Origin of the sequence: Pseudoalteromonas xiamenensis (assembly GCF_017638925.1) — a bacterium.
Classification (GTDB): Bacteria; Pseudomonadota; Gammaproteobacteria; order Enterobacterales; family Alteromonadaceae; genus Pseudoalteromonas; species Pseudoalteromonas xiamenensis.
Window position 1 is genome coordinate 749,727 of the sequence record NZ_CP072135.1, and the last position, 57,671, is coordinate 807,397.

Below are 57,671 nucleotides of genomic sequence, written 5' to 3' on the forward strand. Positions count from 1 at the left end.
ACGATCGCCAACGGTACAAATTTGCTTGAAGCATTGTTCTACTGCCAGTAACCCTTCGTTTTCGTCGTCTTCGCCGAGTAAATCATCTAGCCACTGCGTCTTCATCGCCTTGCCACCGCGTTTATCGGCTGATTTGGCTCGAGCGTAGTCGATGAGTAAATGTCGCATTGCCTTGGCTGCGGTGCGAAACAGATGTTCTTTACTCTGATAGCGCCCCTCTGCTTCTATTAATTTTACGCAGGCTTCGTGCACGATTTCAGTCGTCTGGAGGGTGATGTTGTTGGCATATTTAGCCAAAATACGATTTGCGCACGCTTTAAGTTCCCTGTAAATCGTCGGACTTACCATCAGGTCAGCAGGTGAAAGTTGAGTATCCATAACTTGGCTACCTCTCGTTAATATTGACTAAACAGACATGATTTCCGACATTCGAAGCCGTTTCGACGAAGTAAACGTCGACCATTAAGCTCTATTGAGGAACGGTTGATTGAAAAATAATCAGGGTATTATCTCATGTTCGAACTAGCTTGTCACTGAGTCGACTCGGTGAGTTCTTAGAAATTAGCATCAAGTTGTTCATTAAAGAAAGCAAAATATGCTTTTTCATATTGTTCATTTAATCATCGTTTAATTTTTACCTTTATTCGACGTTAGTCAACAGACGGACAGTTTCCTGCTAGTTCGTTTCCATCCTGAAAAATACCTCGCCGTTCGTGTTGTACATCCCGTTTTTAAATGTGAATCGAAGTATTTTTCAAAAAAATAATTTTTTTTGGCGGGTTTGGCTGTGCGGATCCGTTTTTAGTGTTCAGAGCCTAGAAATTCCTCGGCCGATCCACCGGGGTGAAGGCAAACGGAATCGAAATAATCGCACTTTATTGATTTATGGAGTCGTAATGAAAAATTTATACTCGGACGTAGCCAACCGCTTCGCTGATGTTGAAGGTAAAAACAAGCTGAAAAAGCACCCAATACGCAGTTTGGTTGCCGCTGGGGTACTTAGTGCTTTGGCAAGTTCTGGGGCGCTTGCGGCGATTCAACCTGACATCACGCTCGGTGGGTCATCGTTTAAGGTGGTGGCACTCGACCAAGGTAGTGCTAGTTTCGACAATACCGAAGTATCTGATCGCGTCGTTGTGGACGCCCAAGGTCGGATTTTGGTGGTTGGAACCAAAGTGCCTGGTGCTGAGCAAAATGACGTAATCTACATTGAACGTCGTTTGAGCGATAACAGCCTAGATACGACCTTTGGCAACGGAGGCAAAGTACAAATAAGCAATGCCAATTATCGTCTGTTCGGTTTGGTCATAACAACGGACAGTCAAGGACGTATTTTGGTTGCTGGCACGAGTAGCAACAGAGACATGCGACTCTATCGTTTAGCCGAAAATGGCAGTTTAGACAGCAGTTTTGGTGTAAGTGGCGAAGCGACTTTATCGATAAATGGTCAGTCTCCTGAACCGAGCAGTATCCTGAGCGATGCGCAAGGTCGTGTTTACTTGGGTGGTTGGGTAGTTCAATCGGGTCGCGACGCCTTTGTTGCTCGTTTCGATGCCAGCGGTAACATCGACACCAGTTTCAACAGCAGCGGTTATCAATTATTGGGCGTAGAAAGTGATGACCGTATTCATGCACTGGCTTTCGCTGTAGATGGTGCTTTGTTAGCAGCGGGACACCTTGCATTCAAATCAAGCCTTTTTCGCTTTAACGAAAACGGCAGCCTTGATGCTAACTTCGGCACAAACGGCGTAGTAAATGTGAGCCGTTCAGCAACTCAAACGAATGAGGCATACGACCTCGTTGTTGACGGAAACGGCAGAATTTTAATAACGACGACCGAAAAAATCAGCGACCAAGATACAACTCAAGTCTTTAACCTGTATCGCTACAATAATGATGGAACGTTGGACACTAGCTTTGCCAATAGCGGCTTGTATAGCTTAGATGTCAGCGGAAAGGGCAGCGTTGGGATCAATACCTCGACTCAGATCAGCGTTAATAGCCAGGGTCGTATTTTACTCGCGGGTAAGGTTTTTACTGGTAATAGTACATCTCATATGGCGATTGTGGGACTGAATGATAGCGGTGTGCTGGATACCAGCTTTGGCACGAGTGGTATTCGCAATTACTATTTTGAACCTGGGGATACCAATAACTACCCAGTGCTTATTCATGCTGATTCGACAGGCGCACTTAACGTCTTTTCCCATCAAAGTGTGACAGGAAATGACGAACTGGGTTGGATAAAAGTCGATGCCAATGGCCAAACCACAACACCATTTGCGAAAGACGGCTTGGTGATGGTTGGTGCTGATGACTTGACCTTACCTTTTGATATATCAGAAGACTATACGCTAGTTAGGGTCGATTCAGAAGGTCGTACATTGGTTGCTGGTTACGTTAAAGACAGCAGCAAAACGACAGGCAATGACGTTGCGGTCCGCCGCTATAGTGCTGATGGGAGCTTGGATACCAGTTTTGCTACCAGTGGTACTTATCTGCTTAACGTTGGTAGTGATGACTATTTGAAAGACTTGCAGTTTGATGTTGCTGGGAATATTTGGCTATTGGGGCAACCAGGTTGGAATAATGGTCAATTCTTTCTTAACAAACTCAATGCGAATGGTCAGCCTGATACAAACTTTGGCACCAATGGTCTGCTCGTTGTCACGGGGACGAGACCTGCGGCACTGAAACTGAATGCTGATGGTAGCATGTTTGTCGCTGGTGATAAGTTCAATCTGATGCGTCTTAATGCGGATGGCAGCGCAGACACCAGCTTCGGCAACAGTGGTTTATTTGCTGCTACGGGTATCGGTACTAACGACTATACCACGGTTTTCGATATCGACAGTCAAGGTCGCATTGTGCTTGTTGGTAATAAATATCTCTCGGGCAACAGACCTTCGATGGTGATGAGGGTTAACGCAGATGGTACGTTGGATACCACCTTCGGCACGAATGGTTCAGTAATATACTCCTTGCCTAATGAGCTGATGAGTGGCTCAAACAAGTATGAAACCGCGATGTTCGAAGGCGATACGGTATGGTTGGTCATGAATGGAGGAAGCAACAGTACTGAGGTGATTAACTATCTAATTCATCTTGATGCCAATGGCGTGATTGATTCCAACTTCAATGCGGGCAATCCATTGAAATTTGGCGCTGGGCAATCTCTTTATGTTAAAGATATTAAAAAGGACAGTGCTGGTCGTTTTGTATTCGGTGGTTGGGTAAGTACGGATAACTACGATTTTTCTTACGTACAGCGCCTCAATGCCGATGGCACACCAGATGAAAGCTTTGCTTCTGGCGGTGTGCAAGTGTTTGATTTCAGCGTCGGTCTTGATTTTGAATCGATAGACTTTAAGCCGAACGGGGATATTGTTACGGTTGGCTCTTACACTATGGATAGTAATCGTGGCGCTTTGGTTCACCTTACTGAGAATGCAACACCAACAATCAGCGGAACGCCTGCAACTTCAGTCAACCAAGATGTCGCTTATAGCTTTCAACCGATAGGCAATGATGGCAATGGCGATACTCTGACCTACAGCGTTCAGAATAAGCCGAATTGGGCGAGTTTTGATAGTACCACAGGTCGATTGAGTGGCACGCCGAGAAATAGTGATGTGGGCAACTACAGCAACATCATCATTTCGGTCAGCGATGGCAAATACACGGTGACTATGCCTGCATTTAACTTGACAGTGGTCAACGTTAACGATGCGCCAACAATTTCAGGTCAACCCTCGATTACCGTGTTACAAGACGCGGCATACAGCTTTACTCCTACTGCAAATGACATCGATGGGGATACATTAACATTTAGTATTCAAAATAAGCCTAGCTGGGCGAGCTTTGACTCATCGACTGGCAAGATTTCTGGTACTCCAGGCAATTCAGATGTTGGTTTTTACAACGACGTGTTTATTTCTGTTAGTGACGGCAAGGTTTCAACACCATTGGAGCCTTTCCCGCTTACGGTCGTGAACGTCAATGATGCGCCAACCATTACTGGTACTCCTTCAACGTCTGTGGATCAGGGTAGTGCTTACAGTTTTACGCCATCGGCGAACGATATAGACGGTGACACACTGACGTTTAGCATTCAGAACAAGCCTGCTTGGGCGAGTTTTGATTCTGTAACTGGGACACTTTCAGGTGTTCCTGATAACTCGAATGTAGGTACTTACAACAGTATCCTGATCTCCGTCAACGACGGCACAGTATCAACCGATTTAGCAACCTTTGGACTGACCGTGGTCAACGTCAATGATGCGCCGACAATTTCGGGCACGCCAGCCACGACCGCCAACCAAGGAGTTAATTATAGCTTTACTCCAACGGCGAATGATATCGATGGTGATAGCTTAACGTTCAGCATCCAGAACAAGCCTACTTGGGCTAGTTTCGATTCTGCGACGGGCACACTGTCTGGTATTCCAAGTGAATCAGATGCTGGCAATTTTGCAAATATCCAAATTGGCGTAAGTGATGGTACGGTAACCACGAACTTGGGCGCCTTCAACATTGATGTGAAAGACAGCACGGCACCCGTGTTAACCCTGAATGGATCTGACACTCTAACGTTGAATTTTGGTACTCAATACACTGAGCTTGGGTTTACGGCAATCGACAGCGTTGATGGCGATATTTCTTCGAACGTGGTTGTTAGCGGCAGCGTGAACACCGGTAAAGTGGGTAGCTACACATTAACGTATACGGTGAGCGATGCGGCAGGAAACAGCGCGACGGCAACGCGTACCGTGTCGGTTGTGGATACGACGGCACCAGTTCTCACCGCACCTGTGGCGACGACAGTAGCGGCAACAGATGCGTCGGGTACGGTAGCGACAAATACTCAAGTTGCAGCTTTTCTTGCGGGCGCCACGGCGAACGATGCAGTGGATGGCGTGCTTGCTGTGACTAACGATGCGCCAGCGGTGCTGCCGCTGGGAGCGAACACCATCACCTTTGAGGCAGTAGATTCAAGCGGTAACAAAGCAAGTCAAACGGCCGTGTTGACGATTGCAGATCAAACCAAGCCAGTGCTGACGTTGAACGGCAGCAACGCGATAACGCTTGCCGTTGGTGAGGTCTACAGTGAACTGGGTGCCAGTGCGGTGGACAATGTTGATGGCGATATCTCGAATAAGGTGACGGTCAGTGGCACAGTGGATAGTGCTGCGGTGGGTGTGTACACCGTAACGTATACGGTGAGTGATGCTGCGGGGAACACCACGAGTGTGACGCGCAGTGTGTCCGTACAGGATGCCAGCGCACCGGTGGTGACGCCACCGAGTGATTTAGTGGTGGCAGCTGTTGATGCGAACGGCACGGCGGCCAGTGATTCGGCGATTGCTGCCTTCTTGGCTGGCGCGACGGCACTGGATACCGTGGACGGTAACTTGAGTGCGCAGATAAGCCATGATGCACCGACGGTGTTCCCAGTGGGTGTGACGCAAGTAACTTTCCGAGTGACGGATGGGGCAGGTAACACGGGGACGGCGCGCGCGAGTGTCACGGTGGCAGACCAAACGAAACCGGAGCTTGTATTAAGTAACGGCAATACGCTGGTCTTGAGCGTCGGAGAGGCGTTTGTTGAGCCGGGCTATACGGCACAGGATAACGTGGATGGTGATATTACCGCCAACGTGGTGCGTACAGGCGCGGTGGATGTTCAAGTCAAGGGGGTTTACACCTTAAGCTACACGGTCAGTGATGCGGCAGGCAATAAGAGCTTCGCGACGCGCAGTGTGACGGTGCAAGATGCGGCAGCACCAGTGGTTACGGCACCGGCCAATATTGATGTGGCGGCGACGGACGCCGAAGGCACGGCGGACACAGACTCGACGATTGCGGCATTCTTAACAGGCGCAAGTGCCCTTGATGCGGTTGACGGCGCGTTGTTGGTCACGCACAACGCCCCACGGGTGTTCCCATTGGGTGTGACGTCGGTGACCTTCTCAGCGGTAGACAAGAGCGGCAATACGGGGACAGCGCAAGCCACGGTGACGGTGTCTGATAAAGACAAACCAGTTCTGACCTTAACGGGTGGTACGGCGACGCGCGTGGGGCTTGGTGAAACGTTTGTCGACCCTGGATTCAGCGCTCTGGATAATGTCGACGGTGATGTTACTGGGAAGGTTGCGGTCAGTGGCAGCGTAGACGCGAGCAAGTTAGGTAGCTACACCCTAACGTACCGCGTGTCGGATGTGGCGGGCAATGAGGCCATTGCGACGCGCACGGTTACGGTACAGGACGCGGCAGCACCGGTGGTTACGGCACCGGCCAATATTGACGTCGCGGCAACAGATGCGTCGGGTACAGCAGCGACAAATACTCAAGTTGCAGCGTTCCTTGCGGGCGCGACGGCGAACGACGCGGTGGATGGCGTACTTGTGGTGAGCAACGATGCGCCAGCGGTGTTCCCGCTGGGCGCAACCTCGGTGACCTTTAGCGCGACGGACACGGCAGGCAACGTTGCCACCGCCAGCGCAACGGTGACGGTCGTTGACCGCAATGCACCGGTTATTACCCTCACTAATGGTGCCTCGGTCGCACTGCCGCTCAACAGTCCTTTTGTTGAGCCGGGGTTCAGTGCGGTGGATAACGTGGACGGGGATGTGACGTCCAACGTGACGGTGACTGGCACGGTTAACAGCGCAGCGGTGGGCGTGTATACCGTGAATTACGTGGTACGCGATTCTGCAGGCAACCAAGGTACGGCCACTCGCACAGTGACGGTGGTGGATAACACCCCACCTGACACGACGGCCCCAGTGGTCAATGCCCCTGCGGGTGTGACTGTTGTCGCAGAAACAAGCAGTGGTTTACCTGCATCGGATGTGGCTATCAGCGCCTTTTTGGCGGGTGCCACGGCCGTGGATGCGGTAGACGGAGACCTGACGGTGAGTAACGACGCCCCAGCGGTGTTCTCAATTGGCGTGACCACGGTTACCTTCACTGCACGTGATAAAGCGGGTAACACGGGTACGGCAACGTCAACGGTGACCGTGACGCTTGCGGTAGACAGCGAAGCCCCGGTGTTCGGTGGCGCACTGGCGACGGTGAACGTGGAAGCCACGGCGGCACTGACACCGGTTGCACTTGCGACGCCAGTCGTGACGGATAACAGCGGGAAGTTTGAACTGGCGGTGGACAACAAAGGGCCTTATCCGCTTGGTGACACCATTGTGACGTGGACGGCCGTGGATGCGGCGGGCAACAGCGCAAGCGCGACCCAGTTGGTGCAGGTGGTGGATACCACAGCGCCGGTGATAACGGGCGCGACAGATCTGACTATACCTGCGCGTGGCGTGCTGACGGACATCAGTAAAGACTTGACGTTGAGCGCGAGTGACTTGGTGGATGGCACGGTCGCGGTTGTGTTCGACGGAGGCAGCCAGCTGCGTGCTGGAACGCATACGGTGGTGGTCAGCGCCACGGATACGAGTGGCAATCGCGGCGAGCAGACCATGACGGTGAACCTGCTTCCGCAGGTGAGCGTAGGGATTGACCAACTCGCGGAAAGCGGCAGCGCGGCGCGCATTGCGGTGCAGCTAAGTGGTACGGCGCCGAGCTATCCTGTGACGGTGAACTACGAAGTGAACATCAATGGAACCGCCACGACAGACAGCGTGAAGATAGAGCAAGGTACGCAAGCTTCGATTGCGGTGGCGGTGCCAGCCAACCTCGTCACCGGTGATGTGATAAACGTGACCTTATTAGGCGCGGATGTTGCGTCACTGGGCGGCAATACGGCGGCGACCATCAACGTGGTGACGGGAAACAAAGCACCCACGTTGACGCTGAGCGTAGAGCAAAGCGGTAAGCTGGTGTCGCAGGTTGACCCTGCAGGCGGAGCCGTAACCGTGAATGCGACGGTCAGCGACGTCAACGCCAACGACAGCCACAGTATCAGCTACAGCAGCGGCGCGCTTGGCACTCTCGGTTCGGGCAACAGTGTGACGCTTGACCCAGCAAGCTTGGCAGCAGGCTTCATCAGCATTGATGTGACGGCGACGGAAACCAACACGTCACCGGCCTTAAGTACGACCTCGAGCGTGAGCTTCCGCGTCCTTGACGCTGCACCAGTGCTGTCGGAGACGACGGACACCGATGGTGATGGCATTGTAGATGCGAACGAAGGGTTTGGTGACAGCGACGGCGATGGTATCCCAGATTACCTCGACGCGGACGACAACACCGCACGTCTTCCATTGTCGAACAACGGTGATGCGCTGCAAGTGCCTGCGGGTTTGACGTCGCGCCTTGGTGACACGGTTCAACAACAGGGTTCAACGTCATCGGATGCGGGCTTAACGCCAGACGAACTGGTGGCTCTGCTTGGCGAAAGCGCACGAGACAGCGGCCATGAGGGCGTGGGTTATCTGGTGGACTTCCAAGTGACGGGCCTACAAGCAGGCGGTACGTTACCGGTGGTGATGCCACTGCCAGCAGGGCAGAGTATCCCAAGTGGCGCGACGTATCGTAAGTTCAGTCAAGCACGTGGCTGGTTCGAGTTTGTGGACGATGGCACGAACCGCGTGTTGTCGGCACCAAAAGACGCGGATGGTAACTGTCCATCGGCGGAGTCGAGTGCCTACCGCAGTGGTTTGAACGTCGGTGACACGTGTATGCAACTGGTTATCGTGGATGGTGGAGAGTACGACAACGATGGTCAGGTCAATGGCGCGGTAGCGGACCCGGGCATGATTGCGGTTCAGCGAGTCAATCACGCCCCTGTGGCGTCGGTTGTTACCGCCAACGTGACGGCGAACGAGCAAACGCAGGTGGTCTTGGATGCGTCGAGCAGCTCAGACCTTGATGGTGACAGCTTAAGTTACTTGTGGCAGCAAACATCGGGTATGGCGGTCGAGCTTGAACAGGCGAACACGGCGGTGACGGGCTTCATGGCACCAGACATTACGGCGAACACGACACTGACGTTCAACGTGACGGTCAGTGACGGAATAGCAGAAAGTGTGCAGACGGTAACGGTTGAGCTACTACTGGTGAACCAACTGCCGAGCCTGAGCGTCGAGGGTAGCGTCAGTGTGGAGTCTGGGAAGACGGTGAGCATTACGGCGAGTGCGACGGACGCAGACGGTCATGGGCTGACGTACCAATGGCGTCAACTGGAGGGGATAGCGGTGACGCTGAGCAACGAGCGTGGTGACACGGTTATCGTGAGTGCACCGAGCGTGAACGCGGATACACAGGTCCTACTAGAGGTTGGAGTGAGTGATGGCATTGATACGGTCACTCAACAGGTCACGTTAACGGTGAAGGCGACGCCGACGAGCGTGGTGACGCCAGACCCTGAGCCGCACCCGACGGACACTCGCTCGGGCGGTTCGTTAGGCATGTGGTTGTTTGGTCTGTTCAGCCTGTTGGGCTTTAGACGCGGTAAGCGTTAACCACGACAGGCCAGATTGGTATAACGAAAGAGCGGCCTAGCCGCTCTTTTTTTATGTTCTCAGATCGCAGGTTTTAATTCGTTTTTGGTCTCGTTTCGTTTGCTTAAGTTGGTGTTGATTATCAAACACGTAGTTTGCAGCAAAAGGAGGTAGCTTAAACTTCGAGCGAGTTTACTAGCGAGTCAAAATAGGTGGCAGAAAGTGCGGCTAGTAATATCGTTCGCATTAAAGCAAATCTAGATCATGAATAGTAAATTATCACCTGCGGTACTCCGACCGATTAAATTGCCGTCCTTTATGTGTGATTTCTCAATTGAAAAACGTGTTTTCTTTTAAATCAAAGGACTAATCACCTTTCTGTCATTCAAAATCACCTTTTTGTCACCTTTTTTCCCTGTCTTATCACCTCTTTTGGGCGTTGCATATCCACAATCAAGTCTGGATTGAAATGGGAAGCGAACATGAAAAAACAACTTTCTTTGCTCAGTATAGCGATACTTTCTAGTTGCTCATTAGCGGCTGAATCGGTGCAATTGGAAAATGAAATAAAAGACACTTCATCAACGGGCTACGCCTTTTCACGTGCGAATTTGAACCTAAAAAAGACGCGCGTCGCACCAGTTATTGATGGACAATTCTCGGCGAATGAGTGGCAGGACGCTGTTCAAATTACCGACTTTGTCGTGTTTAGACCCTCATTGGGCGATAAGCCAATCTACCCCGTTACGGCATACTTGAGTTATGACGAAAACTTTCTCTATGTTGCTGCAGAGATTCATCAGCCACGAAACACAATCACGGATAGAGTTCTGACGCAAGGCAGTGATCTGTGGAACGAAGATTATTTCGGTATTACGTTAGACACAAATTACGATAAACGAGACGCCTATTTATTTCATGTTAGCCCCTCGGGAGTGAAAGAAGACGGATTGGTAGATGGGACCGATTATATTGGGCAATGGTCGACCTTATGGTACGCCAAAACGGCGGTTTTTGATGACGGTTGGCGAGTTGAAATGGCGATTCCGATGCAATCCATTTCATTTGAAAAAAACATTGAAACGTGGGGGATCCAACTTCGGCATAAACTCTCTTCGCCTTACCAACAAGTTTACTGGAACTTAAATGACGGAGAGGCAAATGGTTGGACGGCAGGTCAAGTTGCGCCTATTTCCGGTCTACAAGGGCTTGAACAAGGCATTGGGGTAGAGCTTCGACCTGGGCTTGCGTATAAGTCAAATGATGTTGAGAGTGAATGGATCCCTTCACTGGATGCTTTTTATAAAATAACGCCTAGCCTAACTGGCGTTGTGACCGTAAACACCGATTTTTCTGGTACGGAAGTGGATGAGGTCGACATGAACATGTCGAGATTTGCGCAGTATTTTGACGAAAAACGCGATTTTTTCCTGCAAGACAGTCAGGTGTTTAATTTTGGAGGGATCAATGATGGGTATCCTAATGCAATGGCCTTTTACTCGCGTCGAATTGGTCAGGGAAAAACGGATGGAATTTTAGATATCAACTGGGGCACCAAACTTACAGGGCAGATTGGTGACACGCGAGTAGGTGTCTTATCAGTAAATCAGCAACGTGATGGCGACAAAGACGAAACCACTCAATTAAGCGTTGCCCGAGTCAGCCAGCAGGTTGCTGATCACCATCAAGTTGGCCTTATAACGACACAGGGCAGTGCGGACAACCGCGAAAATGCAGGTCTTTGGGGTGTCGATTATCGTTATGAAAGCAGTATTTTTAATGAGCAACGTATCGAAGGCTATGGATGGTATCAAAAAACTGAAAAGCAACATGAGGACGAGGATACGAAAGCCTACGGTGTACAGCTTTACTTACCAAATGATGCCGTTTATTTCCGAGCTAAGTATCGCTACGTTGGTGATAATTTCGACCCCGCACTTGGTTTTGTGAACCGCAAAGGTGTTCAATACTATGAATTTGTGAATCACTTGCGTTACCGACCAGCGAACGGGTGGCTTGCAGACCATATTAACTACTTTCAAACCAATGTCTTTTATTGGCAGACAGATGACACGAATAACGACCGCCTAAGCCAAGAGTATCGACTAAGACCGTTTCAAGTGGAATTTAAGGATTCATCACTTTTCTACATACAGCACGAAACGCGAAAAGAAAACTTGAAAACGCCATTTAAAATGGGCCGCAATATTACTTTCATGGATGATGAATTTCGATTCTCTCGTTGGTACGCCTATTATCGAAGTGATTCGAGTAAGCCGATATACGGTAATGTTCGAGTGAGTCGTGGTGAATTTTACGACAGTGACATGAAACATCTTGAGTTCACATTAAACTATAAACCGAACAAGCATTTAAGTTTTGAATTGAGCAGACAAAACTATTATTACCAACGAGAATCTCAGCGCGAAAACATGTTTGGTACACGTTTTAAAATGGATGTCGCTTTCGACAGTGATTGGTCTTGGAACACGTTGCTGCAACACAATACTCAATCCGATACGTTGTCCGTATTTACGCGACTTCGTTACCAAAGTAAACCAGACGAACTGTACCAGCTTACACTGAGCCAAGGTTATGATATGGAAGACGGATGGCACGAGCGTGTAAAAACAGCAGACGAAACAGCCCTCAAACTTAACTACATTTTTCGCTGGTAACCACTTATTTTATTACAATTGGGATAGACACATAAAGTCTATCCCTCAAGGACAAAACATTACTTTGCGACGGTTCGATATACTTGGCTTCGGAAGGTTTCTTTCCCTGCGAAAATAACCGTGTCCACTTTTACGTCAAATCCGAGATAGGCATTTAAAGGCTCTTCGGAAAGTGGCTGGAAGATATCCCCACTTACGGTGTAGCGACTGAGTGTTTCACCGAATTCAGACACTAAATACAAAATATTGTTGTCCACTTTCAGTTTTGAGTACATAGGTAAATGACCAACGTATTCACCAATATCAACTGATGGTGTCGTAAAAATACGATCTGTCGGCATACGATACAAATCCCTATTACTATCAACAAAATAATACCAGTTGTCATTTGATGGATCGGCCAATACCTGACGCCAAGGTGCTTCGAGGCGGGCAATCCGTTGGAGGTTAGAATTATAAACCTCAACATATCGCTGATTTTGATAGGTCATAGAAACTGAAAACAACGTATTCGTTAACCATTGAATGTGGTCGATGTAACCATCTAAAAAGATGGATTGCAATGAGTTACGCTCGTTTAAATTGCTCAGCAAAAGTCGGTGGCTTTCTGACAGCAAAATGAATTCGTCGTTATTGGATAACGCCATTTTTTCAATCATGTAGTAATCGTCTAGCAATGGCACCAGCGTTGCGGGCGAATTGGGTGATTGAAAGTACAGTTGGGTGAGTCCGGCTCGATTCGATAAGAAATAGTGACCTTCTTTTGTGTGCGCAAGCGCGGGATTGGAATCGATGACACTGCTGTTATCTAGCCAGTAGTTTGTTTTCAACCACTTAACATCGATGTTTTTGTCACTACTTAAGTAAATGTAATCTACCCCATTTGGATGACGCGCAATTGTACAGCAAAGCCTTTCACTGCTGGAGGACAGTAAAGTTTGCTCACGACTGGTTAAGTCCATTCTCATCAATTTGCTATCAGGTGCCGGAGTTGTGTAAACAAGGCCTTCGCGCTCCTGATCCCAAATAACGTGATGACTAAAAAAGTCGAGTTCAACAACAGGCGTCAGTATTGATTGGTCGATTTGATATTCAAAAACAGCGGTTTTGCCATCAATTGAAATCGTGGTTATGAGCAGTTTATTCGCGTCTTTATAGGTATCTAGACTGACCATCCGCCATTTATCGCTCAGTTCGATGTTCAGCGCTTGAAGTGGTTCACCTACTGTTGCGCTAAACAGCGTATTGCGATGTTCATGATGTTTATCATGACCTAATGCAAAGAGACGGTTTTGCGTAGGCAAATACAAAGACCAATGAATCTTTAGCGAATTGCAGGAGGTTAACAACGTTGATTCTGGACTAACCGTACTTGCATTTAAATCCAAATCGCTTACATACCAACCGCATTCTGGCGCCTTAACGCGATACATGAGTTTACTGGAATCGGCGAACAGCAGTTCGCCAAAACCAGGCAGACCTTTAATTTCTTTGGGCAATGTTGCATTTCCTGCGTTGACCGCAGTTTGCCAAAGTCCGGTACCTTGTTGGCGATGATTTAAAAACAATAATGTCTCGCCATCTTGCGTCACGATAGGGGAGCCTTTTCCACCGTAAAAGCGAGAAAGTGCTGCACTATCGCCAAACACGGAAGAAGAGGGGGTATACAAAGCAATATAGCCAAGGACGAATATCATCACAGCAAAAAAAGCGACAAAGTAGGGGGTATGAGTGCGTGACGAAACAGGCTGCACCTGATCTGTATTTTCCGTCTTTTCCCGTGTCTGTTCTGACGCCGCTTTCTTCGGTTCGACTGGGCTTATTTGTGCGATAAACACGTAACCTTGCTTAGGGATGGTTTTGACATATTGAGGGTTTTTCGCATCGTCACAAAATAGTTTTCGCAAATTCGCAACCAGCTTGTTAATGGCATTGTCCGTCACAATGACGTTTTGCCAAATCGCAAGCTGCAGCTCATCTCGCGTGATAATGCGATTGGGGTTTTCGACAAAAAATGTCAATAAAGTAAGCAATCGGGGATCGAGCGGGATAACTTGTTCATCTTTTGAGAGACAAGAATTTAGTGCGTCGAACTTATATTCCCCAACTTGAATGACTTCCATGAATTTCATTGTTGTTGTTGTTTGGGGAAACATGTTAACGCTGATTGCGAGATATGCAATGTTTAAAGTGTAAGTAAACGCTAAGAACATGCTACTGACACTTCGTTGTATTGTTATTCACCTACCGTATTTCTTCGCTTAAACGGCAAGTTCCTATAATTTCCACGTTTGTAAAATATATGTATATAAAATATTGTATAATGTATATTTAGAGGCTATAAATTTACTGCTCATTTCTTGAGCAAGTTTAATTCACACATGTAAAGGAAACTCATAATGAGAACAGTAAATAGAATAGGAAACATAGTGTCCTTGCTGGCCACTTTCTATCTTACTTCAAGCCAAGCTATTGATGATGTTGAGAAGGTGTACGTCTTTGATGCCGAGCAAAGCACGATGGCAACGCAGCTTGAATTGGCAGATACGTGTAAGCAAGAGGGGCCTTTTTCTGGTCAAAATCTCGCAAATGGCGATAGCATTTGTATGGCTAACAGTTCGGTCCGCTATTACAGTATTGCTAATTCAGATAAATACCCAAGTCTTGCGATAAGTACTGCTCATGGCACAGGTGATCTGAGTTTATATGCACAGAATGGTCATTGGCCGTCAACCACGGGGGCGGATCCATCGTCGACTCGTGTCGGCAATCAAGAGTGCATCGTTTTAACTAATCCAAGCACGTATTGGAGCTATATTGCCGTGACCGGTAATTCAACGAATGCCAGCTTAGTGGTGGATTTAGGGGCAACAAGTTGTCGTTCTTCGACTACGACACCACCACCTCCTCCCAGCAAAGGGAATGATGGCTATAAATATAACTATGCGAAAATCAAAGTGTTTCGATTTGAGTTTTCTGATACGCGTTTGACGTGGCCTGACATGACACAAGCGTTAGAGGATGTCGTCAATTATTATGACGAACAGTCGTATGGCAAGTTTTCAGTCAGTTACGATATTAGTGCGCCAATTATTAGGATCAACCAGCCTAAAAGTACCTTTGATAACGACTTCCATGGTTGGACTAAAGTATGGAAGTCAAAAGTGAGTGAGTTGGGCACAAACCCTGATAACCCAGGTGCCGGTACGGTGGTAATGATGGTTGCACCTCAGGTGGGCAATTTCAACTCAAGTGCTGCGCCACCAAGTATTTCGCTATATCACCACACCGCGGGCGTTGTAGCACATGAGTTAGGCCATGCACTTGGTTTGCGTCATGCAAAAGCACTGGAAGCTGGTCCTGATAAGGTGATTGGTGTTGGTGATTACGACAAAGAAAGTCTCAATTACGGTAACGTATACAGCATGATGGGTATGGGGAACTCATTCGTTGGAAGCCTATAATTTATTGTACAAAAGCTATTTTGGATGGTTAAACGACAATGAAGTACCCACGATTAATTCGTCAGGAACTTACCGAATTTACGCATTTGACCAAGGGAGAGCCATAAAAGCGCCGATTGGCCTTAAGTTGAAGTCAGGTAATGGTCAATACACGTATTGGCTTGAATACCGTACGTCACATAAGCGTTACACAGGGACTAAAAATGGCGTGTTGATTAATCTGGAGGGGTATTTTGAAAACGAACAAGATAGCCGTTTCTGGAAAACGACTTCTTATCTCTTAGACATGACTCCCGGCTCCAAAACGCCTGGATGGTGGGGAGATGATCAAACAGATTCTGAACTGGTCCTCGGAAAAAGTTACACTGACCATTGGGGTGGATTTACGATTACACCGATCCAAATTGGTGGGACGCCAGATTCACCTAATGCATGGATAGACGTCAAAGTTACGTTGCGCTAATACGTTGTGATAATAAGCAGACATTAAGGTCTGCTTTTCCCTACCGTCAATAAACGCTATATGCCATGCCCTCCATGCATAAATTCGCTGGTCAACATGAGATAAAATTTTGTAGAGTCTTTCTTTAATTGGCGTTTTAACACACAGCGACGGTTTATGTTTAAGACAATATTTATGGTAAGCATTGCGCTTATCGCCTTTGCAGGCAATTCGATACTCTGTCGTTTGGCACTGCAAGGTGGCGAGATTGACGCGACGAGTTTCACTGCTATCCGATTGTTTAGTGGCAGTGTAATGTTGGTTCTTCTCGTTGCATTTACGAAAAGTCAAATGCACGAAGTAAAAGAAAAATCTGGGCTAAAACAATGGTTGCCACCTTTGATGCTATTCACCTACGCAACAAGTTTTTCCTATGCTTACTTATCGCTTGAGACGGGAATTGGCGCACTCATTCTGTTTGCATTTGTTCAACTTGGTATGCTGGGATTATCAATATATTACGGCGAACGCTTAGCCAAAACTGAGTGGATAGGCATAGCGTTCGCCTTCAGTGGTTTAACCTACCTATTACTACCGGGTGCTTCGTCGCCATCGATTTTTGGCACGACTTTAATGGCTATTTCAGGACTGGCGTGGGCAGTTTACACGTACGTTGGCAAAGGGGTTCAAAACCCACTAAGGCAAACGAGTTTCAATTTTGTTTACACCCTACCGTTTGCAATTGGGTTGGCCGTGGCTGCATTTGGTACGCTTTCGGTCACAAGCCAAGGTGCAATTTACGCCATCTTATCAGGGGCTGTTACGTCTGGATTGGGGTATGCCATTTGGTACGCGGCGCTTCGAGACCTATCGAGGCTCTGTTGCAGCGAGTTTACAACTTTTAGTGCCCATTTTAGCGGCGCTGGGCGGTGTGTTGTTTGCAGAGGAAGAGCTGACACTGCTCCTTGTTGTGGCTGGTTTGATGATTTTGGGTGGAATAGGGCTTGTGATTTTTGGGCGCAACAACTCAAAAAGATAGAAGGAATACATTTCGCTTATGGAACGTCATGGCGTGGATCACTACTGACACTCGCTGACACTGGAACATGTTTCAATGCTTTTACACCAAAACGGCAAGTTGCCCAGAAGTTGGTGTTATTTGAACAGTAAAAGGAAAAGTAGAATGAAACCTTATCTCGAAGTGATTACATTTAAGTTAAAAGCAGGTGTGAGTGAGCAAGACTTTTACGCTGTGCATGAAGCATTCAGAGCGTTTCTTGATGCGCAAACTGGATTGCTCTATCGGACCCTTGCCAAGCATCCAGAAAACGAAACGTTTATTGATATCATTTATTGGCAAAGCAAAGCAGATATTGCGAAAGTCGAGGAGAATTTCTATGCTGACGCGCGTTGCAAGGCTCTGATGGACATTGTGGATTCAGAGAGCGTCGTCATGAGTCAAAATGAAATCATCGCACAATCGTGTAATTCGTAGCGGACGCTGACCCTATGCCAAACAGCGGTACATAATTGTGTTGCTGTTTGGTTTCTTATTCTTATCATAGAGCGACATTATCCAATCAAAACCGCCAAAGAGTAGTTAGAACGTGCATAAATCGGAACGCCTTTTTCAACTGGTTAATTATCTGCGAAGTCGACGATTGGCTGTTTCTGCAGATACGCTTGCACAAGCGTTCAATGTGTCGGTGCGTACTATTTATCGAGATATTCAAGATTTACAATCGAGCGGAGTGTCGATTGTTGGAGAGCCAGGTGTCGGCTATATGCTGTCAAACGCAGATCTTCCCCCGCTCATGTTTACGCTCCCCGAGCTTCAAACCTTATTGCTCGGTTCTAAAATGGTGTCACAGTGGACCGATCCACTTTTCTGTGAACACGCGGCAAGTGCGCTGCGTAAAATCGAAGCGGTAATACCTGCACCGATGAAGCAAGCGCTGGATGACTTTCCGATAATGGTTGCGCGTTTTGGGTTTGATGAGCAAAGTAAGGCGTCCATTCAAATTGTGCGGCAGGCAATCGAGTTAAAGCAACGAGTGCTATTGACGTATTGCGATGCCAAAAATGAATCAAGTCAACGTGAGATCGAACCGCTTGGCATGGTTTTTTGGGGCGGAAAATGGACACTTCTTGCGTTTTGTTGTCTACGCAATGACTATCGAGAGTTTAGAATAGACCGTATGCAAAATGCGCAATTGCTTGAACAACCTTTTGTAACCACTTCAACTAAGTCAATGAATCACTACGTGGAGTTGGTCCGCGCTCGCTATCGTGATGAATGCCAAAATTAATGATTGGCCTGAGTATTTTAATTTGCTTTTGCTGCTCAGAAATGTTGATTGTCTTCGTAACGCATTCAGAGTAAAACATTTAATGAATATGGAAAACAAAGAGAAGACACACTGTGAGTTCCCGTATTATAGAAGTTGTTGATTACCGAGATACTTGGCCCAGTGAGTTCCGTAAAGCAAAAGACACATTGTTGTCAGAACTGACACCAAGCAATGTGGTTGCTATTCACCATATTGGCAGTACTGCGGTCACAGGCCTGTGCGCAAAGCCGATTATTGATATTTTAATCGAAGTCAACGCATTAAATATTATCGATTTGGACTCAGCGAAACTAGAGGCCATCGGATACAAGCCTAGAGGCGAAAATGGTATTGAAGGACGACGATACTTCCAAAAAGGCGGTAATGCACGAACTCATCATGTTCATGTTTTTGAAACGGGTCGAGCGGAAGTGTTTCGTCATCTTGTTTTTCGTGATTACTTAAATACCTATCCTGACGAAGCTCGAGCATATGGCGAGGTAAAACGTCGCGCAGTAAGTCTGTGTAATAACAATCGCCAAGCATATTGCGATTTTAAAGACCCATTCGTCACTGCGCTTTTAGAAAAAGCGATTGCTTGGCATGTGTACCTATAGTTAGTTTCCTATCCAACGAACTAATGTGTTTTCCATGGTTTGCAGATTTATCGGTTTGGAAATGTAGTCATTCATCCCGACTTCAAGACAACGCGTTTTATCACCTTGCATGGCATTTGCCGTCATCGCGATGATGGTAATATTTTTATTAAATTCACCCGCAATGCCCGCCCTTATTGCGGTGGTCGCTTCAAATCCATCCATCTCTGGCATCTGACAATCCATCAAGATCATTTGATAAGGTGGATCTGCTTCTTTTAGCTTTTCAAGCGCAACAGCCCCATTGTTAGCAATATCACAGGTCAGCTCGAGTTGATTCAGCATTTTTGAGGCCACAATTTGGTTTACCAAATTATCTTCAACGAGCAGAATCCGAGTATCAGTATTGATGGTAATTTGAGGTGAATCGACATCACTTGCGACTTCGTGGATCACGTGTTGAGTGATAATAGGTATACCAGCTTGATCTAAATTCTTGTCAGCCAACAAGCTGATTGCTTTAAATAGGTCTTCAGCCGTCACCGGTTTTGGGAAATAGGCATTGAATCCGACTTCGGCAAATCGACTACTATCCCCAAGTTGACCCATTGACGTCATCATAACTAACTTTAGGTCATCAAATCGGTTGTCATCCCGTATTTCCCAACCAAGTTGTTCACCATCCATTTCGGGCATTTGCATGTCCAAAATGGCCAGATTAAATGGTCGATTTTCTTCCAATGATTTTCTCAGTGTCCGAAGTGCCTCGAGTCCTGAACTAACGGCAACACTCGAGATCCCCCAATTACTAAGTTGGCCACACACCACTTCCAAATTCGTTTTATTGTCGTCAACAACAAGTACATTTAAATGCTGTAAGTCGACCTGAGGAAGCGTTATTGCGCTGTGAGTACTTTCTCCAAACAATAAGTCAAAGGTAAAAATTGAGCCTTCGCCTTCTTTACTGACGAGCGTAATATCTCCGTGCATTAAGTTACAGAGTTGCTTACAAATAGCTAAACCAAGCCCTGTGCCGCCAAAGTGACGCGTAGTGGATGCATCAGCTTGAGTGAATGCCGTGAAGAGGCGGTTTTGTGCGGAGCGACTTATACCAATGCCAGTGTCACTTACCGAACAAATAAATCGCCACCCGCCTTCTTCCGCCTTCATTCTAGCACGGATAACAATTTCACCTTGGCTCGTAAATTTTATGGCGTTCCCAATCAGATTGGTAAGAATTTGACGTAGTCTACTTGGGTCGCCAGACACAAAGCACAATGGAAGCTCCCGAATATCCAAAATGATTTCGAGGTTTTTTTCGCTGGCTTTTAACGCCATCGTCTCACTCAGTTCTCCAAGCAGTCGCGCGGGGTTAAAGTCGATATTTTCGAGTTCCAGTTTACCGGCATCGACTTTTGAAAAGTCCAAAATGTCGTTAAGGATCGTAAGGAGATTTTCTGCACTGGTTGCCGCGAGTTTTAACTTATGCGCTTGTTCTTGATCTAAATTCGTGTTGCCGAGCAAATTCAACATACCAATAACCCCATTCATTGGGGTCCGGATTTCATGGCTCATGTTCGCTAAAAACTCGCTCTTTGCTTTACTTGCTCGTTCAGCGACCACTTTGGCTTGCTTCAAAGCTTGCTGGGTTTGGTGAACATCCGTAATGTCTGTAAAACTCCATACTCGACCGACAACTTCACCCTCAATCCACATAGGTAATGAAACCCGTTTAAACACTCGACCATCTGTGAAATGGAGTGTTTCTTGAGCTTCAATTTCAGGGGTTTTGTAAAGCTCTTTAACACGACGACGGGCCTCGTCAGTATCCATTAATTGCTCGGTGAGGGTCTTCATGAATTCGCGGTCATCGATGTCTTGAATATCGTCTAGCGCAATTCGCCACAGTCGATAAAATTGCTTGTTTGCGCGAAGTAACTTACCTCGTGCATCCGTGACTAGAATACCGCTGTTGGTTGCTTCTAATGTTGCTTCGACAAGGGATAGAGACTCTCTCAGTGAACTGGTTTTTTGTTCTGAATCCGTGACATCTAAATGTGTGCCAATCATTCGTATGGGTTCGTCACCCTCCCATTCAATGACCCGGCCATTACTTAACACCCAAACCCAATCACCACTTCGATGTTGCATCCTAAACTTGCACTGGTACATGGATGTTTCTTTTCGCCAATGGGCAGCTAGCTGTTTTTCACATTCAATGAAATCGATAGGGTGGATTAAATCGCGCCAGGTATCGACTGAGACTGGCATTAATTCTTCGAGCGAATAGCCAATGATTTGCGCCCATCGTTCATTAAATTTTACTTCGCCCGAATTGATGTACCAATCCCACGTGCCCACTTCCGTCGAACTTAAAATAAGCTCCAACTGACGAGAATAATCGACTAGAACTGCCTCTGCTTGCTTTCGCTCAGTAATATCTGTGCGAATGGCAATGTAGGATTGTGCTCGGCCCGAGTCGTCTGTTGAAGCTAAAATTGTAGTGCCCACCCAGTACAGCTCGCCACTTTTATTTCGATTGCAGATCTCTCCATGCCACGTTTGTCCTTTTTTTACGGTATCGTACATTTCTCGCCAAAACTGGGTGGAATGTTTTCCAGAATTTAAAATACGATGGTTTTGTCCAAGCAATTCCTCTTTACTGTATCCACTGATTTCACAAAATTTTCTATTTACGTATTGAATGGTTCCTTTTAAATCAGTTACCGCAACGATAGAGTGTTCATCCAACGCAAACTTTTGGTGATTGAGTTCCGCTAACGCTTTTTTGAGCTCCGTTGTTTTTTCTTCAACTCGGCGGCTAATTGTTGCATTTTTTATGGCAAGTAAATGTGCCAACAAGGTCATAAAGAAGGTAGTAATGATTCCAACCCACAATGTAATCCATTTAGTCTTTTGGGGGGATTGGCCAAACGTTTCATCGATTGACATCGCTTGTAACTGCCAGCGACGCCCCGCATGTTCAGGTAGGCTGTAATTGAAATAAAGGTGTGAGTTAAACTCGTCTATTTGATTTTCGTTTTTACTATCATAGAGCAGCGTAGGGTTGAGAATATCCGTTATATCCACCAGTCTGAAATGAAGTGCTGAGGAATGATAGGGATGAATTTCATGGTTTACAATGTCATCCATTTTGAATGTAGCCAGCACAAACCCAAGTAATTCCGTTTGAGTATTATTAAGTGCCGCAGCATTATCTCGATATACGGGGTAACTTACAACATAACCTGTTTCGCTATCAGTGTGCATGTATAAGGGGATGGGTTTTGTGGCTTGAATCGAATTCGTCTCTTTCGCGCGAGTTAATGCTTCCATCACGCTGATATCTGAATAAAGGTCAAAACCAAATACAGTGGTTTCTTTTTTGCTCGATTCGCTGTAAAGAACGGGGAGATACTGTGATTTTGGGTCTTGTAAACTAAACGTATTGTCATTATTTCTTTTTACAATAGTTTGACCATTACCTTTTTGCTTCAGTTTTTCTTCAAACGAGGTTCGGTCTTCTTCGTTAACAAGTGGCGCCCAGATAAGCGAGAGAATATCTTCGTGTCTGGCTGTGATAATTTCGGCTTCTCGTTTAAAGAATTTTTCCGATGGGGCATGGTTTGAAAATAAAAGTTCAAGGGTGTAAAGCGCTTGTATGTTTATTTCCGTCTCACGAATTAACTCTTCACCTAATTCCGTAACCGATTCTGAAAATCGGAGGAAATCAGCTTCCTTCTCAAATTTGTACACTCTATTTGAAACGATAAAGCTCAGAAACAACCCAATACAAAAGATGACCAGCTGTGTTACGAATGGTTGTAAATATTTCAGCATTTCACCTTTTTTCCAGTTATGTAGCGCCAATTTTGAAGACGCAGAATGAACCTTTTCGCTGCCTTTATTAACTATATGCGGATACGGCAAATTTGCCAGTCGAGGTGAAAACCGAGTAGGCTATAGCGGTCTTTTTGTGGAGTAAGGATTTATATAATGCAAATTTGGGTGGATGCCGATGCATGCCCTGCGGTGGTACGCGAAATTCTGTTCAGAGCAGCTGAGAGGAAAAAATTGGTGACAACGTTTGTCGCTAACCAGAATGTCAAACTGCCTCCTTCTCAATTTTTAAAGTCATTCCGCGTGCAAGCAGGGTTTGACGTTGCGGATAATGAAATCGTTGCGCGTTCTAATTCAGGTGATTTAGTCATCACGTCAGATATTCCACTTGCGGCAGAATTGATTGAAAAAAAGGTACTCGTGATTAATTTTAGAGGTGAGCAATACACTGAAAACAGTATCCGAGAACGACTCAACATGCGGGACTTTTTCGATACCCTTCGAAGCAGTGGGATACAAACAAAAGGCCCGGCCGCATTTAGTCAGCAAGACCGAAAAATGTTCGCTGATGCGCTAGACCGTATTCTCGCTAGGGTGTAAAGGGCCTTTACAGCCTTGCTTTATGGTAGACCTAGAATGTTAATTTGTTGGCACATAGTCAAGATGCATCGGTAATTCCAACTTGAAACCTGTGCCTTCATCTAACTTAGAATACATGCTCATTACGCCACCCAATTTGTCTTCAACCAGTTTTTTCACGATAAACAAACCAAGACCACTGCCGCCATCGCCCGATTTTGTCGTGAAATATTTATCGAAGACTTTATCCATAATGCTTTGTTCAATACCTCGACCATTGTCTTCGATGGAAAACAAAACATTTTTTACCCCTGATGTTTCAACCTGAATTCGAATTGTACCTTGACTGTTTGGTTCAAACGCGTGGAGTAAACTGTTGTTGATGAGGTTTATCAACACTTGAGAAAGCGCGCCGGACATCGTGTGCATAATGATGTCTTTTGGGCAATCAATGGTGAGTGTGTGAGGACTCCGCTTGAGTTTCGGGGTGAGAATGAGTTCGATATCTTCTAAAAAAGTGGCCAGATTTATGTCGATAATTGTTTCATTAAATTCGCCGACCACGATGTCTTTGAAACTGGCAACCAGCTTATTTGCGTAACTCATACTCGACCCGACAAGTCGCAAACATTCTTGTCCATAAGTGATAAAATCGGTGAGTGATTCCTTGTTGAGTTGTTGTTGGCCGAAAGCTATTTCAAGTGCGTCTAATTTGTCTTTCATACTTGAAATCGCAGTGTTGGTAATGCCAAGAGGAGTACCTAACTCATGGCTCATCTCGCCGACAATTTCCGCTAAGTGACTCATTCTCTCAGACTCCTCGAGTTGAGCTGATTTGAGCTCGCTTAACGTTGCCAACTCAATGTTGTAGTCTCTAAGCTGTGAAATAAGTTCATCGCGCAGTACAACCAATTTTCGTAGCTGGAGATGGGTACTGACGCGAGCAAGAAGCTCTTCTTGTCGTATTGGTTTTGTTACGTAATCAACAGCACCACTCGTAAACGCTTCTACAATGTCAGCAATTTGGGTTTTGGCGGTCACAAATATCACGGGGATTTCTTTTACATCAAGCAGTCCTTTCATTCTTCTGCACGTTTCAAATCCATCGATGCCAGGCATCATGACATCAAGCAGGATCAACTCTGGTTGGAAGAGGGTTGCTACCTGAATGGCTTTTTCGCCATTTAACGCAAAGGCGACTTCATATCCTTCAGCTTCTAAAATATTGGTCATTAATTCCAAGTTTTCTTTTTTGTCATCAACGACTAATATTTTGCTGCCATCCAGTTTTATTGGGCTTTTAGACATGTTGAGTTTCCCCCAAAGCGTTGATCAAGCCATCCATGTCATAGTTGTCGATAAATCCAAGCAAATATTCGGCGAAGCGCTTCTGTTCACCGATTGGTTCGAATTCGGCGTTGATGATCTCTTTCACTTTGGAAAGGCGATTCATTGAAGCGGCTTGTTTCAATGCGTTCAATGTGGCTTCTTGAACATTTACATCGGCAAAAGAGGTCGTGGACTCTTCGATGTTCGTGTCCAATTCATCGAGTTGGATATCAAATGAATCTGGGAAATAGTGAGTTAAACACTCGAAAATTTCGCTAAATCGATAGGGTTTAGGAATAAATCGATTAAAGCCGATGCTAAGGTAATACTGGATTTCATGACTTAAGCTAAACGCGGAAATTGCGACGCAAATGAGTTTTTCGAAACGCGCGTCCTCGCGCAGTAACACGATGAGTTCATCACCTCGCATGACGGGCATTAGAAGGTCAATAAAGGCAATATCGTAGTGCTTTTGTTGTAAGAGTTGAAATGCTTCTTGGCCATTGGCGGCTTCATCAAATTCAATATTGCAATCAGACAATACAGAATTGAGCACTTCTCTGTTTTCTGGGTTGTCATCGACGACTAATGCTCTGAATTTCCGACCAGGCTTAAGTGTAATTGCATTCAATTGGAGTGAGGATTCTGAGTTGACGGGCTCTTTTGCTGGTTCGAAGTTTAACGTAAAGTAAAAGTTAGCCCCTTTACCCAGTGTTGAACTGACTTGAAGTTCACCGCCCATCATCGCAATTTGCTTAGCGGAAATAGCGAGCTTCAAGGCCGGTACCGCCTTTTTCTAAACCGGCCTGCCCTTGGCTAAAATTACTAAAAAGCGTGGCTTGTTCTTCATCGGAGATACCTGGACCTGTATCAATAACGCTAAATCGATGGCCTGATTGGGTTTTTTCCAACCGTAACGTGACGTTTCCATGGTCAGTAAACTTCACCGCATTACCTAACAAATTAATGATTATTTGCCTCAATTTAGCTTGGTCGGCATAGACCGGTAATGATTCTGAACATTGATTATCGAACTTAAAATGCAACCCTTTTTGTTCGCATCGTAAACTTAGCATTGCGCCGATTTCATGCAGGAGTCCAACCGCATCAAAGCTCAGTGGTTTCAGCACCATAGCCCCTGCTTCAATTTTTGAGATCTCGAGTACGTCGTTAATAATATCCAGTAAATGTTCGCCCGCTTTACTGATTTTAGACAAGGTATTTATGTGATCATCTGGCATATTAGACGCGCGTGACAGCACTTGAGCAAAGCCAAGAATGGCATTCATAGGTGTACGTATTTCATGGCTCATGTTGGCTAAAAATTGGCTTTTTGCCACGCTCGCTTGCTCCGCTTTTTGATTGGCGGTAGTGAGTGCTTTGGTACGCTCGGTCACTTTGATTTCTAATTCGTCATTCATCGACGATAACGTTTCATTGAGCCATATATTGCTGCAAGTTATCACTAGATTTTGACTCAAGGTGGTGAGAAGGAGTTGCTCCTCGTCTGAAATCGCCTCAGGATATTCCAACACCAAATACAAGCAAACACCACTGTGGTGGCAATGCAAGAAGATAACGGCATGTTCATCTTCGATAACGTTTTGCATGTCATTGGGGTCTGGCGTTTGTTGTTTTAAATTTTTAAAGACCTCAACCCAAGGCCAGTCTGTGCTGCGCCCAAGTTCAGAAAACTGTTGGTCATTTTTTTCCACAATCGCGAATTTTACTTCGGTTTTGTGCTGTAGTTCAGCGAGTGGCAGTGTCGTTGGAAGTGTCTGTTGTAAGGTTTGAATACAGTCATGCGATGTGGATGTTTGCAGAAGTTGAGCATTACAATGTACTATTTTTGAAAGCGCTAAATGCAAACAAGCCTGTTGGTGCAACTCTTTGTAGCTTCGTAGCGCACCAAGCACGGTTGCAAACAGTCTGTCACTTGTGAGTTCGGTTTTATTCTTATAGTCATTGATGTCGTATTTTTGCATCACTTGCTTTTCAGGCGCACTGCCTGGCTGACCCGTTCTTAATATTATCCTTGAAAGCTGATTGCCAAGCGCCTCTCGGCAGTATTTCGCGACTTCCAATCCTGCCGTATCACTCTCCATGACGACATCAAGTAAAATGACCGCGATATCGTCGTGTTCTTTTAACACTTGGATCGCGTCTTCACCCGAGTGTGCGTCTAAAAAGGAGAGCGCTTTGTCCTTAAATTTGAAATTAGATAAGGCCAATTTAGTCAGCGCGTGTATGTCTGGCTCATCATCGACAATTAATACTTTCCAAGGGGCGTAGGTCGTACTACAAACTTTTTGATCTTCGCCACCAAATAACGACTCAAAGTCACTCATAGTGGGAGTTTTCGATTATTCAACAACTTTAAAAGTGTAGTTCATGATACGTTGGGTGGCGAAAATTTATCCCCCAATATCTCGACGTTCCTCTAATGAAACAATGTCTTTGGTGGAATGGTGTATTTTTATGCGGGGATCACTTACGAGGGATTGAAGAGGTGCCTCCTGAACTTCATTCATCGATTCAATGCTTAATGGCACTAATATTTCAATCCATATCCAGCCATCTTTGCCTTGTTCTTTAACCATGTACATCGCTTTATCCGCCATGTTCAATGTGCCTTCAAAGACTTTTATGCCGAAATTAATACTTGGATTTGTGCAGATCCCAATAGATGCACTTAAGGTACGGCCATGAGGCCAATGTGTGAGCCGAAGGGTTTGGATTAAGCGAGTCGCCATATGGCCGATGCCATCATCTTGTTCTGCAATAATAACAAACTCCTCACCACCCCAACGGAGAATATGGTCTTGCGCTCGACAATGACGACTGAGAAGCGTGGCGAAAGCGACAAGTACTTCATCGCCTACGGCATGTCCAAACTCGTCATTAATTTTTTTGAAATCATCAATATCGATTAGAACGACCGTTAAGCGTTTCTTGTTTTCGACGTTTTCGAGAATTTTCTCTAAGTTTTGAGATAGATAGTGTCTATTGTACAAACCAGTTAAGGAGTCCCTTAAACTGGCGATGAGCAACTGTTCATTCGCAACCAGAAGTTGCTGGTTTACTTCATTTAATTCTGTGGTCCGCTTTGCCACCTGCTCCTCAAGTTCTTGCTGTCGTGTTAAGAGTGAGCGTGAGCGCAAACGCCAAATCAAGACAATAAAACCGCCGCAAGCCAAAGTGAACAGCATGTTGAACCACCAAGTTTCGTGCCACAGACGTTTTTTACTTAATGAAACTTCGGTACTTCTACTCCAAGCAGGGTAACCTTTATGTCTGACTTGAACTCTGAAAGTGTAATCGCCACCAGGTAAGTTGGTGTAGAGCGCGTCGCGTGTACTTGTGGCGTTTCGCCACGTAGCATCATAGCCAACCAATTGATAGCGAAACTCCAATCCGCTCGTTTTTCCATAATGCGGTACGGTAAAGACCAAGCGCCAGTCTCGCTCATTTGCCTCCAATTGGTAAGGTGGAAAGATTTCTTTGCCGTTGGCTTCCAACCGTTCAAACAACGGACGAGGGGCGGGAGCGGGTTGTTTTAAAAGGCGGTGATAAACGTGTAATAGTCCATTGACGGTGGGAAAGTAGCTCTCCCGCGAGAATGAAATCCCCTTATTACTACCCGCACCATTACAACAACGGTTTTGTTCGTTTTGTGAGCCATTCCCCGTATTGTCCACAATGAGACTGTGTCTTAGCGGGCCGTTTTCGATACTGCCCATATCGATGTTCATGACCCCTTGGAGGCCTGCCCAAAGGAGGTTACTTCCCAATTCTGCCGCGTAAGTGACATTATCCATTGGCAGACCCTGCTCAACACTGAGTTGCTGCCAAGTCCGGCCATTATAGATGAATAAGCCGTGTTGAAATGTTCCAACCATCAGCCGTCCATCGGACAATTCACCCATGTACGAAATGAATGTTTTTTCCAATATCGTATGATTCACTTTTGTAAATGAATCACCATTTTGAGTGAGTAGCCCTTTTTCGGTGCCTATCCACATTTGACCCTGATATTCATATAAAAAACGCACACCGCCATATTGGTTACCAGAGAAAAAGGGGAGTTCTTGAATTGACCCATTGTTGTATATCCAGAGACCTTGCTGAGTGCCAAACCATATGTGATCGTGAGAGGATTTGATGATAGAGTTTATTTGCGTTTGTGCGAGCGACTCAAATTGCTTAATGCGTTGATGTGTTTTCGCATCGTAAACATAGAGCCCCGCCTTTTGTTCCAAGCCAAAGTTCATTTTTCTGAGCATCAAAGTAAAAGCTATAAATTGCAGGGTTATCAGGCTCTGGAAAAAGCAAAAATGGTTCAAAATGGTCCTTGATTTGTTGATAGAGTCCCAGTCGCTGTTCCGACAATAAATGTTTGCTCGATTAGGCCAACACTCCAAATAAAAGGTTCAGCAATACCTTTTTCCGCAGGGACATGATGCGCAGGGTTTAATTCAGTGCGAACTAAGCCAGAAATTAAAGTACCAAGCCACAAGTTGCCAGATTCATCAACAAACCCATCTAGGACTAAACTGAGGATTGGGTTCGTTTTATAACTGACGGATTCCATTAGTTTGCCACGGAATAAGCGATACAGTGTTGTTTCAGTGCCAACCCAAAGAGTGTCATCATCTTGTTTAAATAGAGCGCGGATGGACGGAACTTCTTCTTCGAACAGTTGGATGGGGTGCCATTGCTGGTCGTCGCCAAGAGAGTAAAGACCTTGTTGTGTACCAAGGTAAGTAAGTCCTTGATAGTCGATGATTGATTGAACTTGCCAAGCGGGTGGAAAATGCGCGCCGAGGGGTATAAACCGGTTGCCACTTAAACAACCAAAGACTTCGGCAGTACTTAAGCACAGGCGATTGTTAATGATCGCAAGCTGACTCACTGACTCAAGCGGCACTTTAGGTTTAATCAATGCACCATTTTGATATTCGTATAAGTTTCCGGCTGCCACATAAATTTTGCCATCAGGCAGTTGCAACATGTCGACGACACGGCCGGATTGCGTTTTTGATGTATCAATCGATTTAAACTCATCGTCAACCATTCTGAAAAAGGCGCTGTCCGTTGCGATTAACAGCTCTTTAGAATTCGTCCAAAGTAACTTTTTGATCCTTGGGTTTTCGAGTAGTTCGGAGTGTTGTTGAGAATAAGTTGTGAATTTATCACCATCAAATTTCACGACGCCTTTTTCGGTAGCCAGCCAAAAAAAGCCCTTATCGTCTTTGGCAATGTCATAAACACTGACTTGCGGGGTCCCATCACGGATCGACCAATTCTGAATGTTGTATTGCGACAGTGGCCAAAACTCACTCGCATAGCTATTAACACAAGTTAAAAAGCAAAAATATAACCATAAGCTAATCGCAATGCGTATTTTTACCATGCTTCGTTGTTACCTTCTTACTCACGCATATTTGGTCTGTTTACCTGCGTGCGCGTTTAGACTGTCTCATTTAAAGGGTAACGCGTCTCGAACCACACTATCTTAACCTTGTTCCATTTTTCTAAATTAACGTACTTATTATCCTATGGATTTTCGAGAGTTACCTTGATTGTTTATCTTGCCAACTATTCAACGTTGTTCGTGCTTTTATGGTTTTTAAGGTGTTTGAGTAGAACCGTGGCAATCTTATCTGCGCTTTTAATCGTAGTTCATAATTCGAAATGTCACTAGGTGAGCAAGATGATTGTTGATTGTTTTCGAAGAAGTTTATGCCGCTATATCAAAGGGTTTCTTTAACTCAAACTTTACTGATACTCAGTGCGTCTAATAACAAGAAAAAATGAGTATTTTCGCTAAAACTTGGTCAATATGGTGATGTGAGACATTTTTGTAAAATATGAATTTATATAAGTCATTAAAAAATAATGATAAAATCTTTGGCAAAGTACTTGCTTAGTTACAACATTATTACTGCACTCTAGAATTAAAAAAGGAAAGCGGATGTTAAAGAAGTTAGTTGTCGTAGGACTGGCGATGGCCATGTCAGGTTGTGTTATTCATATTGATGGAAACAGCGGCAAAAAAGCAACGGAGCATGTCACAGAGTCATTGACGTTGAATGCGCAAGAAATCAGTCTATTAACAGCAGATCTAGGTTCGGGTGACATTAAAATAATTGGTGTGGAAGGGCTTACGGAAATTCAGCTGTCTGCAAAAATTTTGACAACACCGGAAAGAAACTATCGTCTCACACTTGAAAAACGTGGCAACAAGGCCGAGTTAGTCGCGACACAGAATGTTGAAGTTGGTCTTGTTTGGTACTCGGGAAACAGCCCAAGAATTGACATCGAGATGAAAGTGCCAAGCACAATGGCACTTAACTTAGACGACGACAGTGGTGATATTGAAATCACCAATGTGAAGGGACATATCGAAATCGAAGATGGTTCGGGTGATATTGGTCTGTTGAATACGGGCAGTGTTGTGATTGACGATGGATCTGGCTCAATAGACATTAAAAACGTTGTGGGTAACGTCGATATCGAAGATGGAAGCGGTGATTTGGTTATTGCGAACGTCTCAGGCAAAGTTAAAATTTCCGACGGCTCTGGCGACATCGACGTGAATGGCGCTGAGCGCCTTGAAATTGTGGATGCGGGTTCTGGCGATGTAGCAATCAATAATATCCGTGGTTCAGTTGTCGTTGGTGATTAAAAACTTCGATGATTTTTAGATTCTAACTAAATGCTGGGTTAAACCAGCATTTTTCTTTTCCAGCAATGAAGTAGCCCAAGCATTTCGTGCGCGTTTACTACGTTCCTTTTCTCCCATTTGCATTTGTTAAAAGCTCAAATTCCACATCGTCACTTTACTAAGAAAAGTGGTCAGTTAAGGCCTACCTCAAGCATTTCGAACGACGAGTTGAATGCACATTGGGTATTACTGTGACTCGCCATTTCAGTTTCTGGCTAATCGCACATTGCACTGCGTAATCCTTCACTTATCAGTTCAAAGTTTTTGAATAGTCCTTCAAGAAAGCGTGGCTTACTTGTACCTTATTTGTGTTGTTTGTTGAAATATTGGAAACCAATATTCCATAGCGTAATAACTTATTCCTTTTATTAAGTGAAATTATGGTCCGATCAATTTGTAACCAAAACAACATTATCCTCAATTAGCGTTGTGAAAAATGCATTAATAGATTTGTGTTATTACTCTATTAATTATTCGTTCAATTCGATTAAACCCTTATTTATAAGGGTTTATAGATCATTTCGTGATTCAAAATAAATTTTCTTTTATTACATCGAGTTAATAAAAAGTTAATCAAAGGTTATTTTAAAGGCGATTTTAATCCGATATATTGAGTGAAAACTCAGCATCGAGCGTGGGTTCTATTTTAAATACCAAGTTGTCTCAAAGGTTTGCTTTGAAGTTGGAGGAAGTTAAGACCATTTAAATGGAGTGAGTATGCATCGGGTAAAGTACCTCTGTACGTTAATCGGGTTATTAGCAACCCAAGCTTCAGCGGCAGACAAAATCCCACTTTTCAATCAAGTTGAAAGTGCTAAACGAATATTTGATCTTGAACAAGTACGTTCTCAACAAGTGAGTTCAAAGCCTGTTGTGGCATTGACGAAACTACAAAACCATCGTGTTTCGACAGGATCGGCTGCGCAGAATTATCAATTCAATGTGCTAAATGAGCAGTCTATCGATGCTCAAACTATTCTCACCGTGCAGCAAAGCTACAACGGTTTACCTATTTGGGGCCATGAGCTTGTTTTGCTTCTTGATAGTAGAAAACAGCTCGAACAGGCATACGGCTCACTGGTAGAAGGTTTGAAAGCCGATTTACCTGAGTTTCGCTTAGCGTCAAACGACAAGCTGGCGCAAATGCAGGCGCAGTTCATTGCAACGTTTTATCAAGATAACGAACGCGTTTTCCGTAATGAAACCGTCTCTCAAGTTATTTTCATTGATGAAAGCAACGTCGCCCATCATGCTGCAATGATCCAATTTTTCACTGATGTAGTGAGTGACAAGTCACATCCTGAAAAAGTCATTGCCTTTGTTGATATTTCAAATGGCAAGCTACTCTCGAAATTTGACGGTTTACACCGCTTTGACGTTGAAGGAGGAAGCGGTCCGTCTGGTAATGCTAAGGTCGCTCGTGATGATTATCAGCAATCTGGTTATGCAGCCTACCCACCAACCACCTTTGTCGTTCGTTTAGAAGCTGAAGGACAAGGCAGCAACTGTTATTTTGACGCGAAGAATGTTGAAACGCGTAATTATGCGCACAACATTAATGCCGTGACTACGCCCTATCGTTACGACTGTACGACGTCAACCCGCAATGATTTTCAGCCATTCCATAGCGCGAATAACCCGCTCAATGATGCGCATTTTCATGCTCAAACAGCAAGTTTAATGTATGAAGCCTATCTTGGACACAAGCCATATTTTGACCAAAAAATCGTTCAAAATGTGCATTATGGCATCAACATGGATCAAGCGTTTTACGAAAATGGCCAAATTTACCTAGGCGACGGCGATTTTCTATTTTACCCAATGGTTGCGCTTGATGTGGTTGCACACGAAATATCACACGGGTTTACGGAAGAGTTTGGTACGTCAACACCTAAGTCTATGTTGACTGGTCAAGCTCGTGCAATTAACGAAGCCTTTTCAGATATGGCGGGTGAAGCGGCGGAATACTTTCTCAAAGGCACGAACGATTGGCTAAGTAATACAGAGGCCTATCGATTAGATGAGGCTTTGCGTTATTTCGCAGAACCAAAGAAAGATGGTGCATCTATTGATCACGTTGATGATTATGACAACAGCATATCTGCTCATCATGGTGCTGGTGTATTCAATCGTGCATTTCACTTTTTAGCCACAAACAAGATGGGCGAAGTAGAAAGTCCATGGACAACGAAATACGCATTTATTCTTTTTGCTAACGCCAACAAATACTGTTGGACGGCAAACAGTACTTACGAAAGCGCTGCGGATTGTGCATTCAGACAAGCCAGTTCAATTGCAACCTTGCTCACAAATGATGGTGTTAAAAAGGCTGATGGTTCATCTTGGAAAACGTTTGAACTGAAAAACCACATTCGTAAGGCCTTTGCTCAAGTTGGTATTTCGCTAGACGTAAACAAAGGTGTTGAAGCTGAGTTTGGTTACGATCGTCGTTTCTTAGCATATCAATTTAAGAACTTAACGAATTTCGATGGCAATGTCGTAGAGGGAAGCAGTGACGCAACAAATTGGCAATGGCATTGGGATTTTGGTCATGATGGTGCCACAAGTAATGCGATTGCCCCAACCCATACTTTCCCTGCTGCCGGCGTTTATACCGTTACGTTAACGGCAACGTCGCCGCAAGGTGTGAGTGATTTGTACCAACTGAATGTCACCGTAAACGACTCGTACTGTGCTGCAAATGGCGTAAATCACGATAAATACTTTATTTCAAAAGTGACGTTAAACGGTACTGAAAAAGCATCAGGCTCAACGGGCTATTCCGATTTTTCGGCAAACCCTGTGATCCTACAAGATGGAAATAAGTTAAATGTGACCATTGAGGCGGGTAGTCATGCCGATACGCAGGATAAAACCAAAAACTTCTATGTGTGGCTTGATAAAAACGACGATGGACTATTCGACAAAAACTCAGAACTTGTTTTATCGGGCAGTAATAAAACGACGTTCACTGGCAGCTTGTCGCTCACAGGTGAACTCGACAAAGTGTATCGTCTTCGCACCGCCGTATCGTTTGGCTTACTTAAGCAAGCCTGCGGTGATATCTCTTGGGGTGAAATCGAAGATTACAGCGTACATTTAATCGAAAATACCACACCCGTTACGCTTTCTATCCAAGAAGCAATGGGCGTGAATTTGGTGTCGTTTACGAACAACACGATTGATGCGCGCATCGAACATTGGCGTTGGAGTTTTGGTGATGGGGTACAAAGCTCGGATAAATCACCTACGCATGAATATAGCCGAAGTGGTGCCTACGAAGTTGTGTTACGCGCGCTAGATAAACACAGTAACGAACTGGCTCGTTGGTCAAAAACAGTCAACTTTCAAACTCAAATTACACCGCGTTTTGAGTATTCTGTTACGGGTAAAACATTGAGCGTCAATGCGAATTCCAGTGTCATGCCAAAAGGCAGTACGGTGTATTGGGAATTTGGTGACGGCTTTACCTCTACGCAAATACAGACTTCCCATACCTATGTTGAAGAGCGCGCCTATAACGTTACATTGACGGTGCGCCATGACGATGGCGATAAGCAAACAAGCAAAGAGATCACGCTCGGTGAAGGCACATTCAAGCCACAGCTTACGCACACGGTGAAAAAGCTCGACAATGGTCAATATGAAGTGGCATTCATCAATGACACGCAGAAGCCCAGTGATCTTAGTAGTTCTTATAAGTTAATAAAACTAATCTGGAATTTTGGTGATGGTTCACCAGTTCAAGAAGTCTCTAGTTACGATTTTGGCAAAGACAACGTGCATGTCTATGACGCAGGTAGTTTTACACCATCATTGGAAATTAAGTATTACAACAAAAATTGGGATTACGTTTCTGGCACTACGAGCTTGCAACTTGAGCTTAAACCGGATGAACCAATTGCGTATTGCCAAGCAAGTGGTTTCACGGAATACGAGCACATCAAGAATGTAACGTTTAACCAAGACGGGCCGTTTACGAATAGCGAACTGCCTGGCGTTGTAAATCCAAACAATCCTATTCGACTCTATGTTGGTCAAAACAACACTTATCGTATCGAAGCGGACTACGCAGGTAGTGACAAGTTTGCTGAGAACTATCACGTTTGGATAGATCTTAATCAAAACGGGCAATTTGGTGATGGAGATTGGCGAAATGACAAGTCAGAACTCATCATCGCGGATTTTGATAACACAACACAAGATTTTGGTAACGGATTCGTGCAAGGCACATTCCAATTGCCAGCCAACTTAATCAAAACAGGGACTACACGTACACGTATGCGTATTTTGCAGTACTACGATTTTAGCCGAATCAACAGTATTGACCCTTGTTCTGACTACAGCAGTTCTGCGACCCCGGGAAGCGGAGAAATCGAAGATTATCTCGTTGAAATCATAAAAAATTAAAGGAAATATACTAATGAAAAAGCCTACGGTTAAACAGTTTGTACCGATGCTCTTGGCACTCTCTGTCAGTCACGCTTTAACGGCTTCTGCAACGGAAGTGGTTGATGCAAAGGATGCGGCAAATGTGATGTCTCATTCTACAGGTCCTGCCGCGTCTAAAGGCGCTGAGATTACAAAGCGAAACGAACAAGGTGTTCGCAAGTTGGATATGACCAATCCACAACATTACAAGTTGGCAAAAGAGCGTTTAAACCGCGCAAATCGCCCAGCGAGTAAATTCCCGCAATTGCACAAAACGCTGGATGAACTACGTACGCAGCAATTTGCAGCAAAACGTGCCGCGGCAATGACAACAGCAGAAGCGTTGCCACCCGTAAGCGAAACGGAAGTGGACGTGATTAAAGAAGCGCATTTGTTCTTAGACATGAACATTGCGGTATCTAGTGACAACAACGAAGCTCTATTTGATGGTTCGTGCTAAAAGTTCACGTTTTGGCGGCACGAAAGCAACGTACATTGACATCTTACTTGAAGATGAAAACGGTAATCAGCTTGCGCCGCTTGGCAGTACAATGAACGTATTAGATGGTAAAGATACTTTGGCAACGTCAGTGGTTTCATTGAAAACGCTGAAACAACAGTTCCCAAATGTAGAAACTATTTATGCAAGTTCGTATGTTGAATTAGAGAATGAAGATGGTTCGATTAGTTCAACGATCAAGTACACTGAATACCCATTCTCTTGGGATCACATCGGTGCAGCTTATCAAACGGCAGGCTTAAATTCTGCAGATAAAATCGCGGCAAAAGACGAGATGAAAATAAACTCGGTACTTGAAGACGGTCGTCCTCGCTATACCGCAGTTCACCCAATTGACCACAACAACGATGCGGTGATCAAAATCTGTTTGAACCGTCAGCACGCTGACTGTGACTACGCGCCGGATCAAGTTGGTAATGCCAACGAAATTACTAACGTAAATATCCCGTTCAACGGCGAAATTCGTGTTGGTCATGAAATTACAGAAATTTACCCAACAGATTTACCGATTGACCAACGACCTAACGGCGTAGATGAACTAACCAACATCTATCTTCAAGAAGGTAACTACGGTGGTGCAACAAAACAAAGCTACCGTGGTCTTGGCAGCACAGTGAAGCACTTCTCTGATTACCTTGAAGTGGAAGTAGACACGGTAAACAAAGAATCAATCATCCGTTGGAATATTCCTCGTGCGGAAGGTCGTTTTGGTAATGCGAAACTGTTCTCAAACATCGCGCAAGCTAACTGGTACATGACATTCGCAGTAAAAGGTTTCCCTTACTTCAAACGTCGTGGAAGCACAGCACAGCCAAAAGCATTCCAAATTTCAATTACCTCTGAACAAGCTGCGCGCTTTGGTAACTACTACAGTGAAGTATTGCCGCTGATGAAATTGGGCTATAGCTGTTTAGCAACGGGTACGTTGATCACGATGGCGGATGGTTCACAACAAGCAATTGAATCAATCGGAAAAGGTGACCTAGTACGCGGTGCACTTGCGAGTAATCCTCACTTAACGGAAACAATGAAAGTGGTGGATGTGTCTGTTGGTATCGAAGCTATCAAGATGTATCGCATCAAGGGCAGCCACGGCACGAACTTGTTAATGACCGAAACTCACCCAGTGTCGACAGTGAACAAAGGCATTGTTTGGGCAAAAGAGCTGGTAGCAGGTGACCAAATCTTAACTGAAGAAGGTTCAGTATTGGTGACTAAAGTAGAAACTGAAAGCTACAAAGACAAAATCTACAACCTACGACTAGCACCAAATGAAGGTTCAAAGTTCACCGAAGCGCGTAACTTCGCCATGTTCGCTAATGGCGTAGCGGTGGGTGATCTTGGTACACAAGACGAGTTTAACTACAAAGACCAAAACATCCGTCTTTCACCTGAAGAAATCCTTCAAAAGCTGCCTGAAAAATGGAAAACAGACTACCTCAATAGCCTGAACTAAGCGCCAAGGGACCTGTGCTCACAGGTCCCCATTCAAAAGGAAATTAACATGAAATATCGATTATCTCCTCTTGCGCTTGCGCTAGGGGTTGGGTTCGCTGCTGCCTCTAATATGGCTGTCGCAGCACCTATGCCTGCTGAGTTAAATGCAAGTGCATCATCGTCTGAGTTGGATACCTTGAATTTAGGTACCGCTTACCACAGTGAAAAAGAAGGCTATTACGCGCTGCAAAGTGTACGAGGCAAAGTCGACGAAACCTACGGCAATACCGAAATGGACTTTGTTGTGGGTGTAGACATGAGCTATACACAGCTGTCGAATATGCTTGATGGTAATTTAGGCGCAGCACTCGACGTCCCAGTGATTAAAGTGGATGTGGGCGCAAGCTACTCGAAGCAAAATGCGGCCGACAATTACACAGGCACCTACACGCTGTTTCTATCATTAAAGCCGAAGAAACGTTTGCTTGTTGCTGATCCACAAACGGGCTATTTGCCAACACAGGCTGCTATCGACTTGGTCAACGAAAACCCGGGCGATAAGTTTAATAACGTTGGCAACGAGTTCGTTTCAGCAATGGAATACGGTTCACAAGTGATGGTGACACTGAAATTCCAATATAAAAACGACGAAGACAAAGTGAAGTGGGGCGGTCAGCTCGGTGTGGATTGGGCGGGCAAAGTCAGTGTCAGCGGTAAACTGCAAAAAGTAGACTCCGATGTTAAACGCAACATCAAAGTGACGGTATCGGCCTTGCAACTTGGTGGTGATCCGACGCAGTTACTTAGTGTTATCCCAAATCAGCTCGTAAACTGTACGATGGAAAATCCAACCCCGTGTTTTGACGTGTTTAAAAACACCATCGATTACGTGAAAACAAATTACGTTAAGCAGTTCAATGCATTAGATGACTATAACGTCACGAAAGTGTTCACTTCTAACTACAAGGATTCGGGTCCAAGCTTGATGAGCTTAGTACCAGAAGATACCTATCCTGCGAAAAGCATCCTAACGAAACTTGCCATGAAAAACATGAGTGACGCTTGGGTTGCCGCTATTTTGGATAACCGCCGCGCGGATAACCTCATTAACTACTACGGCAGTGAATTGAATAATCAACAGCGTTCTGCAATTGAACAAATACGTGATAACGCGTTGTTTAATTCGTTCATCTTGGCAGACGCAGTGGCGTACTGTAAGCGCAATCCAATCGGTAGTTACTGCAGAACGCGTGAGGTAGATACCCAATCTCGCCTCAATCAATACGACAAAAAATGGTTAGAGTTGTAAGGAGAAGCACATGTTGAAGCCATTATTATCCGGCGTAACCGTTGCAATGCTTGCAGCTACTATTACGCCAAACGCCTTCGCGACAGACACGGTGTTTGAATCACGCGATATTTTGTCACCATCACAAGCGCTTGGCCGCTACCAATGGTTGGAGAAGTGTTACCCGGGACTACTGATTGAAGTCGCGGATAACGTGTTTGACCCATCCAATCCAATTCCAAACGAAGAAAAAATCGCAAACCTAAAAAAAGCATTGCTGTATAAAAATGGGCAATTGCGTTCGGATGCTCGCTACATCACTTTTGGTGATGAGGAACAAATGAATCCAAAAAACTGGTTTGCAGGCAAAAGCCCCACTGATAGCTGTAATCAGATCCCATCGGATTACCGCATTAGTGCAATGATGATTTCTCCTGCTATTCCAACTTACTGCCCAACGAAGTCGCGTGAACGCGATTACGAACACATCAAGAAAGTCACGTTTGCAGGCCTTGAAAATAGCTCGACGAACACATTTTACAGTAACTATGTAGGTGAAACGGCGCGTTTGTACCGTGACCGCAGTTATGAACTTACTCTCACTCCTGGTTTCGCGACAGAAGAAACCTATCCAGAAACATGGCACGTGTTTATTGATTGGAACCTCGATGGCGATTTCAAAGATACTGGTGAATCGATTTTCGCGGGCGTTTCTGAACAGCCGCTCACTATCCAAGTAAAAGCGCCAGCGGGTGCCAAAGCAGGTGTCACCAAAATGCGCGTTACGATGGATTACTTAGGCGGTAACAATGACGCGTGTAAAGAAATTGATTCGGGTGAGGTAGAAGATTACCTCCTTTATTTGAAATAGAGGGTAAGAACATGAAAAAGACGACAAGTACGATTTTGCTTGCCCTAGCAGCAAGCAGCTCAGTCTTCGCAATGTCGGATGACAACAATGAAGTGAAGCTACTGCAAAAGGCGCAATCACTGAATACATTCCAAAGTGAAATACCAGGGTTAATGAACGACCACGTCGTGCTCGGTACAGCGTACAACAGTGACAAAAAACTGTTTTTAAATGTCCAAACTGTTGCCGGTAAAGTGTCAGAAACCATGGGTAACACGCGTGTTCAATTTGAACTAGTGAACAATGGTAGTTACGACGAAGTGTTAAGCCAATTAAACGGTAACGTGGATGTCGATGTAGGTTTTCCTGTTATTCGTGTCAGTGCAGGTGGACATTTAGCAAAGGAAATGGCCTCTACCGAGTTCTCTAATACTTATACGTTTCAAGCATCACTTACGCCGAAAAAGCGAGTGTTGCAACCTTTAGATGCAAACGCGGGCTTTACGTTAACGCCGTCTGGCAACACTTTGGCGAACGAGTATCAAAGTAAATTGATGTCGATGGCAGGGGATGCGTTCATCTCAGAAATTGAGTATGGGGCACAGTTGCTTATCAACATGAAAATTGAATACTTAAGTGAGCAACATAAGAGTGAAATTGGTGGCTATTTGGGCGTAAGTTACGGTGCTGGTAACATCGGCATTAAAGTCGATGGCAAGCTGAACTACATCGACGAAGACCTCAAGAAAAGCGTGCGTATTACAGTTCGCGCATTGCAAAAAGGTGGTGACCCAAAACAATTGCTGAACATCATTCCGAACAACATCATTACCTGTTCGCTTGATAACTACAAACCTTGTTTTACTTTGTTCGAGCAAGCGGTGAACTACGCGAAAAACGATTTTGGCGCGCAGTTTAACAGTCTTTCGGACTACAACGTGGTTCGTTACAAAGCGACACCTTATGAAGTGAGTTCATTAGATGTACGTCGCCTTGACTCCGGCAACCGTGACATTCGTTTTGAAACTACGTACCGCACACTTTGGCTTGAAGACCAATTTAAAAAGTCAGTAAACCATGAATATCGTGCTCGCGGCGTACTTGCACAATACGCAAGTTGGATGACAGAAGCGCAGCGTTTAAAAGCAGAACGTGTAAAAGACGCAGCCTACGGCAATGCTTGGATTTATGAAGAGCAGGCGCGCATTTGTCGTGACAACCCCTATGGCACAGCTTGTACGGATAGTTGGAATGATTATTTAGCAACCTGCGGCACAAGTGGCGTAAATTGTATCGTGGACTATAGCCTTGCCGATTTGAACATTCCTGCTGACAACATGACGCAATATTTTAAGTGTGAAAATGCGCGTGAGGCGACGGCAAACTTCGGTGTTGAAGACAACAACACGTCTTTAGGTTATCGCAATTTGGGTTGAGCTCCTACGTTCGTAGACCCAGATGAACCAGCAAAAGGCTTGATGGTTTGGCTCCCATGTAAAACCGCACTTCCTACCTACGGTACGTCTTTCGACAACTAATCAAAAGCGGGAGGGAAACCTCCCCTTTTCGAAGCTTTGAGGTCATTTATGTATAAAACACACGTCGCAGCCCTTTTTCTGCTTTTGTTTATTCAACCCTTTGCTTGGGGTCAATCTTTCTATTCGCTCGGTACTCAAAATGAGCAACTTGGACAAGGATTTGAGCTAGAAAACGGCATTACGAAAGAAGCGTGTCTGGATGGAGATTGGGTGTTCCAAGGCGGAAGTATGGGCGAATTGAGTTATCGAGGTGCGTTTGACTCAAATACCATGATAAATACCATTGCAGGAAGCGTCCAAGGCGGAATTAACTTAGTGATATTCGGTGGTTCGGTGAAGTTTTCAATGCGTCGCCGCGTGACCGAGAATCGAAATAGTGCAGCGTCAGTGATCGAACTTGGCTATGAAAAAGGCAGTTATAATTTCGAAAACCGAACGGTTAAGCCTGCGTTTAGCGACCTACTTAAGCACGATCCTTTACAAGCAAGAAATCGCTGTGGGAATAGCTTTATTCACAATATTCGATTGGGATCAAAGCTGTATGTGTCAGCTAAACTTCATTTTAAAACGCGTGAAGAATACGAATGGTTCCAGACTAAAATTAAAATTAAGGTACTGTTTTTCAAAAAAACGATAACGAAAACGAAAGAGTTTTTAGAAGCAACGAAAAACGCGGTGTACACCATTCAAGTCAACACGGATGGCGGAATGACCCCGAAGTTGGCTCAACTCACACAACATGGCCCTATGCACTGCAAAACCGACAACCTTGAACCGTGTATGGCGTTCGCCGATGAACTGTTTGGGTATTTACTTGATGGTGGCGATTATGGCCGTGATTTAACGGATCAACACCTTAACGTGATTAAATACGATGTAGAACGTTATGAAGATTCTGGACACTACGATTTAGCAAATGCTGGGACAATAGCAATCCCTACTCGATATAAAGAACTGTCAGCTCGTTTGCGTGGATACCAAGATCTGGTGTGGGATGAAATTGAGCGATTGTCTGCATTTGTGGCGGTCACAGACGATGCAACGGAGCGTACGTCGCTCGAAAGTCGATTACAGAGTAGACAGAATCAATCAACAACGCTCGCTGCCGCAAGTGACTATTGTGCTACCTTACCAGGCACGTCTCTGTGCGAGTCGCGTATCGAAGCTGCAATTGCGACAGTGGATTAATCTTTCTACACAATAAATCGTCTGTAAATAGACAGCGAAACGGAGTACATTGGTCCTAAATGACTGCACCTTGCCGCAGTCTTCATCATTAAAGGATTAATATGGATAACAATTTCAAAACCTTACTCGGTACGGAGTTACCCGTGATCCAAGCGCCAATGGCGGGTGTACAAAACAGCGCCCTAGCCATTGCGGTATCAAACGCAGGCGGTTTAGGTTCGCTCCCTTGTGGCATGTTAAGCACGGAACAAATAATCAGCGAACTCGAGCTTATGCGGGCCAACACAAATAAGCCTTACAATTTGAACTTCTTTTGTCATACCGTGCAACCATTTGACGAACTCAGACAAAAACAGTGGCAAACACGGTTACGCCCTTTTTTCAGTGAGTTAGATAGCGAATTTGATGAAAGCAAGAAAGGCAGTAGTCGTGTTCCCTTCAGTCATGAAGTGGCAGATGCCATTGAGGCATTTGCTCCTCCGTTTATCAGTTTTCATTTTGGTTTGCCAGAACCGAGTCTTCTCAAGCGCGTGAAAGCGTGGGGGGCAAAAGTGGTGTCATCCGCGACGACCGTAGAAGAAGCCTTATGGTTAGACGAAAACGGTGTCGATGGGATCATCGCGCAGGGCAACGAAGGGGGAGGGCATCGAGGGATGTTCTTGACTAATGACATTACAACACAGCTCAGTATGGCTTGCCTTGTCTCGCAAATTGTCGATAAAGTCAGTGTTCCTGTGATTGCCGCTGGTGGTATTGTGGACCGTAACACGGTTAAATCGGCATTCGCTTTAGGTGCGTCAGCCGTACAAGTTGGCACGGCTTATTTGCTATGCAAAGAAGCACTCACTTCTGATTTGCATAGAACGGCTATAAAAAGTTCAAGAGCATCACATACTGCACTTACGAATGTTTTCTCTGGGAAACCCGCTCGAGGCATTGTGAATAGAGCAATGATTGAGCTAGGTTATATGAGTGAACTTGCGCCGTCGTTCCCCTATGCATCGATTGAAATGGCTCAGCTTCGTAGCCTTGCTGAACAACGAGGGCTAGACGACTTTTCACCCTTGTGGTGTGGTCAAAATACGCGTGGATGCAAAGAAGTTTCGGCTGCTGAACTCACCCTTTCGCTGGTGGATTGAGTGAAGTAGCATGTGCTTTGCAGGAGAGTCTTCTTTTATCTTCATACTCTCCTGCATGCGATCACGGCTAGAGTGATTTCTTAATGACGTAGTTTGATAGTAATTCGACGTTTGCATCAAATTGGAGCGCGATTTTTTCTTTTAGATCACCAACCATTTGGGCATGCGAATCGTATGGTGTGTGCCAAATTTGGCCCCATTTCTTTTCTTCATTTCTGTCACAAGCACCGAGTGTGGCTTTGTCATAACACGTCCAAAACTTAGCCTCAGCCGTTTGCGAATAGCCGTCATAGCCATCTTTACCATAAAGCGTAAAGTTGGTGGCTTCGATGTAGGCCGTTGGAATGCCATTACAAGCAAATGGAGCATGATCGGACCATTCACCGGTTTCGCCTTCTGGATAATCTGCCGTTTTGGGATGTAAGTCATACTGGATGGTTTTAATATTCGCCGCGTCGACAAGCAATGTATCTCTGAGTGATTTACTCGAATTGAACTCGCTACCATTATAACGATCACAGGCGTAAGGTACGGTGTGTGCGCTATGGATATAAAGGTTGTCACCGCCAATGACAGTATCAAGGTTTATCATCCCGACGACTTTTCCAAGGCTTGCCTGCTTGGCACTTACGTAATGAATAGAGCCATGCAACCCCATTTCTTCGGCGCCAAACGAAACCAATCGAATCGTATAGTGGGGTGTTTTCCCGACCAAATTATGTGCTATTCCGATTAACGTTGCAGCACCTGAGGCGTTATCAGTAAAGCCACTTGAGCCTTCACGACTCGGCACGGAATCATAGTGAGCGCCGATGATAAGCACATCTTCTGATTTACCTTTTATTTCGACTTCAAGGTTGCGCGTTGTGAGTGTTTTTTCACCGAGCTGGAATTGAAATTCGTCTACTTGGGCTTGATAGCCAAGTTGTTGGTATTGTTCTACTAGCCACTGAGCTGCTTTTGCTTCTTCTTCCGTACCGCCAACACGATTACTGAACTGGGAAGCTAAGTCTACCATGGCTTCCCAGCCAACATTCTTTTGTGCGTAAACATTCAGACTAGTTAGGCTAAACAGTAAGCCAATGGTTAAAGGTTGGAGCGATCTCATTATTTCTCTTTATTATTGTTTGACCGTTTTCAGAAACGTACCACAGAGTGATTTAAAATAGAACCGCGTTGAGCGATGAATGACCAGTAAATGAATGTTGATTCAGGGAATATCATCGCGAAACTCTGAGTCCCTCGTTGCGTAATTGCTCTGCTAAAAAATCAATGAGCAAACGGACTTTTGGCGAAAGGTTGCGGTTTTCAGGGTACAGTGCCCAAATCCCCTCTAGTTTTGCGCGGTAAGGGCGCAAAATCTCGATCAATTGACCATTATCTAAATCGTCTTGAATATAATAGTCAGGTAATTGGATTAGGCCTAAGCCACGAATTGCGGCATCGCGTAGTGCGAACCCACTGTTGCACTTTATTCGGCCAGAAATGCGCATTGATTTCTCTTTCCCTGCTTCATCAAAACGCCAATAATCAATTGTGCCACTTAAGCATTGGTGATGTGCCAATTCCGACAGCGTATGCGGCTCCCCATATTGCGCGAGGTAATCAGGGCTTGCACAAACATATAATTGCCGGCTTGATAGGCGTTTGGCGATTAAGCTGGAATCAGCAAGTTTGCCCAGTCGTACGGCGATATCAATACCTGATTCGATTAAATCAAGACGTTGATTGGTTAAGATAAGCTCGAGATCTACTTGAGGATGAAGTTGTAGAAATTGGTTGAGTAGCGGCGCAAGGTGTTTTTCACCATACGTCACGGGCGCCGTGATTTTAACTAGTCCCTTTGGCGCAGTTTGCATTTGGGTAACTGCGAGTTCAGCAAGTTCAAGACCATCGACTAAGTGTTTACATTTTTGGTAGTAAAGCATGCCAGCTTCGGTTGGCGTAACTTTTCGCGTGGTACGATTCAAAAGCTTCACGGCGAGTCGTTCTTCTAACATTCCAACTTTGCGGCTTATTTGAGCTACAGACGTATTTAATTTCTTTGCTGCTTGCGTAAAACTGTTTGATTCCGCCACCGCAACAAATTCACTCACACCTTCCCAATTTGCCATTTCAACATGCCATTATTACGTATACGTAAAAATAATTTTCAATTTAGCCATATTATCAATAAATGTGAAATAGCTATACTTGATAGCATAAATATTCTTATTGGTAGAAGGAAACCGTAATGGCATTACATCTTGAACCTGGACAACAGTTTATTAAATCAAAAGCGGCCGTCGCATGGGCCGCTGGTGAACCACTTAAAATGGAAGAAGTGGACGTACAACTACCGAAAAAAGGTGAAGTGTTAGTTCGTATCGTCGCCACAGGGGTTTGCCATACCGATGCATTCACGCTGTCTGGTGAAGACCCAGAAGGTGTATTTCCTTCTATTTTAGGACACGAAGGTGGTGGCGTGGTTGAAATGGTGGGTGAAGGCGTCACGAGTGTGGCAGTTGGCGACCACGTTATTCCTCTTTATACCGCAGAGTGTCGCGAATGTAAGTTCTGTAAATCGGGTAAAACCAACTTATGCCAAGCGGTACGTGCAACTCAAGGAAAAGGGTTGATGCCAGATGGCACGACTCGTTTCTACAAAGACGGCCAACCTATTTATCACTACATGGGTTGTTCGACTTTTTCGGAATATACTGTTTTACCTGAAATCTCGTTGGCAAAAATCAACAAAGCAGCGCCACTCGAAGAGGTATGCTTGCTAGGTTGTGGTGTTACAACTGGCATGGGCGCGGTACTAAATACGGCGAAGGTAAAAGCAGGTGACACGGTGGCGATTTTTGGCCTTGGTGGTATCGGCTTATCTGCAATCATTGGTGCACGCATGGCGGGTGCAAGTCGTATTATTGGTGTCGATATAAATGAAAGTAAATTTGATTTAGCGAAACAGCTAGGTGCGACGGATGTCATTAACCCACAAAAATTTGATAAACCAATCCAAGACGTAATCATTGAAATGACCGACGGTGGTGTCGACTTCTCGTTCGAGTGTATCGGTAACGTAAACGTTATGCGTCAAGCGCTGGAATGTTGCCATAAAGGGTGGGGTGAGTCTGTGATCATCGGTGTTGCGGGTGCAGGTCAAGAAATTGCAACGCGTCCCTTCCAATTAGTGACAGGTCGAGTTTGGCGAGGTTCTGCATTTGGTGGAGTGAAAGGCCGTACTGAGTTGCCAGAAATTGTTGAGCGTTATTTAGCTGGTGAATTCGGCTTGCAAGAGTTCATAACGCACACAATGAGTCTAGACGAGGTGAACACCGCATTCGACTTAATGCATGAAGGTAAGAGTATCCGCTCTGTCGTACATATGGATAAATAACTCAATTTACTTATGGATAAATTGCAGCGGCCATGGTCGTCTGCGTGTTGAGGTTACAATGACAATAGAAAATGTAAGTCAAAACAAGGTGTTTGGTGGTTGGCATAAACAATATACCCATCACTCCAATGTGCTTAATTGTGCAATGCGTTTTGCCATATTTTTACCACCTCAAGCATCAGACGCAAACAAAGTTCCAGTATTGTATTGGTTGTCTGGACTGACGTGCACAGATGAAAATTTTATGCAAAAAGCTGGGGCTTTTCGTGTGGCTGCTGAGCTAGGTATCGCGATTGTAGCGATGGACACCAGTCCCCGTGGTGATGCGGTTGCAAACGATGACGGCTATGATCTTGGACAAGGTGCAGGGTTTTACGTCAACGCGACACAAGCGCCATGGTCTGAACATTTCCACATGTATGATTACGTGACGAAGGAACTGCCATCGCTTATCCAAACGCATTTTCCTGTGTCTGAGGTCGCATCTATTTCAGGGCATAGTATGGGTGGGCACGGTGCGTTAACGCTTGGACTTAAAAACACACAGCAATACCGTTCTATTTCTGCGTTCAGTCCAATTAGTAATCCTACGCAATGTCCGTGGGGACAAAAAGCATTCACTGCCTATTTTGGGAATAACGTAACGCGTTGGAAAGAGCATGACGCCAGCATTTTGCTGTCACAATCAACGGGTGAAACGCCCATCTTAGTTGACCAAGGTGAATCCGATCCATTCTTGATTGAGCAGCTCAAACCCTTGGCGCTGGAGGCGGCAGCCGAGTCGTACAGCGGTCGATTTGAGTTACGCTTGCACGCAGGTTATGACCACAGCTATTACTTTATTGCGAGTTTTATTGAAGACCATTTGCGTTTTCACGCGGAATATTTGTTTGATTGAATTGGCATGAACTAAACACGTGTTGGTAGGCAAATTGTAAATGAGAAATGAAAAGCGGTGCTTGATTCAATCAAGCACCGCTTTTTTTAACGTTGCGAAAACGGTGTGACGTGGCACACCTTACGCCGTCTATTATTCCGTTACAGGAAAACCACGGTCACGCATTAACGCATTTACTTCTGCATCACGGCCGCGGAATAAGCGATACGCTTCTGCAGGATCCATCGCGTTACGTACTGAGAATAGATACTTTACAAGACGAGCCGATACGTCTTTGTCATAGAAACCACCTGGCGCACTTGCAAAGGCCTCTGCCGCATCAGACGTAAGTACTTCTGCCCACAAATAACCGTAATAGCCCGCTGAGTACCCTTCGCCTGAGAAAATATGGCCGAAGTGTGTGCTGCGATGACGCATGACAACTTCACTTGGCATACCGAGTTTCGTTAACTGCTCTTTCTCAAATTTCTGTGGTTCAATCTTCGCAGGATCGGTTGTGTGGTACAGCAAGTCCATGATTGCAGATGCCATGTATTCCGTTGTACCAAAACCTTGGTTGAACGTTGCTGAGTTCTTAATTTTTTGAACTAGTTCAGCCGGCATTGGTTTGCCCGTTTCATGGTGAACCAAGAATTGGCTGATCACTTCATCCGTTAACAACCAACGCTCAAGCAACTGAGATTGGAATTCCGTATAGTCTCGAACGCCTGAGTGTGAAGTTGGGTAAACGACGTCTGCTGACAAGAAGTGAAGTGCGTGACCAAATTCATGGAAGTACGTTTCCGCATCTGACCAAGAAATCAAGGTTGGTTTTCCTTCTGCGCCTTTCACGAAGTTAGAATTGTTTGAACTCAACACATTGGTTTCACCATCAAACGTGGTGTAACTGCGGTAGGTGGTCGCCCACGCGCCAGAACGTTTGCCTTTTCGTGCGAATGGATCAAGATACCAAAGACCAATGTGTTTACCTGTGGTTTTGTCTTTCACTTCCCATACTTTTACGTCTTCGTGGAAGACAGGAACTTTACCTGCAGGCACTTCAGTAAATTCAAAGTTAAATAGGCGACCAGCAACATAGAACATCGCTTCGCGTAATTTATCTAGCTGCAGGTATTGCTTCACTTCATTTGAATCGAGATCGTATTTATCCTTACGCACTTTCTCTGAATAGAAACGGTAGTCCCACGGTTCAATCTTAATGTTTGCACCTTCTTTGTCGGCAATCGCTTGCATATCAGCGACTTCCTCTTTTACGCGAGCAATGGCGGCTGGCCAGACTTTGTTCATCAGACCCATCGCATTTTCGGGTGTTTTTGCCATACGATCTTCTAAACGCCACTGTGCATAGTTCTCATAGCCGAGTAACTTAACGCGTTCATTACGAAGAGTAAGGATTTGTTTAATAACGGCATTGTTATCAAATTCATCTCCGTTGTTACCTCGGTCGTAGTAATTGCGCCATACTTTTTCGCGCAGTTCACGCTCAGTTGAGTAGGTTAAAAACGGATCCATCGAAGAACGTGAATTGGTAATCGCGTACATACCCGCGTGTTCACGCTCAGTTGCTGCTGCCGCTGCGGATTCGATAAATGATTCAGGTAGGCCTGCTAACTGCTCTTTTGTTAAATAAACAACGTAGTTTTCTTCATCCGCTAACACGTTGCTCGAGAATTTCGCATGCAGTGTCGCAAGTTCTTGGTTTATTTCAGCATAACGCTTCTTAGCGTCGCCTTGCAGCGTTGCACCGTTACGCGCATAGCCGTTATAAGTTAGCCAAGTGACGCGTTGTTGCTCTGGCGTTAGCGACTTGAACTCGTCACTTTCGTAAACCGTTTTAATGCGTGAGAACAGCTTTTCATTTTGCGTGATTTTAGAATTAAATGCCGCGAGTTTAGGGGCCATTTCGCCTTGAATTTGACGGAATTCAGGGCTAGATACGTTTGAAGACCAAATACCATAGTAGGTAAAAACGCGCTCCAGCGTTTTACCTGCACGCTCTAATTCGGCAATGGTGTTTTCAAAATTAGGCGCTTCACTGTTATTCGCGATTTTGTCGATTTCAGTTAAGTTTTCCGCCATCGCCATTTCAAGTGCAGGTTTGAGTAGGTTCAAATCCATTTTATCGAACTGTGGTACACCTTGATACGGGCCTTTAAATGGTTCTAGTAATACGTTCTCAACGGTTTGTACTTGTTCTGCTGTCGCGTTTGCTGTTTGCTGAGATTCCACTGGAGCTTGGCTGCATCCAGCAAGCGCAGCAACAATCGCTGCAGAAAGGAAAGTCATACGAAGTTTCATGCAATTTCTCTTTGTTATTATGATTTGGGGATTGAAAGAGCAGTGTATGGATTCGAGGGAAAAGTGCAATGGCTTTGCGTTGGAGTGACAGCATATCTAGATAAGCGTTCTAAGTTAGTAAAATTTTGCTCTGGCTAGTATTCATGGGGTCGTACAGATAGCATGAAAAAAATTGAGAGAATTTAACTAGTTACTGTAAAGGGGGTTTACAGTACAAAATTTTACTAACTTTGCCTCTCCAGTTAGTAAAAAAGCGATCCAATGTAGAATAAAGTTAACTTACTGATAAATAACACTAAAGTTATATGTTTTGCTCTTCCACCCTTTACTCTCGTAGTTACAAATGTAACCTGCAACCTTGCTAGAAGTAAGTAACGACGGTGTCTCTAGACCTGTTCGAAAGGATAGATCACTTTTTTACTAACTAAAATGATCGTTGGGTTAGTAAAAAAGTGATCTGTGTCGATGTGAGGAGGCAATTTTGTTCAAAAACCAGCGGATTTTGTGGCGCAGATCACAATTTTACTAACGTGGTGATGGTTTAGGAGGCACTTTTTCTGTATTCCATGGTGAAATGGGGTGTCGTAGACCTAAAAATGAGAGAAATAGGTCATACAGATCACTTTTTTACTAACTTGGACGTACTTCATCATACAAGGTAAGCGCTTTATTAAGCCGCAAAGACCATTACTTAGTAAAAAACTGATCTCTACGGAGTCTCTATTTTTGCTAGGCCAAGGCAATCTAACGCGAAGTTTAGTTGGTAACGCATCCCACTGGTGGTGACAAGTGACGAGTAATAAATGAAAAAATGAACAGAAAGAAAAGCCTACACCCGTTGAGGTAGGCTTTTTACGTACTGAATTAACGTAGGTCGAAGCGGTCTAAACGCATCACCTTTACCCACACTTCAACAAAGTCATTTACAAACTTCTGTTTGGCGTCATCAGAAGCATAAACTTCTGCAATTGCGCGTAGTTCTGAGTGTGAACCGAAAATCAAATCAACAGGTGTTGCTGTCCACTTGAGTTTGCCCGTTTTACGGTCGTGACCTTCGTATAACCCTTCCGTTGCTGATTTACTCCAAGTCGTAGACATATCGAGTAAATTAATGAAGAAGTCATTCGTTAGCGTCCCCGGTTTATTCGTAAATACGCCATTTTTAGAGCCTTGGTAGTTTGCATCGAGTGCGCGCATTCCACCCAGCAACACCGTCATTTCAGGCACTGTCAGGCCAAGCATGTTGGACTTATCAACCAACATTTCTGTCGGTGACATAAATGCGTCCATGGTGTAATAGTTTCTGAATGCATCTGCCTTTGGCTCAAGAACCGCAAAGGAGTTAATGTCGGTTTGTGCTTGAGTTGCGTCTGTACGGCCTGGTTTAAAATCAACCATGACGTTCACGCCGGCTTCGCTTGCGGCTTTCTCCACCGCTGCGCTGCCACCAAGTACGATTAGGTCAGCAAGAGAAACGTGTTTCTTGCCTGCATGCTTATTAAACGACTGTTGTATCGATTCAAGCTCAGCCAACACTTTTTTTACTTCGGTTGGGTTGTTCGCTTCCCAATTGATCTGGGGTTCTAAACGTAGACGACCACCATTTGCGCCGCCTCGCATATCCGTTACTCGGTGGCTTGACGCCGCTGCCCACGCTGTTCGGACAAGTTCAGGCACACTTAAACCGGATTTCAATATTTGCGCTTTCAATGTTTTTACATCGGATGCCGTAATGGGGTTGTAGTCAGCGACAGGCACAGGATCTTGCCACGAGAAGACTTCACTTGGTACTTCCGCACCGACGTAGCGAGCACGAGGCCCCATATCGCGATGAGTCAATTTGAACCATGCTTTTGCAAACGCATGTTCGAACTCTTTTGGATCTGCTCTAAAGCGTTCAACAATTTGTTTGAACTGCGGATCGAACTTTAACGCTAAGTCTGTCGTGAACATGATAGGCGCATGGCGTTTACCCGCTACGTGAGCATCCGGTACTAAGTTCGCCGCGGCTGCATTGTCTGGGATCCATTGCGTAGCACCGGCTGGACTTTTCGTGATTACCCAATTGAAATTCATTAGGTTATCTAAATAGTTAGTAGACCATTGAGTTGGTGTAACGGTCCACGCACCTTCAAGACCACTTGTGGTCGTGTCTTCACTATGGCCTTTGCCACATTTGTTTTTCCAACCAAAGCCTTGGTCTTCAATTGCAGCGGCTGCGGGTTCTTTGCCGGTGCAATCGGCCGGTTTCTTAGCCCCGTGCGCTTTACCAAAAGTATGACCCCCTGCAATTAACGCAACGATTTCGTCGTCGTTCATCGCCATTCGGCCAAAAGACATTCGAATATCCTGCGCAGCAAGCAATGGGTCGGGCTTACCATGTGGGCCTTCAGGGTTCACGTAAATCAAGCCCATTTCAACGGCCGCAAGGGGGCCTTTTAACTTACCTTTATTGTCACGGCGTTCGTCTTTTAAGAAAGCAGTCTCAGGACCCCAATACACCAAATCAGGCTCCCAGTCATCCGCGCGGCCACCGGCAAAACCAAGCGTTTCGAAGCCCATAGATTCCAGTGCAACGTTACCAGCTAAGACCATTAAGTCAGCCCAAGAAAGGCTCTTACCGTACTTTTTCTTTACAGGCCAAAGCAGACGACGTGCTTTGTCTAAATTCGCGTTGTCAGGCCAGCTATTAAGCGGATCAAAACGTTGTTGACCGCCAGCCGCACCACCGCGACCATCGTGAATTCGATAAACCCCTGCGCTGTGCCATGCCATGCGGATCATTAACGGTCCGTAGTGACCCCAATCAGCAGGCCACCAATCTTTGGAATCTTTAAGTGTTGTTTCAATATCTTGTTTTACTTGCTGTAAATTTAACTTGCTGAATTCGGCAACGTAGTTGTAATTCGTACCATACGGATTGGATTCTGCGGCGTGTTGTCGAAGTGGGCTTAGGTTGAGTTGCTCTGGCCACCAAAACTGGTTGGTTTTTGCTTCATTGGTCATGCTTGCATAACTTGGTGTGGCAAAAACCGACACCATAATCGCTACAGCAGACAGCATGTGTTTCTTCGTTGTTCTCATATCGGTGCTTCCTAATGTGAATCGTTCTCAGTTCGAATTGAACTTTAGTTCACCTTTTAATGAGTTAACATCGAGAAAAATGAATCACAGCATTCGGAAAAATTGATAGCACAAACAACTTTATACGAATTTTCGGGACATTCTTTAGAGGCGGTGGGATAGCTCCACCGCGTTTATTGTGTTGCTATTGAGCAAGCAATGCACGATTGTGGGGTCGTGATAGATTGAGTCTCTGGCCCAATTGGTACTACCTGAGTTGGGTTAATTTGGGTATGGCTGAAATAATAGTGGCGCTTAATGTGCGTTAAATCTGTGGTGTCAGCGACCCCTGCAACTTGGTATATATCACGCAAATATTCACTTAAGTTGGGATAGTCTTCAATACGACGCAGATTGCATTTGAAATGCCCAACGTAGACGGCATCAAAACGCACCAGTGTTGTAAAAAGACGAATGTCGGCTTCCGTAAGTGTATTGCCTAGCAAGTACCGTTTCGTTGAGAGAGCGTTGTCTAACGTATCAAGCGCTGCAAACAACGTGTCAAATGCGTTTTCATAGGCGTCTTGTGTTGTTGCGAAGCCGACTTTGTATACGCCATTGTTCACGTTGTGGTAAATGAACTCATTAATGTCATCAATTTGAGTACGTAATGCTTGGGGATAATAGTCATCGTCGTTGTGAGTCAGAGAATTAAAGGCAGTATTAAACATGCGTATGATTTCACTCGATTCATTACTCACAATACGCTGTGTGTGCGTATCCCAAAGTACAGGCACGGTGACTCGACCAGAATAGGTTGGGTCATTTTTTACGTATAATTCATGTAAAAAATTCAGCTGGTACAACGCATCGCCTGAGACTCATTGCGTCCGTGTCAAAACTCCAACCGTGAGTCAACATATCTGGGCTTACTACGGACACATCAATGTACGTTTCAAGCCCTTTTAACTTTCTCATGATCAAGGTGCGATGTGCCCAAGGACAAGCAAGCGAAACATATAAATGATAACGGCCTTGTTCCGCTTTAAACCCAGCTTCACCGCTTGGCCCAGCTTCACCTGTGTTTGTTACCCAGTTTCGCAATTTTGCCGCTTCACGTTCAAATCGACCATTTGATTTTGATGTGTCATACCATTTGTCATGCCACACCCCATCGACTAACAGTCCCATTTCAATCTCCTTATACAATGTCGCCAAAGCGACCTTGTTGGTAATCGCGAATAGCTTGGTGTAGTTCTTCTTGCGTGTTCATTACGAACGGACCCATATGGGCGATACGCTCATTAATCGGGTTGCCGGCAAGGACGAGTAACCCAACACCATGAGCACCACTTTCAAGAATGACAGGCTCGGTCGGGTCAAGCGTCAATTGGATCATTTGTCCAAACCGTTCGTCCAATAAGTTGCCGCTGTGGATGTAAATCAATGCTTTGCCATGTTCGCTCAAATCTAGGGTCGTTTTACTGTTCGCGGGCATAACAACATCGGCAAGTGCGCCATCACCAGCGAGGCCTTGTAAGTGAGCGCTGACCGTTTGACCTTCAATATGCCAATCTCCAGCCAATGCTCGAAGTACTACCCCCTGCGCAGTTTCCACCGTTTTCACGCCAGTCACAGCAGAATCCTGGTAGCGAGGAGCACGCATTTTTTCCTTTGCAGGCATATTGAGCCAAATTTGGAAGCCATGCATACCATCGACGGCATCGGCAAGCGGCATTTCGGAATGGACGACACCCCGTCCTGTGCTCATCCACTGCACATCGCCAGATCGAATGGCCTTGACGTTACCCATTTGGTCACGGTGTTCAAAACCCCCTTTACGGATATAGGTAAACGTTTCGATGCCGCGATGCGGATGCGCCGGAAATCCGGCCATGTAATCGCCGCTATCATCCGATTTTAATTCGTCAATCATCAAGAATGGGTCGAGGCTTTTACCATCAAAACCGGCAATGCGATTTATTTTTACGCCAGCACCATCTTGAGTGGCTTGGGCTTTGCGTGCTGTTAAAACTTTCATACGTCTATCTCTCTAGCGTGTTGATGTGATAACAATAGCATTCGGAAAACGAATCGAAAAATTCAATAATTCGTGCAAATCATTCTTAAAACCAGAATGATTGTGCGCTTCTACAATTTAACCACGCTTCCTTACACATTCTTACAGTATTCTTTTTAAACAACACTATCGTTTAACTGCCTTGCTCTTTTAAACGCCAGTTATAAGGAAATCTGATGAAACACACACTTGTTTTAGCCGCAACGATGCTGACATTAATGGGGTGCCAGTCCACCAATTCAGCCAGTATCAATGCGAACCCTGGAAAGCCCACGGAGGCTCACCGTACGCATCGAAAACGTGCAAAACAGCGATGGCAAACTTTTGGTTTTATTGCATGACAATAGCGAAAGCTACTATGCTGATGATAACGTTAAAAAAAATGGAGCTCGTTACTTCGCCATGAAAGCGGTAGTTCCTCAAACTCCAACTACTTTAGTGCAATTTAAAGACATACCAGCAGGAAGGTACGCGGTGAGTGTGGTTCATGATGAAGATGATGATGGCAAGCTCGATAGAATGGTGTTTCCATTCTTAGGTATGCCAAGTGAGCCTTATGCGTTGTCAAACAACACCTATAACACCTTTTCAAAAGGGGATTTTGAAGCTGCATTAGTGACTATCGACGCGCCGCAATCAACAATCGCCCTACAGCTTGCTACGCATTTATCAAAACTGACGGGACTATAAGTTTCGCCAAGTCTAAAACAAAGAGCAGTAAAGCAAACGATGTTGATGCGACTGCTCATTCTCGCCACATATAAACGTCTTTATTGATAAGCCATGATGCTGCTTGTCGAGTCTCATTAACTATCCGCCTCAGCTTTACTTTGTCAAAAGCGGTGAGTTTCTAAAAACCAGCTAAAGTTAAATTTAAAAGGAAGCGTGGGTGAGGTTATCAAGCACCCATATGGCATTTTCAAAGTGATCAAGGTCGAAGCATGTCAAAGCAATTAGGTGAGATCCGCAAGTTACGCACCAAATTACTGCTTATATTGGTAGTACTGTTGCTTGCTATTGTCTATTTGCTCCCATCTTTATTTCAAAGCCTCGCCGCCCGTGATAGTCAAAATCAACATTTACAAGCAATACAGACCATTTCGAAAGACATCATTTATTATGATGAAGTATTAACCATGTCCGCGCGGATGTTTACTTATACGCAAGCCCCAACATGGGAAACTCGTTATCAAACAAACGCCGCACGCCTTGACGAGGCGCTTGCCAGCGCCCAAAAGCTAGATCCAGAAATAAATGAGGCGATCACAGCGACGGCGAAAGTCAATCAAGCTCTGATTGAGATTGAAAGCGAGGCTTTTGAACAAGCTAAACTTGGCCATACGCAGTACGCGCAAAGCATCCTTATAAATGCAACCTATGAAGATTTAAAGGCGCAATATGCACAAGGTGTATTCAATGCCATGAAACACGCGATAAAGGTCGAAGAGAGCGCAATATCAAAGGAAAACGAAGAAAAAATCCGGTCATATACTTTTCTGCTTGCGATGTTGTTGTTGTTTTTATTGATTTTTATCGTGTTTTTTTATCGCCATAACAAAACCACCGACTATTACATTGGCGAATTGTTAGCATCACTAGAAAAAACCATTCACCAATTGCAAGAAAAAACGGAGCATCTTACACAGGCTAATCATGCGAAATCTCAACTGCTGGCGAATATGTCACATGAATTTAGAACCCCAATTAATGGCATTTATGGCAGTTTACAATTACTTAGACAACAGCCTGCCACAAAAGAAGACCTTGATTTAATTGATACTTCAATACAGTGCAGCGAGTTACTGGTTAGCTTGGTGAATGACATTCTCGATTTCACGCATTTGGAAGCGGGTAAACTTGAACTCGACATCAAGCCTTTTGACCTGAATAAAACCTTGAAAACGGTTGAACATATTTTTCGGGAGGAATGTCGGCAGAATGGTTTGATGCTTGAATTTGACGCTCAACTAAACGACAGGCAACGCAAGGGCGACGAAATACGCATCAAGCAGATATTATTCAATTTGCTGAATAATGCCGTTAAATTTACCCCCGAAGGCCGTGTTTCTGTGCGAGTTTCCGACAATGCTGAAAACGAAATGGTGAACATAACCATTGCAGATACTGGTATTGGAATGAGTGAGGCGACAATGCAAAAGATGTTTGAAAG

The 57,671-nt window shown here is 45.1% G+C and carries 36 protein-coding genes and 1 pseudogene (2 of these 37 cut by a window edge); 23 read left to right on the plus strand and 14 right to left on the minus strand.

Going from position 1 to position 57,671, the window contains the following annotated elements:
* Positions 1 to 378 carry the 5' portion of an ECF-type sigma factor gene (locus J5O05_RS21110; RefSeq protein ID WP_208844895.1) on the minus strand. The gene continues 162 nt to the left of window position 1, outside the view, so 378 of the gene's 540 nt are visible here — the first part of the coding sequence; its start codon is at positions 376 to 378; its stop codon lies off the left edge, out of view.
* A 518-nt stretch (positions 379 to 896) separates the two neighbouring features.
* Between J5O05_RS21110 and J5O05_RS21115 the strand changes: the two genes are divergently transcribed.
* Positions 897 to 9,425: an immunoglobulin-like domain-containing protein gene (locus J5O05_RS21115; protein WP_208844896.1), complete on the plus strand. Its 8,529-nt coding sequence runs from the start codon at positions 897 to 899 to the stop codon at positions 9,423 to 9,425.
* 461 nt (positions 9,426 to 9,886) lie between these two features.
* Positions 9,887 to 12,082 (plus strand): carbohydrate binding family 9 domain-containing protein, encoded by a 2,196-nt coding sequence (locus J5O05_RS21120; protein ID WP_208844897.1) that lies wholly within the window; start codon positions 9,887 to 9,889, stop codon positions 12,080 to 12,082.
* 59 nt (positions 12,083 to 12,141) lie between these two features.
* On the opposite strand, the gene J5O05_RS21125 is transcribed toward J5O05_RS21120, so the two are convergent.
* A complete protein-coding gene (locus J5O05_RS21125; RefSeq protein WP_208844898.1) occupies positions 12,142 to 14,214 on the minus strand; it encodes a winged helix-turn-helix domain-containing protein in 2,073 nt (690 codons plus the stop codon).
* A gap of 267 nt (positions 14,215 to 14,481) precedes the next feature.
* Here J5O05_RS21125 and J5O05_RS21130 point away from each other — a divergent pair, with 267 nt between their 5' ends.
* The 6 genes from J5O05_RS21130 to J5O05_RS21155 all read left to right on the plus strand — a co-directional run bounded on the left by J5O05_RS21130 (position 14,482) and on the right by J5O05_RS21155 (position 18,935).
* A complete protein-coding gene (locus tag J5O05_RS21130; protein ID WP_208844899.1) occupies positions 14,482 to 15,546 on the plus strand; it encodes a pre-peptidase C-terminal domain-containing protein in 1,065 nt (354 codons plus the stop codon).
* Positions 15,533 to 16,009: a hypothetical protein gene (locus J5O05_RS21135; protein ID WP_208844900.1), complete on the plus strand. Its 477-nt coding sequence runs from the start codon at positions 15,533 to 15,535 to the stop codon at positions 16,007 to 16,009. Before J5O05_RS21130 ends, J5O05_RS21135 begins: the two co-directional genes overlap by 14 nt.
* A 156-nt stretch (positions 16,010 to 16,165) precedes the next feature.
* Positions 16,166 to 17,158, plus strand: coding sequence for a DMT family transporter (locus J5O05_RS21140; protein WP_341874731.1), 993 nt, complete (start codon positions 16,166 to 16,168; stop codon positions 17,156 to 17,158).
* Between the two features lie 13 nt (positions 17,159 to 17,171).
* The gene (locus J5O05_RS21145; RefSeq protein WP_208844901.1) at positions 17,172 to 17,483 is read left to right on the plus strand and encodes a hypothetical protein; all 312 of its coding nucleotides are present in this window, start codon (positions 17,172 to 17,174) and stop codon (positions 17,481 to 17,483) included.
* A 112-nt stretch (positions 17,484 to 17,595) separates the two neighbouring features.
* Positions 17,596 to 18,297, plus strand: a complete 702-nt coding sequence (locus J5O05_RS21150; RefSeq protein WP_208844902.1) for a helix-turn-helix transcriptional regulator — start codon at positions 17,596 to 17,598, stop codon at positions 18,295 to 18,297.
* A gap of 113 nt (positions 18,298 to 18,410) precedes the next feature.
* On the plus strand, positions 18,411 to 18,935 hold the full coding sequence (locus J5O05_RS21155; protein WP_208844903.1) for a GrpB family protein: 525 nt from the start codon (positions 18,411 to 18,413) through the stop codon (positions 18,933 to 18,935).
* Here J5O05_RS21155 and J5O05_RS21160 read toward each other — a convergent pair whose 3' ends face one another.
* Entirely contained in the window at positions 18,936 to 22,754 is a 3,819-nt protein-coding gene (locus tag J5O05_RS21160; RefSeq protein WP_208844904.1) for a CHASE domain-containing hybrid sensor histidine kinase/response regulator, read from the minus strand.
* 156 nt (positions 22,755 to 22,910) lie between these two features.
* Between J5O05_RS21160 and J5O05_RS21165 the strand changes: the two genes are divergently transcribed.
* The gene (locus J5O05_RS21165; RefSeq protein ID WP_208844905.1) at positions 22,911 to 23,354 is read left to right on the plus strand and encodes a YaiI/YqxD family protein; all 444 of its coding nucleotides are present in this window, start codon (positions 22,911 to 22,913) and stop codon (positions 23,352 to 23,354) included.
* A 39-nt stretch (positions 23,355 to 23,393) separates the two neighbouring features.
* On the opposite strand, the gene J5O05_RS21170 is transcribed toward J5O05_RS21165, so the two are convergent.
* From J5O05_RS21170 to J5O05_RS21190, 5 genes are all read right to left on the minus strand, one after another.
* Positions 23,394 to 24,641 (minus strand): hybrid sensor histidine kinase/response regulator, encoded by a 1,248-nt coding sequence (locus J5O05_RS21170; RefSeq protein ID WP_208844906.1) that lies wholly within the window; start codon positions 24,639 to 24,641, stop codon positions 23,394 to 23,396.
* Positions 24,634 to 25,440, minus strand: coding sequence for an ATP-binding response regulator (locus tag J5O05_RS21175; protein ID WP_208844907.1), 807 nt, complete (start codon positions 25,438 to 25,440; stop codon positions 24,634 to 24,636). The genes J5O05_RS21170 and J5O05_RS21175 overlap by 8 nt, the downstream gene beginning before the upstream one ends.
* Positions 25,418 to 27,010: an ATP-binding response regulator gene (locus J5O05_RS21180; RefSeq protein WP_208844908.1), complete on the minus strand. Its 1,593-nt coding sequence runs from the start codon at positions 27,008 to 27,010 to the stop codon at positions 25,418 to 25,420. The genes J5O05_RS21175 and J5O05_RS21180 overlap by 23 nt, the downstream gene beginning before the upstream one ends.
* 66 nt (positions 27,011 to 27,076) lie before the next feature.
* Positions 27,077 to 28,933, minus strand: a complete 1,857-nt coding sequence (locus J5O05_RS21185) for a GGDEF domain-containing protein (protein ID WP_208844909.1) — start codon at positions 28,931 to 28,933, stop codon at positions 27,077 to 27,079.
* Between the two features lie 68 nt (positions 28,934 to 29,001).
* Positions 29,002 to 30,075, minus strand: coding sequence for a ligand-binding sensor domain-containing protein (locus J5O05_RS21190; protein ID WP_208844910.1), 1,074 nt, complete (start codon positions 30,073 to 30,075; stop codon positions 29,002 to 29,004).
* Between the two features lie 561 nt (positions 30,076 to 30,636).
* Between J5O05_RS21190 and J5O05_RS21195 the strand changes: the two genes are divergently transcribed.
* The 9 genes from J5O05_RS21195 to J5O05_RS21230 all read left to right on the plus strand — a co-directional run bounded on the left by J5O05_RS21195 (position 30,637) and on the right by J5O05_RS21230 (position 43,780).
* The gene (locus tag J5O05_RS21195) at positions 30,637 to 31,350 is read left to right on the plus strand and encodes a DUF4097 family beta strand repeat-containing protein (protein WP_208844911.1); all 714 of its coding nucleotides are present in this window, start codon (positions 30,637 to 30,639) and stop codon (positions 31,348 to 31,350) included.
* A 756-nt stretch (positions 31,351 to 32,106) separates the two neighbouring features.
* Entirely contained in the window at positions 32,107 to 35,799 is a 3,693-nt protein-coding gene (locus tag J5O05_RS21200; protein ID WP_208844912.1) for a PKD domain-containing protein, read from the plus strand.
* 13 nt (positions 35,800 to 35,812) lie between these two features.
* Positions 35,813 to 36,280 carry a hypothetical protein gene (locus J5O05_RS22235; protein WP_244370132.1) on the plus strand — a complete coding sequence of 156 codons (468 nt, stop codon included), beginning with the start codon at positions 35,813 to 35,815 and terminating at the stop codon, positions 36,278 to 36,280.
* The gene (locus tag J5O05_RS21205; RefSeq protein ID WP_244370133.1) at positions 36,243 to 37,796 is read left to right on the plus strand and encodes a Hint domain-containing protein; all 1,554 of its coding nucleotides are present in this window, start codon (positions 36,243 to 36,245) and stop codon (positions 37,794 to 37,796) included. Before J5O05_RS22235 ends, J5O05_RS21205 begins: the two co-directional genes overlap by 38 nt.
* 48 nt (positions 37,797 to 37,844) lie before the next feature.
* Positions 37,845 to 39,086, plus strand: a complete 1,242-nt coding sequence (locus J5O05_RS21210; protein WP_208844913.1) for an internalin — start codon at positions 37,845 to 37,847, stop codon at positions 39,084 to 39,086.
* 10 nt (positions 39,087 to 39,096) lie between these two features.
* On the plus strand, positions 39,097 to 39,936 hold the full coding sequence (locus J5O05_RS21215) for a GEVED domain-containing protein (RefSeq protein WP_208844914.1): 840 nt from the start codon (positions 39,097 to 39,099) through the stop codon (positions 39,934 to 39,936).
* An 11-nt stretch (positions 39,937 to 39,947) separates the two neighbouring features.
* Positions 39,948 to 41,351 carry a hypothetical protein gene (locus J5O05_RS21220; RefSeq protein ID WP_244370134.1) on the plus strand — a complete coding sequence of 468 codons (1,404 nt, stop codon included), beginning with the start codon at positions 39,948 to 39,950 and terminating at the stop codon, positions 41,349 to 41,351.
* Positions 41,352 to 41,501: 150 nt separating this feature from the next.
* Positions 41,502 to 42,641, plus strand: coding sequence for a hypothetical protein (locus tag J5O05_RS21225; RefSeq protein WP_244370135.1), 1,140 nt, complete (start codon positions 41,502 to 41,504; stop codon positions 42,639 to 42,641).
* Positions 42,642 to 42,742: 101 nt separating this feature from the next.
* Positions 42,743 to 43,780 carry an NAD(P)H-dependent flavin oxidoreductase gene (locus J5O05_RS21230; RefSeq protein ID WP_208844915.1) on the plus strand — a complete coding sequence of 346 codons (1,038 nt, stop codon included), beginning with the start codon at positions 42,743 to 42,745 and terminating at the stop codon, positions 43,778 to 43,780.
* 67 nt (positions 43,781 to 43,847) lie between these two features.
* Here the strand turns inward: J5O05_RS21230 and J5O05_RS21235 are convergent, their stop codons facing one another.
* Together J5O05_RS21235 and J5O05_RS21240 are read right to left on the minus strand one after the other, a co-directional pair.
* Positions 43,848 to 44,888, minus strand: coding sequence for a M28 family metallopeptidase (locus tag J5O05_RS21235; RefSeq protein ID WP_208844916.1), 1,041 nt, complete (start codon positions 44,886 to 44,888; stop codon positions 43,848 to 43,850).
* Between the two features lie 112 nt (positions 44,889 to 45,000).
* A complete protein-coding gene (locus tag J5O05_RS21240) occupies positions 45,001 to 45,894 on the minus strand; it encodes a LysR family transcriptional regulator (RefSeq protein ID WP_208844917.1) in 894 nt (297 codons plus the stop codon).
* Between the two features lie 119 nt (positions 45,895 to 46,013).
* Between J5O05_RS21240 and J5O05_RS21245 the strand changes: the two genes are divergently transcribed.
* Both J5O05_RS21245 and fghA read left to right on the plus strand, forming a co-directional pair.
* On the plus strand, positions 46,014 to 47,162 hold the full coding sequence (locus J5O05_RS21245; RefSeq protein WP_208844918.1) for an S-(hydroxymethyl)glutathione dehydrogenase/class III alcohol dehydrogenase: 1,149 nt from the start codon (positions 46,014 to 46,016) through the stop codon (positions 47,160 to 47,162).
* Positions 47,163 to 47,220: 58 nt separating this feature from the next.
* Positions 47,221 to 48,060, plus strand: a complete 840-nt coding sequence (gene fghA / locus J5O05_RS21250; protein ID WP_208844919.1) for an S-formylglutathione hydrolase — start codon at positions 47,221 to 47,223, stop codon at positions 48,058 to 48,060.
* Positions 48,061 to 48,192: 132 nt separating this feature from the next.
* On the opposite strand, the gene J5O05_RS21255 is transcribed toward fghA, so the two are convergent.
* The 4 genes and pseudogenes from J5O05_RS21255 to J5O05_RS21270 all read right to left on the minus strand — a co-directional run bounded on the left by J5O05_RS21255 (position 48,193) and on the right by J5O05_RS21270 (position 55,462).
* A complete protein-coding gene (locus J5O05_RS21255; protein ID WP_208844920.1) occupies positions 48,193 to 50,358 on the minus strand; it encodes a M3 family metallopeptidase in 2,166 nt (721 codons plus the stop codon).
* Positions 50,359 to 51,222: 864 nt separating this feature from the next.
* Entirely contained in the window at positions 51,223 to 53,442 is a 2,220-nt protein-coding gene (katG, locus tag J5O05_RS21260) for a catalase/peroxidase HPI (protein ID WP_244370136.1), read from the minus strand.
* 184 nt (positions 53,443 to 53,626) lie between these two features.
* Positions 53,627 to 54,612, minus strand: a pseudogene (locus tag J5O05_RS21265) (glutathione S-transferase family protein).
* A 10-nt stretch (positions 54,613 to 54,622) separates the two neighbouring features.
* Entirely contained in the window at positions 54,623 to 55,462 is an 840-nt protein-coding gene (locus J5O05_RS21270) for a pirin family protein (protein ID WP_208844921.1), read from the minus strand.
* 215 nt (positions 55,463 to 55,677) lie between these two features.
* Between J5O05_RS21270 and J5O05_RS22240 the strand changes: the two genes are divergently transcribed.
* The 3 genes from J5O05_RS22240 to J5O05_RS21280 form a co-directional block, all read left to right on the plus strand.
* Positions 55,678 to 55,842: a putative periplasmic lipoprotein gene (locus tag J5O05_RS22240; RefSeq protein ID WP_244370137.1), complete on the plus strand. Its 165-nt coding sequence runs from the start codon at positions 55,678 to 55,680 to the stop codon at positions 55,840 to 55,842.
* Positions 55,826 to 56,191: a DUF2141 domain-containing protein gene (locus J5O05_RS21275; protein WP_244370138.1), complete on the plus strand. Its 366-nt coding sequence runs from the start codon at positions 55,826 to 55,828 to the stop codon at positions 56,189 to 56,191. The genes J5O05_RS22240 and J5O05_RS21275 overlap by 17 nt, the downstream gene beginning before the upstream one ends.
* 251 nt (positions 56,192 to 56,442) lie before the next feature.
* Positions 56,443 to 57,671 carry the 5' portion of an ATP-binding protein gene (locus tag J5O05_RS21280; protein WP_208844922.1) on the plus strand. It continues 598 nt past the right edge of the window, so the window shows 1,229 of its 1,827 coding nt (coding positions 1-1,229); its start codon is at positions 56,443 to 56,445; its stop codon lies beyond the right edge, outside the window.

What these genes read in the sequence shown, in the direction of transcription:
- J5O05_RS21125 (WP_208844898.1), bottom strand. Translation starts at nt 14,214, where the DNA reads ATGAAATTCATGGAAGTCATTCAAGTTGGGGAATATAAGTTCGACGCA.
- J5O05_RS22235 (WP_244370132.1), top strand. Translation starts at nt 35,813, where the DNA reads ATGAAAAAGCCTACGGTTAAACAGTTTGTACCGATGCTCTTGGCACTC.
- J5O05_RS21165 (WP_208844905.1), top strand. Translation starts at nt 22,911, where the DNA reads ATGCAAATTTGGGTGGATGCCGATGCATGCCCTGCGGTGGTACGCGAA.
- J5O05_RS21255 (WP_208844920.1), bottom strand. Translation starts at nt 50,358, where the DNA reads ATGAAACTTCGTATGACTTTCCTTTCTGCAGCGATTGTTGCTGCGCTT.
- J5O05_RS21225 (WP_244370135.1), top strand. Translation starts at nt 41,502, where the DNA reads ATGTATAAAACACACGTCGCAGCCCTTTTTCTGCTTTTGTTTATTCAA.
- J5O05_RS21215 (WP_208844914.1), top strand. Translation starts at nt 39,097, where the DNA reads ATGTTGAAGCCATTATTATCCGGCGTAACCGTTGCAATGCTTGCAGCT.
- J5O05_RS21240 (WP_208844917.1), bottom strand. Translation starts at nt 45,894, where the DNA reads ATGGCAAATTGGGAAGGTGTGAGTGAATTTGTTGCGGTGGCGGAATCA.
- katG (WP_244370136.1), bottom strand. Translation starts at nt 53,442, where the DNA reads ATGAGAACAACGAAGAAACACATGCTGTCTGCTGTAGCGATTATGGTG.
- fghA (WP_208844919.1), top strand. Translation starts at nt 47,221, where the DNA reads ATGACAATAGAAAATGTAAGTCAAAACAAGGTGTTTGGTGGTTGGCAT.
- J5O05_RS21270 (WP_208844921.1), bottom strand. Translation starts at nt 55,462, where the DNA reads ATGAAAGTTTTAACAGCACGCAAAGCCCAAGCCACTCAAGATGGTGCT.
- J5O05_RS21235 (WP_208844916.1), bottom strand. Translation starts at nt 44,888, where the DNA reads ATGAGATCGCTCCAACCTTTAACCATTGGCTTACTGTTTAGCCTAACT.
- J5O05_RS21130 (WP_208844899.1), top strand. Translation starts at nt 14,482, where the DNA reads ATGAGAACAGTAAATAGAATAGGAAACATAGTGTCCTTGCTGGCCACT.
- J5O05_RS21245 (WP_208844918.1), top strand. Translation starts at nt 46,014, where the DNA reads ATGGCATTACATCTTGAACCTGGACAACAGTTTATTAAATCAAAAGCG.
- J5O05_RS21140 (WP_341874731.1), top strand. Translation starts at nt 16,166, where the DNA reads ATGTTTAAGACAATATTTATGGTAAGCATTGCGCTTATCGCCTTTGCA.
- J5O05_RS21160 (WP_208844904.1), bottom strand. Translation starts at nt 22,754, where the DNA reads ATGCTGAAATATTTACAACCATTCGTAACACAGCTGGTCATCTTTTGT.
- J5O05_RS21190 (WP_208844910.1), bottom strand. Translation starts at nt 30,075, where the DNA reads ATGGTAAAAATACGCATTGCGATTAGCTTATGGTTATATTTTTGCTTT.
- J5O05_RS21115 (WP_208844896.1), top strand. Translation starts at nt 897, where the DNA reads ATGAAAAATTTATACTCGGACGTAGCCAACCGCTTCGCTGATGTTGAA.
- J5O05_RS21195 (WP_208844911.1), top strand. Translation starts at nt 30,637, where the DNA reads ATGTTAAAGAAGTTAGTTGTCGTAGGACTGGCGATGGCCATGTCAGGT.
- J5O05_RS21230 (WP_208844915.1), top strand. Translation starts at nt 42,743, where the DNA reads ATGGATAACAATTTCAAAACCTTACTCGGTACGGAGTTACCCGTGATC.
- J5O05_RS21170 (WP_208844906.1), bottom strand. Translation starts at nt 24,641, where the DNA reads ATGTCTAAAAGCCCAATAAAACTGGATGGCAGCAAAATATTAGTCGTT.
- J5O05_RS21120 (WP_208844897.1), top strand. Translation starts at nt 9,887, where the DNA reads ATGAAAAAACAACTTTCTTTGCTCAGTATAGCGATACTTTCTAGTTGC.
- J5O05_RS21210 (WP_208844913.1), top strand. Translation starts at nt 37,845, where the DNA reads ATGAAATATCGATTATCTCCTCTTGCGCTTGCGCTAGGGGTTGGGTTC.
- J5O05_RS21200 (WP_208844912.1), top strand. Translation starts at nt 32,107, where the DNA reads ATGCATCGGGTAAAGTACCTCTGTACGTTAATCGGGTTATTAGCAACC.
- J5O05_RS21180 (WP_208844908.1), bottom strand. Translation starts at nt 27,010, where the DNA reads ATGAGTGACTTTGAGTCGTTATTTGGTGGCGAAGATCAAAAAGTTTGT.
- J5O05_RS21185 (WP_208844909.1), bottom strand. Translation starts at nt 28,933, where the DNA reads ATGAACTTTGGCTTGGAACAAAAGGCGGGGCTCTATGTTTACGATGCG.
- J5O05_RS21145 (WP_208844901.1), top strand. Translation starts at nt 17,172, where the DNA reads ATGAAACCTTATCTCGAAGTGATTACATTTAAGTTAAAAGCAGGTGTG.
- J5O05_RS22240 (WP_244370137.1), top strand. Translation starts at nt 55,678, where the DNA reads ATGAAACACACACTTGTTTTAGCCGCAACGATGCTGACATTAATGGGG.
- J5O05_RS21220 (WP_244370134.1), top strand. Translation starts at nt 39,948, where the DNA reads ATGAAAAAGACGACAAGTACGATTTTGCTTGCCCTAGCAGCAAGCAGC.